Source organism: Paraburkholderia sp. J11-2, assembly GCF_905220185.1.
Taxonomy (GTDB): domain Bacteria; phylum Pseudomonadota; class Gammaproteobacteria; order Burkholderiales; family Burkholderiaceae; genus Paraburkholderia.
Map to the genome: position 1 here is coordinate 226155 of NZ_CAJMYY010000009.1, position 57671 is coordinate 283825.

Sequence of the window (57671 nt, forward strand, 5' to 3'; positions counted from 1 at the left end):
CACAAGGGTTTGACCGCTCAATGCGCTGGAATAAAGCAGACATCCTGAACGTTTATTGGTGAGGGATAGCATGCAAGGCCGCAGTGTCATCCACCACTGAGACCGTGCGATTTTCTCATTCAACGAATGGCTGCACCGCTGTGGTGTGGTCTGCGCAGGAGGGAACATCATGAAAGCATCCAGACTGATATCGGTGGTATTCGCGATAGTTGCGCTAGGTTTTGCGTCGTTGTCGTTTAGCGCGGATCAATCTAACAACAACATGAGTTCGTCGGGGGCGAGCAGCAGCAGCACGAACGGAAGTGGCGGCGGCTATTGATGCGCTTGCTTGCTTGACGGCCTGCGCCCAAATCGCGACGCTGCTCGGGATGGCCTGAACGCAATCGTGGCGAGCGGCTGCTCGCGATCGTTGCGTTACCTTTGCGTTGACCAATTGCGCGTGCGCCACGAGGTCGCGCGGGCTGGAATGCGCAACGTTTAGCGCACCTTGATGCCGTTGACAAAGCCCGTAGGCTTCACCAGTTTGATGAGGCGACGAGCATTGCCTGAACGGTCGACGAAATTGCCTCAGGATTTGGGTCACCGTCAGGCGCAATCCCAAGGGTCGCTGCGCTATCCGAACAGACCCTCCAACCTGCGGCATAATACTCAAAAAATTGGTTAAGGAAGGGGGCGACTATGCGATGGCGCCTGACGCGGCCCACAGTGCCTGGATGGTACTGGATGGAAATGAGCGGCGAACGCGAAATTGTGAAGATATACGAATATCAGGTTGGGCCTCACGTGACTGCGGAGCTGGAAGTCGCGCAGGTTGGACGTCAGCATACCGCGCCCGTGTTTGATCACAAATTCACCAGCGCTCGATGGTTTGGGCCGATCGCTCCACCGGACGAAGTGGCGGGCAGCGCAAAAAGCTATGACTAGGATGCCGACATAAACATGAAGCTCCAGACACCGTGTCCCGATGCGGTGTGCGCCAGAGCACCGGAAGCACGTTTGAGGTGGTTGGTGGTCCGGCGACCGCCAGATCTTGGCCGATGGGCGCTGCCGCCGTCATCTTGTAATGACCCAGCGAAGCCCGCACAGCTCAAGCGGCTAAAGCGAATGCCTTCGCCGGGGGATTCATCTTCGCGGCCCGGTGCGTCCTTCGATGGTTGCAGGACTTCCAGTCGGGGATCACGCAGCTGGCGTGCTGCCTGGGGACGCTGAACGTGTCCGGAGCACTTCAGCCATGGCCGTTCATTCCAGAGACCTCTGCGCTGCATCCCCTGCACCAGGCGCCCCCTTGAAATCATAGGGTATCGAACCGGTTCGCCACGCACCGCCCGCAGGCAGTACCGTCCAGCCAAGCAGACTCTTGACTGCGCGGACGTTCAAGAATTGCCAGCTTTTGCTGGTGCAGCCCGATGCACTGTCGGTCAAGGACTTCACCGCTCGTCCGAGCGTCCTCAGTTCTGCGAAAAATCAGAATCGCCGGAGATTCCTGTCGCGATCCGTGTCTGGAGTTCGCTGTACCCCACGCAATACACCGTTAGTGTCAAACGAGAAATGGAACATCATGGGCGTGATGTTGTTTTCCACGTAGCGATACGACCAGATTTCACGTTGTGTGCGACGAAAAAATCCGCTTTCCGCCGGGGGTCCAAAATTGGCCCGCACGTCATCACTCGTCCATTTTCCGATCTGCGCCAGTTCGAATTCGCTGAGTTGCAGCACCTGGCGGACACTCACGATCTTGCCCGATGCATCGATGTCTGCGACTACGTTTGTCGTGCCCATGGGCTGCGTCGGCCACATGAGCCGGCGGCCGCCATCCGGCAGGTCATAGACCTCACGCGGTTGTCCCATACGTGCGATGACCGCCGACTGATCCTCGCCAGCATGAAATTGCTGCCAGGGCTGGGCGCAACTTGCCAGCATCAATGCCGCCGCTGACACGACCGCGACACGCCCCAAGCCCTTGCAGACACGGGTCGTTCGCGTGATGGAGGCCTGAATGCGCGCGAGGTTGCCGACCATAGATTATTGCCGTCATTTGTAGCTGCGGATCGCAATCGACAGGCCTCTTGCGGAGTAACTGCTGCGTGTTGGCGCTCACACGACTGCCGATACCGAGAGCGCGAATACGACAGGAAGACGGTCTCTCGACGCTGCCGGCTACTTTACTGATGGCCACCGCGTATATTGCCGGCCACGCCGCCTGCGGCACCGCCAATAATCGCGCCGGTCCACGCATCGCCGCCGGCAATCGCCGCAATGCCCGCGCCGCCGGCCGCTCCGATCGCCGCGCCGCTCACCGTGCCCTGCTGCCGAGGGGTCATATCCGTGCAGCCGATGATGGCGAGCAGGGTTCCCATACTGACGAACCAGCCAAATCGTTTCATGATCTACATCCTCACTGATTCTTGTTCAGACCGGGCAAGACCATTTGAAACCAGAGGGTTTCAATCACCGGGTGCTGGATCATTGCAGGATTCGAGGCGTAATAGCTGTCCAGCCCCTGGCGCACGCTGTCGAGCGTCTGGCCTTGCATGCCCTTGCCAAAGCGCAGCGAGATATCGTTGTTGCTGCTGGCGCTATTGCCGGCATAGGCCCGCTCGACCTCGAGCAGATTTGCGATGCCAACGAGATACGCTTTCTTTGCCTCTTCCGACGACGCCATCCACTGCTGCCCGGTGACGATGGGAATGCTCTGCGCGTGCACGGCATTGCCCATCATTGACAGAGACAGAAGACTCAGAGAAAACAGCGCTCGCCAACGTGGTTTGCTTGCCATCATTTACTCCACGAGTGTTGTCCCGCAGTCCGCCACCAATCCGATCCGACAACCTTGATCGTGTTCTCGGGCGGAGTAACCGGTGTGTCCCGTTGTGAACATCCATACTCATTGCGCCCCTGCGGTGGGCGCTGCTGATCGCGTCTGCCTGCATCCGTCATTCCGACCTCGCCAATTGATGCAGACCGTTTGCTAACGATCATCTTCTTCATTGATTAGCGAACGTTGCGCATGCGATGGCTAGCGATGCACCGTATCGATTCTTCATCTTGAAACCCGATAAACATCGTGAAATATGGTTGACACGCGGGGTATTCGACCTGCCATCCGTTTGAGAATAGATCAGAAACTCAACGGCACATACATTTTTGATTCGAGAATTTGCGCGCCCGCTTTGCGACGCGTCGAATCTGAAAACATGACAGGAAGGTGAAGCCGGTAGATGACCAAACGCTGTCGCTGTTTGTTCTGAGCGCCATGGTTGCGCGGTCGATTATCGGCGCAGGCGGCTATTCAGCCCCACCCAACCTTGTTCCCTGAGCGTGCCATTGCCTCGACATTTCATGCTGCATTGCGGATGCGCTACGTGCGGCGACACGGCCATCGCGATAGCCGTCTCACGCTCTTACGTTTTGCCGTTGTACGCGGCACCAAGGTAACGGGGAAGCGACAAGACTGCAGTTTTCGGCAATGGCTTGCTGTAGAGGAACCCCTGAGCGACCTCACAACCATGAGATCGGAGGTGACTCGTTGAACAAACGTGCGATCGATCTTGAGCGGTGATGGCGCTGGTGGGCCGGCCCCGCTATTCGCAGCATCCTCTAGCCGGTGGTGTGTACATGTCGTTCGTGCGAAGTGGCAGGAGCGCATGCCATCTTGCTCATTCCTTGCTCTCGCGAAACATTCATCCGCCATTGCGAACCATCGCCCTTACCTCTTCGCTCTCACCTGCATGGGGTTTCGGCTTAATCGGACAACGAACTCCCTGCGGCGCCGCACGTACAACTTCGAGTCGTGCTTCGCGCTCTGAAGCACTATGTTAAGCACGATGGGGATGAGGTCCAGGCCCTCGGCAGCCACGCTGCGTCCCACAATGGAGCGCGATCATCGTCTCGGCTCCACGCCACTTGCAAGAGGCGCGAAGCGGCCACAGGCAACCGTTCAGCCGCACGCAACGTGGGACGTTCGGGCATCCGCTTTTGCGAAACGATTCACCAGTTGCCCCGCACAAATCTCTGGCTAACCTTTTATATGGATAGCTAATTTTCATTCAATCGGGCACTAGGGCACCGCTTTCTCTCTGTTTCGCGTTATTCAACGATCACGCGTTTGGTCGGCCGCAACCCAGATTGGAATTTGGTCCATGCGCGCGGTCACGATCCCTCCGGTTTGGCCCACGCTTCGGCCGCTTTGCCGACGCGTTTCATAAAGCGGTGGCGATACCGGAACGTCCACAGCGTCAGCGCGCCATAGACAACATAGCCTACCGCTGCTGACACCGTGGCGGGCTCCGGTTTGCCGGCCCACGTCCAGATGATCCAGCAGCGCAGCACGTTCTCCGCGACGAGGCCGACGCCCCAGACGACCGTCATCCAGCGGATTATCGCGACGAGGCCCGGGCGCTCGCGCCAGTGCTGTTCGAATTCGGCCACGCCCTCGCGGTTCTTCCGCGTGACCTTCGAGCGCGCGAGGTAGAACACGAGCGGGCGTGGCAGCAAGAGCGAGAGCAGGAATACGATGCCGATTGAGCCCGAGATCATTGGCGCCTCGACCGCGTACTCTATCGGCGCGCGCCCGAGCAGCGTCAGCGCGAGCGACAGCGTGACGGTGACGAGCACCAGCGCTGAGAGCGCATCGAAGTGCCGCAAGCGGATGTAGTCGTAGGCCATCCAGGCGAGGGGCGGCAGCGCCGATGCCGCGAGCGCCTGCAGGTAGCCCCAGTGCGGCAGCGCCAGCCGATGCGCGAGCCACGGCAGCAGCACGTTGATGCAGAGGGCGGACAGATAGCGGAACGGGTGCTTCATGCGATCGACGTCCCTTGAGGGATATCCGGCACCGCCCGCCGGCGGGATGGCTGCCTCGACGCGCGTATTGTCCGACATTCGGCGCGCGCGCCATAGCGCGATGCACAAGCGTCTCGACCAGACACGATACACGGTCCGTTACACGTGCAACGACGATGAGGTCCTTAGCGAGCAAGGAAGAAGAGAACTCTCTATTTGAATCGGTGAGGGTCCTCGGGACGTCCGATGGTCCCCTGAAAGCGGCCATCCACATAACCTGGTGGCGGCGGACCACTCTGGGTCGCGTGCCGCCGACCGGCCTTCTCCGGCTGCACCGGATCGTTACGCAGTCAGCATGAGGCTCTGATCGGCCCAGTTTCAGTCTTTCACCACATCCCAAGACCCGTCAATCAAATGACAGCTTTCCGGCCAGTCAATCAGCTGCTATCCCTGCTCGTCCCACGACCCGAGATACGCGATGACGGCGCGCGTAGCCTCCCGACAAATCTCCGGTGACACTCGACCTTCTGTTTGATAGCCATGCTTCATGCAAGCGAACGCTATTTCCAGGCTGATGGTTGCCACATCTGGTATCGAGGGCAGCGCAGTCAGTACACCAAGGCTCGCAACCTTGGCGCGAAATAGCGTTCCAAGAGCCCCATTCTTGGATTCGTGCGCCTCGCGATCGACATCGGAGAACGAGCCGCACAACAGCAGGATGCTCGCAGCCGGATGCGCATTGTAGTAGTCCGCCGTCACCCTGATTGCGGCATCGACCCACTCCCGCCAGTCGCGCGTCGGTTCATCTACCGAATGGGCGAGCGCCTTCGTCAGGCAGTCCATGTGCTTCATGGCGAGGTGGGAGAACAGCGCGTACTTCTCCGGGAAGAACGGGTAGATCGCCGCTCGCGGCACGCCGGTCACTTCGGCGAGAGCCGGTATTGATGTTTTCTCTGGCCCCACTTCCTCCAGCATGCGTTCGGCCGCCGTGACCACCTTGGCGATGCGGGCCATGGAACGTTCCTGGACGGGGCGACGCGCAGTACGCCCGTCGGTACTTGCTTTTGAATCTGACATAAGTTAGATTTGCATCCGACATTTGTTTGATTTTACATCAGCATTCCATCTGTACCACGCGTCGTCACGGGAGATCTCGAATGACCACCTATTCACAGCAGGGAAACTGGAGACAGATTCAAGGTTTTCTGCCCGCCGAGTTTCAGCTGAAGCCGGCTCAGGAACCGCAGGAAGAATGGTGGTCATGGGGCAAGCATCGCATCCATCTCGATTGCTACCGCAATGACAGCGCGCCGCTGAAGGTGATTCTTTTCCATGGCGTAGGAACAAACGGCCGGCAGATGTCAACGATCCTCGGCGCACCGCTTGCCCGCCAAGGTTTCGAGACCATCGCGATCGACATGCCGGAATACGGTCTGACCCAGGTAGGCCCGGGCAAGCCGGTCCGCTATGACGACTGGGTCCAGGCGGGAAGCGATCTCATAGACGTGGAACTGGCAAAAGACAACCGGCCCATCGTGCTCTACGGGTTGAGCGCGGGCGGCATGGAGACATATCACATCGCGGCGAAGAACCGGAAAGTCAAGGGTATCGTCGGCATGACCTTTCTCGATCAACGCTTACAGCAGGTTCGCGACGAGACAGCGTACAACCTGTTCATGAGCCGTATCGGCGTGCCGCTCGCGGCGTTGACGGCGCGCACGCCGCTTGCCGGTCTGCGCTTGCCGATGGCTGCGGCGAGCAAGATGTATGCGCTCGTCAACGATCCTGCTGCCCTGAAGGTCTGCATGGCAGACAAAACGTCGGCAGGAAAATGGGTAACGATGGGCTTTCTGGCTAGCTACGCAGCCTATCGGCCGGCCATCGAGCCGGAGGATTTCGACGTATGTCCGATCCTGCTGACGCAGCCCGCGCGGGATCGCTGGACCCCAGTGCATCTGAGCCAGTTGTTCCTGCAACGAATCCGGCGCGTGCCCGTGAAGGTGACGATGCTGGAGAACGCCGGGCACTATCCGCTGGAACAACCCGGATTGCAGCAGATGGTCACTGCCATCCATAACTTCTGCGTTGAGCAGGCGTGCTAGCGCTCATAGTCAAACAGGCAGACAACAAGACTCGCCGTCCGTAGTAACGCCCCCAATCCTGGACGACGCGATTGGACATGACGAGGATGCTGCGCCGCTGCTTGTAGCGTTGAAGGACCAAGGTCTGCAGCAATTCGGCTGCGGCATCAGGAATGCGTTTGGCGAGGAACAGATCGTCAAGCACGAGGGGTTCGGGCTCGACGAGGGCCTTGAGCAACCGGTCCTGATCGGCACGCGTCGGGGCCCGAAAAAACGCTTGCAGGTCCACGTCAGAAAGCGGACCGGTGTTCGTTACGTTTGGGAAACGTATCGATCGTGCATTTGAATTTCACGCATCGCGCGCAGCAGGCTCACCACCTCGGGGACGAGCGGCACATTGTGTTCGACGCCACCTTTCATCCGCTCTGCGGGGATCAGCCACCGCGCACGATCAAGATCAAGTTCACCCCACTCCATGCCACGCGCCTCGGCTGGGCGAACCGCCGTGTGCAGCAGGACGAACGTGCACGCGGGCTTGTGACTACACAACCGCCTGACCCACAGCGCAGTCGCCTGCGGCAGTCGCTGCTGACCACGACACCGCTGAAATATCTTCCCAAGCCCTATTTCACCGCCCAAGCACACCATCCTTCGAAAACAACACCGGCGCATCCGTCCCATTGATCACGACGGCCGTCAGCGCCGCGCGGTCGGTGCGCTGCATCGCGGTGAAGTTCGGTGCGCCACTACTGGTTTTAAGTACAAACCCATCGAGTCCAACGCCGACTACACCGTCGCGCGTATCGACCAGATCGGTAATCGAACCGGTTGTGTGAGAATCGACATGCGACCAGGTGTCCCCTCCGTCGCTGCTTGCATACACATTGCCTAGCAGCCCACCCACGAAGAGCCGGCCATCTGGCGCGGCAGTCCCCGCCCATAGCGAACCTTTCCCACCCGTGTCCAACCACTTCCAGCTTGCGCCGCCGTCTTTGGACCGCAATACCGCCCCCTGTTCCGCAGTCACATAAATTGCGTTTGCGCGATCCGCAAAGACACGATACAGATTGCGGTCCGCACGACTGCCGCCCGCAGGTTTCGGCACGGCAACGCGCGACCAGGTATTGCCGCCGTCATGTGTCGCGAGCAACAGCGACCAAAGCCCAACTGCAAAGCCGTCGCGCTCATTGAGAAAAGCGACCGAGAAGAGCGGCTGGTCCGTCGACGTATCGACTCGTTGCACCTTCCACGTCTCGCCGCCGTCCTGCGTGGCGATAATCGTCCCCCAATGTCCAGCCGCCCAACCATGCTCGGCGTCCGTGAAGGTCACAGAATTGAGGGTCGAACTGACCGGCACCGTGGCGGCCTGGCGAAATGTCTGACCGTCATCGTCGGAAAGCACCACGATGCCGTGCTCGCCCACAGCCACGATCCGGGATCCCGCACGCGTTGCATCGAGCATCAACTTGCGCGCCGGGGCGCGCCAGGCGTGCGCCCTTGCCTCGACGAGCGTAACCGGGTTGTCGCCCGCCTGCCCGAGCGCAGGCAAGCATGCAAACAATGTGGCACAAACAGCAACTATCTTCAGCATGACAATCTCGTCCAATGAGGTCAGTTCGGCTCAGTGACTCAACAGGCCCGGCACGCGCGCGGGCTTCGTCCGTGGGATACACCGTTCTAGCAGCGAAGCGAGCGCAGGCAGCGCCGTCATCGCCATCAGCAGATTGACGACGAACATGAAGGCGAGCAGCTTGCCCATATCCGCCTGAAATTTGAGCGCAGAAAAGCTCCAGGTCGCTACGCCGATTGCGAGTGTAATCGCCGTAAAGATGGTCGCCACGCCGACTTCGAGCATTGCATGCTCCACCGCCTTCACGATGCCTTCCCCGCTGGCAAGGTGCAGTTGCAGCCGGTTATAGATATAGAACGCGTAGTCGACGCCAATACCCACGGCAAGCACCATGACAGGCAGCGTCGCGACCGTGAGACCGATATGCAACGCCTTCATGAACCAATAGCCGACAAACGTCGCCACGGTGAGCGGCGCACAGCAGGCCACCATCGCGCGCCAGTCGCGGTAAGCAAGAAACACGAGGATCAGGATTGCCGCATACACATAAAGCATCATCGGCAGTTCGCTCTTCGCCACTTCCTCGTTGGTTGCCGCAAGCACGCCAGCGTTGCCCGCTGCAAGGCGTATCGCGACGCCGGGCATCGCATGCGTCGTGCGATACTGCTTCACGTCGGCGAGAATGCGATTGATCGTCGCCGCCTTGTGATCGGCGAGGAAAAGGTGAACCGCAGTCATGCTGCAGTCGCTGTTCATGAAGCCCTTCACGCGCCCAACCTCGGCCGCCAGCGCACCATAGTTGCTCGCGTCGATCGGCACCACGTTCATCTTCGGATAGCCTTCGTTGTAGCCTTCGTTATACGTGCGCAGCATCGCTGGGAACGACTGTACCGACACCACTCCTGGCTCCGTCTGCATGGCGGTCGCGAAATCGTCTTCATAGAAACCGAGCGCGGGGTTATCGCACGACGAGCCCTTCGATTCGAAAACCACTGTGAGCCAATCCAGCCCCACGTCGTAGTTCCCCGCAATCGAAAGCGCATCGCGGTTAAAGCGCGCGTCCGCTCGTAATTCCGGAGCGCCGGGCTCGAGTGTGCCGATAACGCGCTCGCGGCTTTGCCACACCGCCACAGCGAAAACGATGAGCGTCAGCACCACGACCAGAGACGCGTACCGCGGCTCGGCCACTCGTGCGAGCCTGCGCAACCACGCTGAACGGCGCTCGCGGCGTGCCAGGGCACGGTCCGCATAGGCTTTCGTGAAATCGAAACAGGAAGCCACGACCGGCAGCATCAGAAGATTCGTGACAATCTTGTAGCCCACCCCAAGGGAAGCCGTGATGGCCAGTTCCCGCACCATCGGAATCGGAATCAGCAGTAACGTGACGAACGAAACGAATGCAGTGACTAGCGCGAGCGTCCCCGGCACCAGCAACCCGCTGAAGCTGTGGCGGGCGGCGTCTAGCGAGGTGCGCCCAAGCGAAAGTTCGCGCACGATGTAGTTGACTTGCTGAACGCCATGAGACACCCCGATGGCGAAGACCAGAAATGGTACGAGCACGGCAAGCGGATCAAGCCCGAAGCCAAGCAGTCTGAGCGTGCCGAACTGCCACACGAGCGAAGTCAACGAACAGGCGATCGGCAGGATCGTGAAGCGGATCGAGTGGCTGTACCAGTACACCGCGAGCGCGGTCAGCACGAGCGCGATGCCACAAAAGCCGAGCACCGCAGTCGCACCATCGGCAATATCGCCGATCTGTTTGGCGAAGCCGATGATCTGGATTTCGTAGCCGGCATCTTCGAACGGTTTGCGGATCTGGTTCTCAAGCAGGCGGTTGAACGCCAGGTAGTCGAGCACCTTGCCGGAACGGTCCCGTTCGGTGAGTTCGGCCGTGATCATTGCGCTATCTTCGTCATGCGACACGAGCGTGCCGACATAGCCGCCCTGCGTCGTGGAACGGCGGATCTTCTCGATGATCGCCGGCGTCAACTGGTCCGGCGTAATCGTGCCGCTAATGATCGGATCGGCGCGAAAGCCATCTTCGGTGATCTCGTTGACGTAAGCATTCGGTGTCCAAAGCGACTGCACGCCCAACCGGTCCACATTCGGCAGATACGTCACAGCCTGCGTGACCTTGTACAGACGCGCGAGCCCCTCAGGCGTCCAGATGGAGCCCTTGCGAGCGCGCACTACGACAGTGATGCGGTTCGCGCCGAACAAGTCGTTGCGGTACTTCTGGAACGTCTGGATGTACTCGTGGCCAATCGGCATCTGCTTTTCAAATCCCGCGTCCATACGCAACTGGGCGGCGAACACGGCCATGACCGTGGTGAATGTCCCAATCGCAATCAGGACGACGGCGCGATGACCGAACAGAAGCGTCTCAAGACGACAGACCAAACGATTTAGCACGACAGTTTCCCTTCAGATTGGCACACGATATTCGGCGACAGGAGCCGGTTCCCGCCTGAGACGTTAGAAGTTCCGCGTCGCGAACATGCCGACAAAATTGCGGTCCGCGAAAGGCTGGCCCACAGTCTGGTGCCCACCAAAGAACGCCGTGAAGTTGATCCCGGCCTGCCAAACAGCGGGATTCTGGTTGAACAGGACGTAGACATTGACCGACTTCGCGCCCTGCAGATAGTTGGCCGAGAACGTCGGCGTATAGCCGTACAGCGCGTCGGAGAACGTCACACCGGGCGTCACCTGCCAACCCGGGATGAGGCTGCCGTCGTAAGTCCAGTTGAAATCGACGGTCGCGCCGACCGAACTGGACGTGCCCTGTGCCATGACAATGGGATAGCCGAGATTCGAGCCATAGTTGAGCCACGGCAGATAGCCGGCCGCAGGGACCTGCGTTACGGATTGGCCGCCCACCGTGCGCGTCACACCGCTCGAACTGACGCCCGGATAGTAGATCCACGTCAGCTCTGTCGTCAGCACGGCCATATCCGCGCCGATCAGCTTGAGGAACGGATACTCGCTGCGCGTGAGGCTGAGAATGCCGTTGATGTCGTACTGGATCTTCTTCTCGTCGGCCCATTGCTGGCAATCGACGCCGGTCACGCCGTTGGTATTCGAGTCGAGCGGTCCGCCGGCGCCGAAACAGCTTGAAAGCGCAACGGCATCGTGCGGACGATACGAGAGTTCAGTGCCGATTGCCCATTCCCCGAGTCCAAAGTTCGCACTGACACCGAAAAGCTGGCGGTTCTGGAGGTAGGAGAACTGCGCGGTCCCATTGGGCAGCGCCGATACTACCGGTGACTTGTCGGTATAGTTTTCGTAGTAGAACGCAAAGTTCGCGTCGATCGTTCGCGGCCGGTAGTTGAACTTCACGCCGAATTGCGGCCGGTATTTTGCAGGTAACTCGGTGGACACCGGAATGCCGATCGTATTGAACGGCGGCCCGGCAAATACCCCATCGACGAGCCCGCCATTGATCGCTGCAATCGTGCCGGCGTTGCCGCTATTGGGCCCCGCGATGGTTCCCGCACTGACGCCCGCGACGTTGACGTTGCCCGTGTTCAGCGTAAGCGGTTCCGCGCCGCGGCCAAAGCTGTTTGTGATCGACCAGTACGTGCCAACAGGCGGATAGCGGTTTCCATTCCATTGAAACTGATAGTAATCCTCAGTACTAAATCCATGAGAAAGATCGGCTGCGAAGCTCAGCATCGGTGCCGGCAGCAGCGCCTGCTTGAGCTGCGTACCGGGAATCAGCAGCTTCTGGATATCGAGCGAGTTGGTCGCATTGATGCCGCCTGCCGCGAACGCACTCTCGCCCCAGTTGATCACCTGGTTGCCGAGCCGCACGTGTGCCGGCCGGTCGCTGATCGCGAAGTCCTTCTCAACCCACAAATCGAGCAGTTGAGTGTCGTACACCGCCTGGGCTTCCGCCGCGCTCGTGAGCGGCGTTCTCGCGGTATCCTTCGCGAGAAAATCGTACATGCCCGTGCCGCGGACCATGAACTTCACGCCCTCGCTCGGCATCGTCAGGAGCAGTTCGCTGGTCGCGCTGACATACGTGCTATAGAGCTGGCCTTTCCGGTAGTTCAGGTTGCCATTGTCGCCAAAACCCCATTGATTCGTGTTTGCCGCTGCACCACAGCCCTCCGCGTTGGGATCGCCGATCAACGAGCAGCTGGGATTTTTCAGGCGTATGCCAGCCCCCGCCGTGAGGTTGGTTACCCACGATCCCTGCATATCGCCCATGCCTGTCGTAAACTCATAGCCGTATGCGCTCGGGTTCGCCGCCCCCAATGCGACGAGCGAAGCGCAAACCGACTTCCCTATCCCCTGTGCCTTCATGGCTATCCTCTTTGTGATTGTCCAGGCGCGGGGCGCGGACCTGCCTAAGCCCGCGCCTCATGCGCAACACCCGGATCAACGCTCGCTGATCGAGCGCAGCGTCTCTGCACTGTAGTAGTCGGACTTGAAGCGGCTGTCGCTCGACTGCGAGTACCAGTGAATATCCTTTCCCGCGCCGATCGGCGACTGGTCGAACACGTAGCGTCCGTCGTTCAGGTCGTACTGCGCAAACGTTTCGAGATCGCATGCGCCGCCCAACTCCCAGACCGGAATCGGGTAACCCTCGCGCACCTTCCAGAGCTTGCCCTGCGCGTCGTAGTCCTCGCCGACGAGAGCAAGCCAGCTGTCTTCGTCGAGATAGAAGACCTTCTTCGACGCGACGTGTCGTGCCGTCGGCTTGACTGTCGCCTCGACGACCCACACGCGATGCATCTCGTAGTGCCGGCTCGCCTCGGTCAGACCATCGGGCTTCGCAATGTCGGCGAGATTCGCGTTGAAGTTGTACATGGCGAAGTCGTTGTACGGCACGATCATTTCGCGCTTGCCGATCAGCTTCCAGTCGAACCGGTCGATGAAGCCGTTGAACATGTTCGCGTCGTCGACCGTGTACTGGTTCTCGTAGCCGATCTGCGGTGCGTCGTGTGTGTAAGCGGGCATGCGACGCACGCGGCGCTGGCCGGGGAAGTAGTAGAACGTTTCAGAGTCCTTATCGTAATACTGGCGTTGCATGCCGCCCTGTCCGGCCATCGCGGCTGGCGAGTTATAGCCGAAGTAGCCTGCGAGGCTAAGCTGGTCGACTTCGTTCGGCGTGTTCTTTCCAGGCTTGCCCGATGGGATATAGAGGCTCTGCGGCCCCATCGTCATGATCCAGTCGTCGCTGCCGGGGCGCGGCGACACGGCCGTCGTCGTCGAAGGCCACTCGATACCAACGCCGCGATAACGGTACTCGAAATTCAGAATGGCCTCGGCGCCGCTTTGCGGCTTCGGAAAGGCGACACCCGGGAAATACGCCGACTGAAGCATCGTGCCGCCTGCGTCGAGCTTCGCGGCGGTCAGGTTCTCGCGTGAGTTCTGCTCGGCGCCGTCGGGAAGCTGGCACTCGCGATGCGCCGGATAGACGTCCATCCGGTATCCCTTGCGTTGCTTGATCAGCTGGATCTGGCCGGCCGAGAGGTGATCGGCATACTTGTCGACATTCGAGGCGTCGATCGAATAAAGGGGTTTCTCTTCGCGATGCTTCCAGAAGTCGCCGCGGTATTTGCCGTATGCCCAGCCCGCTTCGGGCGTGCCGCGCCCCGCAAACGCCGGGACAATGCCGTCACTGCTTGCCGCAGGATTGGCGCCCTCCGGCGTCAGGTTGTCCGCGGAAGCCGCCAGGCAGACAACCGAAACGGTGGCTGCGACGATACATGCGGCTCCCATGCTCCGCTTCTTCATCATCCCTCTCCCTTTAGTTTGGGCAGATGCGCCGTGCAGACGCGTCCGCGGTATCGGTTGGTCCGGCGCGAGAACCGGTGCGCGTCGCTCCAAGGTTCGACGGCTGTGGGTCGTGCCTGCCGGATCGGCATGACTTCAGTTAGTCCGGCGGCACGCGAGACACTCAAGCGGAACCGACTTTAACGGACCGTACCTTGTGCGCCTGGCCCGAATCGGCAACTCGCACCCTTGGGGAAAATACGGGTGTGCCAGCTTGCAACCCGCCTTCCGGACGCTTTTTTTCCGTGGTACGGTCCACCGCTACGGGTCTTGCAAGGCGCAGGCGCACCCCGGCGCGCGCTCCAGAACCTGTCCCCGGAATTCAGAAACTCACTTCAAGAGGCCGGAGTAACCGGCACTCCCGGCTTCGAACTTTGCAATGGCTACTCACTATTCCGTGCGGCACTACGCCGACGCCGGCGAACATGCACAGCAGCTCGCCAACATCAAGCAGCAATACTTTCAGATCGAGAAAGGAAAGTTCGGCAGCACTCTCGAACAGTTCGACCTGGACGGCTTGCACCTCTTTTGCGAACAGGTCAACCGGCGCGTCGTGGAATGCGGCCGGGTTTCGGCAGGCATGGTCGGCATAGGCTGGGTTTCGCATTCGTCAATGGCGCCCACGTCGCGCGGCCGCGAAATCACCAATCGCACCATTAGCGCCGCGCGCAGCGACAACGATTGGGTCGTCCACCTTCCTTCGGATGCCACAATGTTCGGCATTACGCTGGCAGAGTCGGAATTCGACGGCCTGGCCGAACATCTTCGGCGTGCAACGCACCGGCGCGACGCGAGCACCCATGTCCCGACGCCATGCGGTGAAACGTCACCGGACGCCGTCCGCAGGCTCCATATGCGTGTGGGTGAACTACGGGCTCACGCCGACCGGCTCGCGTGCCCCGCCACGCGCTATGCATTCCGGAAAGTGCTGCTCGACGACGTGATCCTGGCGATGGAGGAACTCGCGCCCGCGCCGCGTGAGGACCTGACCCGGCTCACCTACAGCGAGATCGTGCGGCGCAGCCAGGACTACGTCATGCGCCACGCCGGCAGCCCCGTGACGGTTCTCGACCTTTGCACCGAGTTGCGTGTGAGCCGCCGCACCCTGCAAACGTGCTTTAGGCAGATCACCGGCGAGTCGCCTGCCGACTATCTGCGCGCGGTGAGGCTGTGCGGCGTGCGCAAGATGCTGCGCGAGGAGCACGCCGCGCAAATGAGCATAGCGAGCATCGCCGCGCGCCATGGCTTCGTCCATCTCGGCAAATTCGCCAACAACTACCGCCGCCTGTTCGGCGAACTGCCCTCGCAAACGCTGCGCTTCGGCGCTCGCGCCTGAACACAGCGGCGCAAACGCACCGTCCTCGCACCGCTACTCGCACCGAAAACCGCGCGGCACTCGCGCGGCTTTTTGCCATACCCTCGCCACACCAGGGCAAGCCCTCATCCACGATCTGCCGATTCGAGCCATCGAGTCCGCTCGCGCCGTATTACAGTCCGCTCCGAATCGAGATTCGATCGAGGAGTGAACATGACCATCAGGAAGCGCGCTGCGGCTACCGCGGCGTTTCTGGCATTCGCGTGCGCCGCAACGGCCGCTGAAAAGCCGGAAGAATTGACCATTCAAAAGATGCCGGCATGGCATCCCCACGAGATTTTTGTCGTCGATCCCTCCGGTGACGCCGCCACCGACGGCCGGATCTACCTGTACGACGCAGACGCGCGCAAAGAGCTTGGCCAGATCGACGCGGGCTTTCTGCCGGGCTTCGTCGTCTCGCCCGACCACGAGACGAGTGTCGTCGCGACGACGTATTTCTCGCGCGGCTCGCATGGCACGCGCACCGACGTCATGGAGTTCACCGATAACAGCACGCTCGAGCATGCCGGTGAAACGATCATCCCGCCGAAGCACGCCCAGTCTGTTCCGTCGGCCTGGAACACGACTTTCAGTTCCGATGGAAAGCACATCTACGTTTCGAATCTCACGCCATCCGCGTCAGTCAGCGTAGTCGACGCGCGCTCGCGCAAGCTGGGAGGCGAGATCGACATGGCCGCGTGCGTGCTGGCCTTGCCAAGCGGACCGAGCAAGTTCACGGCGCTGTGCGAAAGCGGCAAGGCACTGACCGTCACGCTCGACGCCAACGGCAAGGAAAGCCACCGCGTCATGTCAGAGCCGCTCATCGACGTCGAGCGGGATCCGGCGTTTGCGAACGCCTCGCCGTGGCAAGGCAGCTATGTTTTCACCACCTTCCACGGCATGGTTCGCACTGCCGATTTCCGTGGCGAGAAGGCGGCATTCAGTACGCCATGGCCACTCGTCACCGACGCGGAACGCGCTTCCGGCTGGCGGCCAGGTGGCCTCCAGCCGACTGCCGTCCACGACAGGACACATCGTCTCTACGTCGCCATGCATCAGGGCGCAGATGGCTCACACAAGGAGCCCGCAAGCGAGATCTGGGTGTTCGATCTGAACACCCACAAGCGCATCGCACGATGGAGCCTCGCAGATCAGAAGATTCCCCCACTCGTTGCGTCGATTCAGGTCAGCCAGGACGACCGTCCGCTGCTCTTTGGCCTCACGCTGACGGGCGATCTGGTGGTGCTGGACGCGCAGACCGGCAAACTCCGCTACATCACGCAGCACGTGGCGCGTACGCCGACGCTGCTCGTGAACCCCTGAGGCCGCCATGCAGATCGACCCCGTCCTCGCTAGCGCCGCGCAATCGGGCGCGGCCATCATCGTCCTGCTGGACGCGCTGGCCAAATGGAGACGCCCCGCCGCGTTCCGCAACGCACTCGCGGCATGGCAGATCGTGCCCGAGGCGCTCGTCCGGCCGGGCGCCATCGCGATAGCGGCAGCCGAAACGCTCGGCGCGCTCGCGCTACTCTGCAGGCAAGCGCGACTCGAGGGCGCGACGCTGCTCATCGTCCTGTTCGCGCTCTTCGCGGCGGGTCTCGTAGTCAACATCCTGCGCGGCCATACTGACATAGACTGCGGCTGCTCCGGCCTGGCTTCCGTCGCGCCGGGCGGACTCGACACCATCCCGCGCGGCATTGGCTGGTGGCACGTCGCACGGCTCGGGTTTCTCGCCGCACTCACGGCTACCGCGTACCTGGAGCGCACGGCGCGTCCCGCCGTCTCGTTCGACTATCTCACTCTTTTATTCGCTGTCCTCTCGATCGTCTGTGCACTGCTCACGCTGGACGCACTGATCGCCAATGGCCCGAAGCTTGAACACTTGAGGAATTCATGATGCAAACCGCTCTCGCCGTTTCCACCGCCATGCTGTGGGCAGCCGTTCTTGCTCTCGGCGCGATCTGCCTTGCACTCGTTCGTCAGGTCGGCATCCTGTACGAGCGCATCATGCCGGTCGGCGCGCTGATGATCGACAAGGGCCCCGCGGTCGGCACATTCGCGCCGGTTTTCGAACTGGCCGACATCCACGGTCGCGCGGTCAAGATCGGTGGCCTCGACGCAACTGGCAAAGCCACCCTGCTGTTCTTCCTGTCGCCTACGTGCCCGGTCTGCAAGAAGCTCCTGCCGCTGCTGCCCTCGATTCAGGCAAGCGAAGCGACGCTGGTCAACGTCGTGCTGACAAGCGACGGCGACCTGGCCGACCACAAGCGCTTCGTGCAGAAGCAACAGCTCGAACGCTTTCCGTATGTGCTTTCCCAGGAACTCGGCATGGCTTACCAGATCGGCAAGCTGCCATACGCCGTCCTGCTCGACGAAAGCGGCAAGGTGCGTGCGAAGGGACTCGTCAACACGCGCGAGCACCTCGAAAGCCTGTTCGAAGCGAAGGAACGTGGCGTCGCGTCCCTGCAGCAGTACGTGCACGGTGAACAGCACGCGTGACGGCCACCCTCTCATTCAATCTGACCGGAGATTTCCTGTATGGCGTGGTTTGATTCATGGTTCGAGCATTCGGCGCGCGGCGTGGCGCAGCGCAGCTCCAGGCGCAGCGCGATGGCGCAGCTAGGCAAGGTACTGGTCGGTTCGGCGCTCGTCCCCTTGTTGCCCGTCGATCGCACGGCTTACGCAGCAGACAAGCCGGCCGTCGCAAGCGGTGCGGGGGCGACAGCCCTCGCGCCAGGCGTAGACGACCCCACAAGCTGCGACTACTGGAAGTACTGCGCAATCGACGGCTGGCTCTGCAGCTGCTGCGGCGGCACGTCGAGCAGTTGTCCGCCCGGCACCACGGCGTCGCCGATCACATGGATCGGCACCTGCCGCAATCCACACGACGGCTCCGACTACATCGTTTCGTACAACGACTGCTGCGGCAAAACTTCCTGCGGCCAATGCTTCTGCAACCGCAATGAACGCGAAAAGCCGCTCTACAAGCTTTCTCTCAACAACGACATCAACTGGTGCATGGCGAACAGCAATTCGAACTACCACTGTTCGGTTTCCGTGCTTCTGGGAGCCGCGAAACAATGACAACGAGTGCCCTCAAGTCCCTCGGCACCGCCGCGCTGTTCGCGCTCGGTATGGCATCCGGCATGGTCCGTGCGGAAGCGATCCACTTCCCGGCAGGCAAGGCCACCTTCGACGCCCGCTGCGCCGTCTGTCATCAGGCAGGCGGCAAGGGCCAGGACGGCCTCGCACCGCCGCTCACCGCGTATCCCGGCCACTATGCAGCATCGGCACAAGGCCGGCATCAGCTTCCGGATACGGTCCTGCACGGCATGTATGGGGAAATCCATGTCGCCGATAAGACCTATAACTTCAAGATGCCCAACTTCGACAGCCTGAGCGACGATGAACTCGCCCAGGTGCTGAACTACGTCGTATTCGATCTGAACGCCAGCAGCCACGGCAGTGCGAAACCGTTCACAACGGCGGAAATCAAAGCCGCACGCGCGAAATCGATGGACGCCGGCGCCGTCTACGCGCAACGCACGGCCGTCACGAAAGCGCTGGGCCTGCGATGATGTTCGTGGTTCGGTCGATAGCTTGTTGCCTCGCGATGGTCTCGCTCTGGGCGGGTGCCGCGACCGCGGGCGAGGCAGGCGAGGTAGGCGCGGTCAGCGTCGCGAGCCGTTCGTGGCCCCTCGCCCAGCAGCACTGGATCCAGAACTGCATGGGTTGCCACACGGCCAGCGGAGGCGGCATTACCGGCAAAGTCCCGCCACTTGCGCATTCGCTTGGCTATTTCGAGCGAGTACCCGGCGGGCGCGAGTACGTCATGCGCGTGCCGGGCGCGTCCAATTCCGCACTCTCGGATCAACAGTTGGCCGACGTGCTGAACTGGCTGCTCACGACAATGAACAGCGAGGCGCTTCCACCGGACTTCAAGCCCTATACGGCGGCAGAAGTCGCGCAACATCGCCGCCCGGCGTATGCGGACGTCGCGCCTCGCCGGGCGGCGCTAGTGCGTGAAATGCAGCGGCGTGGCATTCACAACGTCGCGCCCGTTTACTGATCCGGCCGCCGCGCAACCGTGCGGCCTGCCCTTACCTCCGCGCACCGCGCCATTCAGGCCGCGGGTCCGCGCCCTATTGCGAGGCGCAATGCCTCGATATCGAGAACATCGATCACGCGATAGCGGGTTTCGATCCACCGCGCCGCCCGGAACTGCCTCAAGGCCGCCGCAACCGCCTCTCGCGTCACCCCCAGTGCTTCGGCGATATCCGTCTGCCGCACATTGACAGACCGTAGGCCTGCGCTGCGCTCCACCTCGACGACGACAAACTGCGCGACCCGTTGTGGCACCGAGAGACGGAGAGCGCTGTCGAGCCGGTCCGCCGCATGAATCAGTCTTTCGGCGAGTTCGGCGAGCAGGCGGTCGCGCAGGTCGGGCTTGCGGTTCAGCAGGTCCCTGAACTGGCGGTCGGAGATCCACAGCAGCCGCACGGCTCCCACCGCCACGGCATCATGCGTGCGCGGACGGCCCGTGAGCAACGGAATCTCGCCGAACGTCTCCCCCGGCCCGAAAACGGCCGCATTCACCTTGCGCCCGTCTTGATCGAGACGGCTGAAACTGACCTGACCTTCGATGATGACCTGCAGCGAACGATTGTGATCGCCCTGCCGATGGATCGTCTGCCCCGACCGGTAGCGCACTTCCTTGCCCTCGGCGAACAACTCGGCTCGCGTTGCCGCGTCGAGCGTCGCGAACAGCAGATGGGCGCCGCTAAAGGCCTGGACAGTCATCGCTAACCCCAACATTGTGAACTACTTCATATTCTACCCGCCACCCGGCTGATAAATATCTTGCGTGGCAAGCGTGGCACCGCTTCCCGTCAGGGGAAAAACCGGTGCCGATCATTTCACGAGCCAGGCAAATACAGAATGAACGATGGAGACACCACAAGGACGGAGCGCGATGGCGCTGCGCCGGGGGCGTTCCGCCTCGAAATAGCGGACGGCGCAGGATCCGGCTGGCTACGCCCAGGCGAAAGCGTGCTCAAGGCGGCAGTGCGTCAGGGCATCCGCATACCGCACCTCTGCATGACAGGAGAATGCGGTTCGTGCCGCTGCCGCCTCGTGCGCGGGAAGGTCCGGCTCAAACGCGATATTTCCAGCCATGTCGATGCCGAGGCATTGCAAAGGGGCCACCTGCTGGCATGCCAGAGCGAAGCGCAAAGCGACATTGTGCTCGCGGTGCCGGGCCTTTCGCGTGGCATGGACGCAGGCATGCTGATCAACATCGACTGCCAGATCAAATCCGTTGAGGACCTGAATCACGACATCCGGCTGGTTACAGTTGAACTTGGCGAGCCTCTCGCTTACCGCGCGGGGCAATACGCACAGCTTTGCGTACCCGGGCATCCTTCGTTGGCGTCGATGCCGCGTTGCTATTCGTTCAGTTCAGCTCCGCAAGATCAGCCGCAAACCAAGGTGCAATTCCACGTGCGGCGCGTACCGGGCGGTCAGTTCACCGAATGGCTGTTTGCCGACGACCGCATCGGCTATCCACTCACCATGACAGGCCCGCTTGGCGATTTTGGCTTTCGAAACGATGGCCGCGCGGTCGTGTGCGTGGCGGGCGGCAGCGGACTCGCGCCTATCAAGGCCCTGCTCGAACACATGAGCCAATTGCCGGGTACGCCAGACACGACGCTCTTCTTCGCCGCCCGTAGCCAGCGCGACCTGTACTGCATGGACGAGCTGGAACGCCTGCAACGGGAGTGGCCCGCCCCCGGGCGCCTGCTCGTGCTCCCCGTCCTCTCCAGCGAAGCCTCCGATTCAGGCTGGGAGGGCTTACGGGGATTCTGCACCGACCATCTCGAACGCTTTTGCAGTCTGGCGGAGACCAGCTTCTACCTGTGCGGGCCGCCACCGATGATCGACGCAACACTGGAAAAGCTGCATGGACAAACGCCGCCGCATTGCATCCACTACGACCGCTTCTTCGACCGCAGCCATCTCGCCGAAGCCACCGCCTGATCCCCATCGCCAGAGCCAATCATCATGATGAAGAAAACCCTTATCGTCAGCCTGCTGCTGTCCCTCGCTGTGCACGCCCACGCTGCCAGCGCCCCGATTCACCTCACCATTGGCGGCGCGGTCAAGAACTCGTCGCGCATGAACATCACGCCCGAGCGCTCGCGCATCGACGTCCTCGTCGAAGGCGCGGGCGTCATCACGGCGCAGGGCAGGACCGTCCGTTTCTACGCACTCTGCAACGTGGTTGACACGCTGGACGGCACGAAACAGGTCGAGGGCACCGGCGACTGCGAGCTGAAGTCGACCGGCGGCGGCGTCGCCTATCTCCACTACAAGGGGGACGCCGAACACGCCGATCGCGGTCAGATTGCCATCGAAAGCGGCACGGGCGACTTCGCCGGCATCTCGGGCAATGTGGCAGTCGAGGCCAGCGTCAATCCGACCAAGGTGGGCAAGGCGGTCTTCCTTATGGAAGACCAGCGCGACAGCGCCCGCCAACCGTGAGCGAGGAGAACGAGCATGAATGTCGCGATCGTGTTTGGCTTGATGTTTTTCCTGCTCGCGCTGGATCTGTCGACGGGGCAATTCCGCAACCCGCAAGCGTCGAGCAAGCGTGAACTCAGCATCAACGTGTTGAGCCAGATCCTGACGTTTTCGGTTCGGGCGTTGCTGCTCGCCGCGCTCGCCTGGCCGATTGCCCACATTCTTCCGCAATGGAAGGGCGCACTGGCTCATGCCCCGGTGTGGTCGATGTTCCTCGTCATCCTCGTCATCGACGACTACCTGAATTACTGGCTGCATCGCATGGCGCATCAGTGGCCGCTCCTGTGGCGCCTGCACAAGCCTCATCACACGCCGACCTACCTGAATGTCCTGATGGCAGGACGGGAAAATACGTTCTACTACTTTCTCGTACCGGCCTTGTGGATGGCGCCCGTATTGATCTATCTCGGCGCCGGCACCGCTTCCGCGATTGTCTTCGGTTTCAAGGGCGTCGTGACGCTCCTTCAGCATACGGGCTATCGCTGGGACCTTTGGGTCCGGCGAAATCGCGGCGGCCGTCTGCTGCTCGATATCGTGGAAAAAGTCGTGGTGCTGCAGGACTTTCACCACGCGCATCATGGCATTGGCCGTTACGGCAATGCGTCCGCGAACTACGGCAATATCCTCTGCGTCTGGGATGTGCTGCACGGCACGACCCGTCAGCGGCAACCGCAGCGACAGGACGCCTACGGCGTGCCCGCAGGCATGCCCGTGGAACCCGGCATGGTGCAACTGTTCTGGCCGCTTCTGCGTGACGGGCGTCCGGGTGTGAAGCAAGCGGCGACCTTGACCCAGAGTTCGGAAGCGCAACTGGCTGCCGCAGATGCCGTGATTGTCACGGCCAGTGGCATCGCCATTGCCGTCACAAACTAGAAAAGGAGGCTTGCCGGTCGAATCGTCAAGGTTTCGCCGGCAGTCCAACTTCATGACCGGCGTGACGGCGGCGACGAGCACAGCCGGCGACAAGTGATGTTTGCTGGTTCGGCTTGAGCCGTGCTCGTTGCACGAGCAACGATAAAGCCGCTTCAGACTCCCATCTGAAGCGGCTTTATCGTTTGCCGATATCCGGCTCACCCTGCGTTTCCCATACCCGCCAATCTTACGCAACGCGCATTACCGGCCCTCTGCGTTCTGGGGGGAATACACACCACGACCCGTCATCGTGCCGGAAGAACAAAATAGAAAGAACACCTGACGAATTCGCAGCTTCGACGCGTACATAACGCCACGCGCGTCGGCGGCAATATCCGAAACCAGTGACCCGTGGCCGCCTTTCCGGGCTCGTACCAATCCACTTCTCAACGAGCCGGCGCAGCGATCGTTCCGCGGTTTTCATCGATATCTCCAATGCCATCTGTGCGCAGCATGCTGACCGGGGATCGAGAGGCCCTTCCTGAAACAAGGCAGTTGCGCAGTACCTTCACAAAGTGCGCCCAAACCGGGCTACTCCGGGTATCAAAGATAACGCCTGTCGAAGCTAACCCTCCCCCCCAAAAAGCGTGGGTATCTCGCGCGTCACTACTGCGTGCCATGCCTGCGGGGAGCGCCCTTATGCGATCAGCACTCGTTGCCACAAAGCGCCCGGCCTCGAGTGCGGCGAGGCACGCTCGGACTTTTGTGCCGCCCGAGTGCAACACCCAGGCCGTGGCAGATCCTGGCGTAACCGGAATGGATGCCGACAGCGCTGCTCAACTCGCTGCCGCGCCCAAAAGATCCGCTTCCAACATGGCGAGGCCTATCACCCCCAATGCTGGGGGGGAGACCGCGTCCGTCACTTGCCTACGCTTGATCATCCGAGGCAACGAGATCGCCACGGACCGCAACCCCTTAACCTCTTCGTCAAAGCGATGGATGCAATGCTCCTATCGAACGCATTGTTGAACCCGGGCTCGGTCGCCGTGGTCGGCGCGTCCGACGACCCTGCCCGCATAGGCGGCCGCCCAGTCGAATCCATGCGACGGCTCGGATTCACTGGCCGCATCCTTCCGGTCAACCCGCACCGGCATGAAGTGCAGGGACTGCCTGCCTATGCCTCGATCGCCGCGTTGCCGGAAACGCCGGACGCCGCGATCGTCGCCGTACCCGCCCCGCAGGCGCTGGATGCTGTGAAAGCACTGGCCGAACGCGGCGTGCGCGTGGCTATCGTGTTCAGCGCGGGCTTTGCGGAAACAGGCGCGCAGGGCCACGCACTGCAAGACGACCTGGCCGCTGCGGCACGCCGCGGCGGCATGCGGCTCCTCGGGCCGAACGCACTCGGCTATGTGAATTTTCACAGCGGTTTTACCGGCAGCTTTCTCTCGACCGATATCGTGGCTGCCGTACGGCCCGGTAACGTCGGCATCGTCAGCCAGTCCGGCGCGTACGGAGGACACCTTCTTGCCGCGGCCGCCGACGCTGGTATTGGCGTGTCCAGCGTGTTCATGACGGGCAATGAGGCCGATCTTGCGTTGGCCGACATCATTCAGATGATGGCGGCGGACCCTCAGACGACGGTCATCGCGGTCTACGCGGAAGGCATCCATAACGGCCCGTGCCTGCTCGCCGCGCTGCAGGCCGCGCGTAACGCACGCAAGCCGGTCGTCATGATGAAGGTGGGCCGCAGCGTGCTGGGCAGTGCCGCCGCGCGATCACACACGGCGTCGATCGCCGGAAACGACGCGGTATGCGACGCCGTGCTCGCTGAACTCGGAGTCGTGCGCGCCAGCACCACTGAAGCGCTTCTTGACATCGTGCGCCTTGCCACGCGTGGCGTCTTTCCAGAATGCAATACGCTTGGCGTGGTCACGGTTAGCGGAGGCGCCGGCGTCATCGCTTCGGATGCAGCGGAAGCATTGAAACTGCCCATGCCGGAAATGCCAGCGCAAGCACAAGCCCGCCTGCTCGAGTTATTGCCGATTTGCACGCCTCGAAATCCGGTCGACACGACCGGTCAGTTCGTCAACGACCCGTCCATGATCGAGCCGTTTGTCGACCTCATGCTGAGCGAAGGCGGCTATCAGACGTTGCTCGGGTTCTTCACCTACGCGGGCACCGCGCCCGATGCGTGGCAAGGCCTGCTCGAGCGGTTAAGCCGGGTGCGCTCGCGCCACCCGGACCGCCTCTACGCGCTAATCCTGCGCGGGCCGCGCGAAACGCTGAACATCTTCGAAGAACACGGCTTCACCGTCTTCGAAGACCTCAATCGCGCGATCGTGGCCATTGCCGCCATGGGACAGATTGGCCGCGCCTTCGCAATGGACGCCCGCTCATGCGCCCCTGCCCCTGCGCTGGCACCGATCGCGCTGCCGTCCGGCCAACTCAGCGAAGCGCAGGCCAAACGACTGCTCGCCAGCGCGGGTATTGCCAGCGCCCCGGAACGGGCCTGCGCCGATGTCGATACTGCCGTGCGGGCGGCCCGCGAATTCGGCTACCCCGTGGTATTGAAAATCCTGTCGCCGGATATCCTTCACAAGTCCGAGGCAGGCGGCGTATTGCTCGACGTACGCGACGAAAACGCCGTACGCAGCGGCTTCAGCACTCTCCTGCGGCAAGCCCGCAACGCGATGCCGCAGGCCCGGTTGGACGGCGTGCTGGTTGCGCAGCAGATCACGGGCGGTGTGGAATGCATCATGGGCATTCAGCGCGATCCGGTTTTCGGCCCCATCGCGATGTTCGGCCTGGGCGGCATATTCGTCGAGATCCTCCATGACGTCGTGCTCCATCGTTGTCCGTTCGGCGTGGACGTCGCCGAGCGCACGATCCGCTCGATTCGCGGCGCGCCATTGCTGCTTGGCGCTCGCGGCCGGCCAGTTGCCGACATTGCCGCGCTCGCGCGCATGCTCTCGCAACTCTCGGCCTTCGCGGTCGCCGCCGGGCCCCGCCTGCAATCGCTTGATCTCAATCCTGTTTTCGCCATGCCGGAGGGCGGCGGCGCTTTGGCGGCCGACGCGGCAATCGTCGTCGACGAAGCGACACAGTCGTGAGTCCCCCCCGCGTTTGACCATTCATCGGCAGTCCCTGGTCCCTCCCTTAGAAAAGGAACTTCCCGCGCCATGAACGAAAGCCCCCTGCACTTCACCGACCTGTCGCTGCTCGTACACCCGAAATCCATCGCGTTGATTGGCGCATCGGAGCGGCCCGACAGCATCGGTGGCCGCACTTTGGAGAATCTGACCGTCTGGTCCGATTTTCGCGGCGAGCTGCACCTCGTCAATCCGGGCTACGACAACATTCACGGACGGCCCTGCGTTCCCTCCATACGCGATCTCGATCAGGCTCCCGATCTGGCGATCCTGGCGGTGCGGGCCGACGCCGTGCTGGAGACGCTGCGCGATTGTGGCGAGCACGGGGTGAAGTTCGCGATAGTCTTCACATCGGGCTTCGGCGAAACCGGCGAGACCGGGAAAGCGATCGAAGCGCGCATGCGTGAAATCGCGACGAGCACCGGCATGCGGATCTACGGCCCGAACTGCCCCGGCGTGAACAACATGAATGCGCGTCTCGGCCTGTGTTTTTCGCCCGCGTGGCGCATCGACCAGCGGCCCGGTCCGATTGGCGTCGCGACCCAGGGCGGCGGCCTCGGCCGCGCCTTCATCCAGGGCATGGATCGCGGCTTGGGCATCGGTCTCTGGTGCTCCGGCGGCAACGAGGCCGACCTCGAAGTCAGTGACTTTATCTACTACATGGCCGAAGCGCCCGACATCAAGGTCATCGTGACGACTCTCGAGGGCGTGCGTAACGGACCGCGCTTCATGGCAGCCGCGCTGCACGCCGCGCGCCTCGGCAAGCCGATCGTCGCGCTGAAGGTCGGTAAATCGGCGTACGGCGCAAAAGCGGCACAGTCGCATACCGCCGCCATTGCGGGCGTCGCGGCAATCAATAGCGCCGTGTTCCGTGAGTTGGGCATCGTCGAGGTTGACGACATCGACGAATTGATCGACATCGCTTCGTTGCTGTCCCGCGCCCGACCCACTGGCCGCGAGCAGGTCGCCGTGTATAGCTTCTCCGGCGGCACCGCCGCACTCGCATCCGATATGGTCGGGCTGGCCGGCCTGCCGCTCGCGGCGTTCGCCGCGCAAACGCTGCAAAAGCTTCGTGACGCCCTCCCTGGCTACGCCGCGATCGACAACCCGGTCGATGTCACCGCGGAAGTGCTCGTCAATGCCGAAGTGAGCTACGCCACCTTGAAAGCGACGGCGAGCGATCCGAACACGGACATCGTGCTCGTGCCGATTCCCGTCGAATATGGAAAGACCACGGCGCTACTCGGCGAAAGCCTCGTCAAAGTGCAGCGCGAGGTGAGCACGCCGATCGTCCCCGTGTGGATGAGCGACCGTACCGGCGCAGGACATCGCACGATCATTGAAGGCGGGTTGATGCCGATGCGTGCCGTCGGCAGCGCCGTGCTGGCCGTCAAGCGGTTCATCGAATACGGGCGCTGGCGAACCCGCTTCAACAATGCGTGGACCCCACTGGGCGCAACCGCATCACACGCGGCGAGCCTTCATCTTTCTGAAACCGAAACGAAGGCGCTATTGGCAAAAGTGGGCATTCCCGTGCCAGATGGCCGCGTCGCCCGCGCCGCCGATGAGGCGGCACGAATCTGGCGCGACGTCGCAAACGGCAAAGCGGTCATGAAGATCGTCAGCGCTTCCATTACCCATAAGACCGATATGGGCGGCGTGCGGCTCGGCATAGCATCGGAGAGCGAAGCGATGGCTGCGTTCGAGGAAATTCAGGCAAACGGCCTGCGACTATGCGCAGCTCCCGATGTCGAAGGCGTGCTGGTAGAGCCGATGCTGTGCGCGCCGTTCGTGGAAGTGGTGGTGGGGATTCACCAGGATCCGGTATTTGGCCACGTGTGCACGTTCGGACTCGGTGGCGTCAGCATCGAACTTTTCAAGGACGTTAGCAGACGACTGCTTCCGCGCACGGCGCAGTCAGCCCGGCAGATGATCGAGGAGACCCGCTGCCACGCCCTGCTCGACGGCTTTCGCGGCCAGCGCACCTATGACATCGACGCGCTGATCGATGCGCTGCTGAAGCTGAGCGATTTCGTCACGCGCCATGCCGATTCGATTGGCGAACTGGAAATCAATCCGCTCGCTGTGCGACCGCAAGGATGCGGAGTCGTGGCACTCGACGCGGTGCTCTGCTATCGAGAAAGGAAGCCGGGCGACAGCCCGCTGACGCCCGGCTCCATCGATTGACGCGCGCAACGCCTGCAACCGCCTATCGGGTCTCGCGGGCCTTGCCGTTCCAGTAAGGCTCGCGCAGATCCTTCTTCAGGATCTTCCCGGCCCCGGAAAGCGGCAGCGCGTCACGAAACTCCACGGTTTTCGGGCATTTGTAGCTCGCGACGAACTCGCGGCAATGCTCGCGCAGCGCCGCTTCGTCAAGCTTCGCACCGGGCTTGCGCACCACCACGGCGTGGACAGCCTCGCCCCAGTGCTCATGGGGCACGCCAATCACCGCGCACATCGCCACGGCGGGATGACGCGCGATCACATTCTCGATCTCGGCGGAATAGACGTTCTCGCCGCCGGTCACGATCATGTCCTTGATGCGATCGACGATGAACACATAGCCCTGCTCGTTCATGTATCCGCCATCGCCGGTGTGGAACCAGCCGTTGCGCATCGCGCGCGCCGTTTCTTCCGGCTTGTTCCAGTAGCCCGGCGTGATATTAGGACCGCGAACGACAATTTCGCCGACTGTACCGCGCGGCACCTCTCGGCCGTCGCCGTCGACGATCCGAATGGTGACGCCAATCCCGCCGCGCCCAACCGAACGCGAAAGTCCGCTGCGACGCGCAGCCTCGCTGTGATTCTCCGGCGGATTGCTCGACACGACGGGGCACGTCTCGGTCAGGCCGTAGCTGTGCGAAAGCTCGATCCCCGGAAACTGCACAAGCAGCTGTTCGACCATCGCGCCGGCACTGGGCGAAGCGCCGTAGTAGAGCCGGCGCAGGCTGCTCAGGTTGTAATGCGCGAGATCGGGACGCGCGAGCAGCGCCTGAATCATCGTCGGCACCAGCACCGACTCCGTCACGCCCTCCCGTTCGATGGTCGCGAGCAATTCGCCTGCATCGAACGACGGCACCAGCACGTGCGTGCCGCCCGCGAGGAATTGCGTCACGACGCGCCCAAGCCCCGCTACGTGAAAGAGCGGTGCAACGTGCATGACAACACAATTGGGCGGCTGCGGCATCTCCGCCAGACGAGGCACGCAACCGGACCAGAGATTCAGATGCGTCTGCATCACGCCCTTCGGAAAGCCCGTCGTACCGCCGGTGTACATGATGCAGGCGAGATCATTGCCACCGCGCCAGGCGTCCTCGATGGGCGGCGTATTGGCGATCAGTGTCTCGAACGAGAGCATGCCTTCGGGCGCCACACCGTCGCCTGCATAAATCACGAGGGGCGCGTGCTTCGCCTTCGCGCGAATGGCCTCGACATGGGGCAGGAACGCATCGTCGACGAACAGGATGCGCGTATCGCAATCGTCCAGCGAGTAGACGATTTCCGGCACGCTCCAGCGCACGTTGATGGGATTGAGCACACCGCCCCCCCACCAGACACCCATGATGTACTCGACGTACCGGTCCGAATTCGGACCCAGCATGGCAACCCGGTCGCCGTGCGCCATGCCAAGGCCAACCAGAGCGCCCGCCAGGCGCGCGACACGCTCGCCAAATTCACCGTAGCTGCGGCGTCGACCGCGAAACGCAGTGGCAGTGCGGTCCGGATATTGCTGAACCGCGCGATGAAGGCATTGGGTGAGGTACATCGTGATTGTCTCCGTTATCAGTTTCCATATCGGAACGCGCGGCCCAGAAATGGAAGAAGCATCGTGTGCGCCAGTATGGCGGCGGGCGCGGGATCCCCGCCCCCTCGACTCAGGGGGCAGACGGGTCGAGCCCTGCGCATAAGTTCCGTTTCCGCCTTCGCCGAATGCCCCTCACGCACCTGGCGGACCTCCGCGCTGCGCTCGACCTCCCCCTTCTTGACGTCCTGATATTCCCGCTCTCCCCACCCGGCGCTTAAGTGCCGTCCTCGCCGCCCCCCGCGTTGGGGAGTGGCCCGGCGCACGCGGCTAGCGATGATTCGATCACCCCAGCGCCCTGCACAACCAAGGTTCGCTCGACAGCAGGACTCATCACGCATTCAAGACCGCGAGGTAAGCATGACCCGAACGCCAATACCGTATGGCATCACCGGCTATGGTGGCTATGTGCCCCGCCTGCGCATGCAGCGCGCCGCCATCGCCGCCGCTCATCGCTGGATGAGCGGCGCGGCTGGCTCCGCGCCGAAAGGCGAACGCGCCTTCTGCAGCTGGGACGAGGACAGCATCACAATGGCCGTCGAAGCGGCCCGCGACGCGCTCGGCCAACGCACGCGCACGAACATCGAAGCACTGACACTCGCCACGACGCGGCCCGCATTTGCCGACTTGCAAGGTGCGAGCATCGTCGCTGGCGCACTCGAGCTGCCCGCTAGCGTGCGTACGCTTGAAGTCGGCCAATCTCAGCGCGCCGGCGTTTCCGGCCTGCTGAACCATCTGCGCGCGGCGCGAGAGAACGTGCTGTTCGTCGCGAGCGATCATCCCTCGGCGAAGCCTGCCAGTGCACAGGAACTCACGTATGGGGCGGGTGCCGCCGCATTCACGCTAGGCAGCGAAGGGGTGATCGCCGAACTCATCGGCAGCGCGAGCGAAGCCAATCTGTTCGTCGATCATTTCCGCGCCGCCAACGGCAAGCACGACTACTACTGGGAAGAGCGCTGGATCCGCGACGAAGGCTACGCGAAGATCGTCCCGGCCACCGTCAAGGCCGCGCTCGAAAGCGCGGGCGTGCCGGCCGACGCGGTCGCGCACTTTGTATTCGCCGCACCGCTCAAGGGCGTGGGCGCAGCCGTGGCCAAGCGCGCCGGCATTGCCGCGCAGGCCGTCGCGGATCATCTCGACGAGCGCTGCGGCTACGCAGGCGCCGCGCATCCGTGTCTCATGCTCGCCGCCACGCTCGAACGCGCGCAACCGGGCGAGATCATCGCGGTGGCGGGCTTTGGCCAGGGATGCGACGTCCTCATCCTGAAGACGACCGACGCCATCGCATCGTTCAGTTCACGCCGTGGCGTGGCATGGGCCATCGCCGACGCCCAGGTGCATGGCGACTATCTGCGCATGCTCTCGTACGACAACGCCATCGACCTCGAATGGGGCATGCGCGCCGAGAAGCAGGTGAAGACTGCGTTCACCGAGCAATACCGCAGCGCGCACCAGCTCGGCGGGTTCGTGGCCGGCAAGTGCCGCTGCTGCGGCACCGTGCAGTTCCCGCAGCTCGCCTATTGCGTGAACGACAGGTGTCTCGCTCCCGCATTGCAATTTGCGCCCACCGCGCTCTACGACGAGGACGCGCAGGTGCTGACCATGACCGCCGACTGGCTCTCGTACCACCCAGCCCCCCCGCTCTATGTGGGCTTCGTGCAGTTCGATAACGGTGCGCGCGTGCTCATGGAAGTCACCGACGTCGGCACGGAAGGTCTCGATGTCGGTACGCCGCTGCGCATGGTGTTCCGCATCAAGGACATCGACAAGACGCGCAATTATCCGCGCTATTTCTGGAAAGCCACGCCGCTCGCGGCATAACGGAGGCGACAACCATGGCAAACGGTATCAAGGACAAGGTCGCCATCATCGGCATGGGCTGCTCGCGGTTCGGCGAGCGCTGGGACGCGGGCACACACGACCTGCTGGCCGAGGCGTTCAACGAAGCGCTCGCCGATGCGGGCATCGCACGCAACGAGATCGGCGCCGCGTGGTACGGCTCGTGCCTCGACGCGGTGAACGTCGGCAACTCGGCCATTCCGGCCTCGCTCGCGCTGCGCCTGGACGGCATTCCGTTCAGCCGCATGGAGAACATGTGCGCGACCGGCACCGAAGCGTTGCGAGGCGCGGCTTATGCGGTCGCTTCGGGCGCGGTGGATATCGCGCTCGCGATCGGCGCGGAAAAGCTCAAGGACACCGGTTACGGCGGCCTGCCGCCGACGTACAAGGGGACCATGAACGATTTGTGGCTGCCTCTCGGCTCCGCGCCCGCGGGCTTCGCGCAGCTCGCCGACGGCTATCGCACCCGCCACGGTATCGCGAAAGACGAACTCAAGCGCGCGCTTGCCCGCGTGTCGTGGAAGAGCCACCAGAACGGCGTGCTAAGCCCCAAGGCTCACCTGCGCAAAGCGGTGACGATGGAGCAGATCCTCGGCGCGCCGATCATCGCCGAACCGCTCGGCCTGTTCGACTGCTGCGGCGTGAGCGACGGCGCGGCGGCGGCCATTGTCACGACGCCGGAGATCGCGCGCGCGCTCGGCCGCAAGGACATGGTGACGATCAAGGCGATCCAGTTGAGCGTCAGCTCGGGCATCGAATCGACGACCAATGTGTGGGATGGCAGCCACGTTCGCAACACGCGCAATGCGGCGCAACGCGCCTATTCGGAGGCCGGCATCACGAACCCGCGCGAGCAGCTCGACTTGATCGAAGTTCACGACTGCTTCTCCATTACCGAACTCGTGACGATGGAAGACCTCTTCATCTCCGAAGCGGGTCGCGCCGTGCACGACGTGCTCGACGGCTTCTACGACCGCGACGGCGGCGTGCCGTGCCAGATCGACGGCGGCCTCAAGTGCTTCGGCCACCCCATCGCCGCCTCGGGTCTGCGTATGGCCTACGAAATCTACAATCAGTTGCAGGATCGCGCTGGCGAGCGCCAGCTCAAGAACCCGGCCATCGGACTCACGCACAACCTGGGCGGTGTCCCCTACCAGGGAATCGCCGCTATCAGCGTGCTGGGTCTTCACCACTAAAGGCGGATCTTCAGGATTCCGATTCAAGGAGGAGTACACAATGGGTTTGCTCGAAGGAAAGGTTGTCATCGTGACCGGCGCGGGCGCCGGAGTCGGCAAGGGTATTGCCTGCGAGGCCGCACGACAGGGCGCGCGCGTGGTCGTGAACGATCTCGGTGTGAATATCGACGGCTCCGGCGGCAGCGCCGGCCCCGCGCAACAGACCGTCGACGAGATCCGCGCAGCGGGTGGCGAGGCTACGGCCAATACCGATAGCGTGGCGGAATGGGACTCGGCCCAGAAGATCGTCCAGCAGGCGCTCGATACCTTCGGCCGCGTCGACGCCGTGGTCAACAACGCGGGCAATCTGCGCGACACCGTCTTCCACCGCATGACCGAAGAAGAGTTCGATGCCGTGGTCCGCGTCCACCTGAAGGGCTCCTGGAACATGTCGCGCGCCGCCGCACCGCACTTCAAGGCGCAGGAAAGCGGCGCCTTCGTGCACATGACCTCGACCTCGGGGCTGATCGGCAACTTCGGCCAGGCGAACTATGCCGCCGCCAAGATGGGCATCGTGGGGCTGTCCAAGTCCATTGCCATCGACATGCAACGCTTCAACGTGCGCTCGAATTGCATTGCGCCGTTCGCGTTCACGCGCATGGTGGGCAGCGTGCCGACCGAATCGGAAGAAGCGAAAGAGCGCATGAAGGTCTATATGACGATGGAGTCCGGCAAGATCGCCCCGTTCACGCTCGCCCTCCTCACCGACAACGCGAAGCACGTCAACGGCCAGATCTTCGGTGTGCGCAACAACGAGATCTACCTCTTCTCGCAGCCGCGTCCCATCCGCACCGCGCACACGGCGCAAGGCTGGACCGTGGAGTCGTGCGTGGAGCGCGCGATTCCGATGTTCGAGAAGTCGTTCTTCCCGCTCGAACTCTCGCGCGACGTCTTCGCCTGGGACCCGGTCTGACCGCAACCCTGCCGCGCCCAGCCAGCACGAAAAGGAACAGTACACATGGATTTCCAGCCTGATCGAAACCTCGAGGCCTTTCGGCAGAACGTGCGCGCCTTCCTGCGCGAGCGTCTGCCAGCGGACCTCGTCCGCCCGCTGCGCACCGGCACGCGCTCGGCGCGCGAGGACGTGACGCGCTGGCAGCGCATCCTCAACGAACAGGGTTGGGGCACGCCCTCGTGGCCAGCCGAACATGGCGGCCCGGGCTGGAGCGTGCAGGAGCGGCTCGCGTTCGACGAAGAGTGCATGAACGCGGGCGCCCCCACCCAGGACGGCGGCGCGCAGAAGCTGCTCGGCCCTGTGCTCAACGCATTTGGCACGCCGGAGCAGAAGGCGGCGCATCTGCCGTTGCTGCTGAACGGCGAGCGTCAATGGTGTCAGGGCTTTTCCGAGCCGGGCTCGGGTTCGGACCTCGCCTCGCTGCGCACGCGCGCCGATCGCGACGGCGACCACTACGTCGTCAACGGGCAGAAGATCTGGACGAGCTACGCGCATCGGGCCGACTGGATCTTCCTGCTGGTGCGCACCGATCAGGAAGCGAAGAAACAAGCCGGCATCAGCTTCCTGCTGGTTGACATGAAGACGCCCGGCATCACGGTGCGCCCGATCCGCAGCATCGACGACTGCCATCACCTGAACGAAACGTTCTTCGACAACGTGCGCGTGCCCGTGACGAATCGCGTGGGCGCCGAGGGCGAGGGATGGTCGATCACGAAGTTCCTGCTCAACAACGAGCACGCTTCGACGGCCGACCTGCCCGTCCTGCGGCGCTACCTGAAGCAGTTGCGCTCACTGGCGGTCGTCGCCCGGGATGGCGCGCGCCCGCTGATCGAACGCACGAGTTTCGCCCTGCGTCTCGCGCGTTTCGAAGCCGAAACGAACGCCATCGCCATGATGGTGCAGCGCGTGGCGGCACTCGAACAAGATCACAGCCCCGCAGCCCACGCAATGGGCTCGATCCTCAAGGTGCGCGCGACCGAACTGCAGCAGCAAATGAGCACGTTCGTGGTTGAGTCGCTCGGCGATCACGGCGCAGTCGCCTACCCGGGTCCACAGGAACGCGACGCCGCAGCGCTGCCGATGCAGGAGCTTGGCCGCGGCCTCGCAAACGAGATGTTCTTCCGCCGTGCTTCCACGATCTACGGCGGCACGAGCGAGGTCCAGCGCACCATCGTCGCGCGTTCGCTGTTTCAGTTCTGAGCGCCGACAGTCATATCGAAATCGAAGGAACCGACATGAAGACGTATCAAACGATCGCCGACCTTCAGCCGCTAGTCGGCGAAGTGATCGGCACGAGCGAGTGGACAACGATCGACCAGGCGCGCATCAATCTGTTCGCCGATGCCACCGGCGATCACCAGTGGATTCACGTGGACCCCGAGCGCGCGAAAGCCGGCCCGTTCGGCGGCGCGATCGCGCATGGCTTTCTCACGCTGAGCCTGCTGCCTGTGTTTTCCTCGACGGCGTATCGCATCGAGCAAAGCCGCATGGGCGTGAACTACGGCCTCGACAAAGTGCGCTTCCCCGCCCCGGTGCCAGTGGGCAGCCTCGTGCGTGCGCACTTCCGCTTGTTGTCCTGGGAGCCCCTCGACAACGGCGGCGCGCAGATAAAAGTCGAAATGACGGTGGAGCGCGAAGGCTCGGCCAAACCAGTCTGTATCGCCGAATCGATTTTACGGCGCTTTCCCTGAGATCCAGGGCAACGCGCAACGGCCTGGCGGCCGCAATCTAATCCAACCAGGGAATGGAGGAACGAAGATGGATCTGGGACTGAAAGATCGCGTGGCGATCGTGACGGGCTCCGCCCGCGGCATTGGCGCGGAAACGGCGCGACTGCTGGCCACCGAGGGCATGGCCGTGGTGGTCACCGACCTCGACGCCGACGCGGCACAAGAGAACGCGCGTCATATCGAGGCGAACGGCGGCAAGGCGATCGCGGTGCAATGCGACGTGCGCAGCGAGGAGCAGGTGCGCAAGATGGTCGGCGCCGGTGTCGAGGCGTTTGGCCGGATCGATGTGCTCGTCAACAACGCGGGCCTCGTCAAGGACCGCACGCTGCTCAAGATGGAAGAAGCGGACTTCGACCTCGTTCTCAACGTCACCCTCAAGGGCGCATTCCACTGCTGCCGCGCCGTGCTGCCGCATATGCACGAGCGCGGCTGGGGCCGCATCGTCAACATCAGCTCGCGCGCAATGTTCGGCAACCCGGGTCAGGCGAACTACTCGAGCGCCAAGGCGGGGCTCGTCGGCTTCACGCGCGCGCTCTCGCTGGAACAGGCGCGCAAGGGCGTGACGGTCAACGCCATCGCGCCGGGCTTCATCGAAACGGAATATATCCAGAGCCTGCCCAACTACGACACGATTCGCGAAAGCGCGCTCGCCAAGAATGCCGTGACATTCGCCGGGCAGACCAGCGACATCGCGGGTGCCGTCGCGTTCATGGCGTCCGAGCAGGCTCGTTATATCACCGGCACCACGTTGTTCGTGACCGGAGGCCGTTATGGCTGATCTCGACTGCGATGTCGACGGCCTCGACAGCAGCCAGCAACTGCTGCGCGACAATATCCGCCGCTACCTGAAGCAGCACGTCACGCCGCGCATCGAGCAGGCGGAGCGCGACAAGCGCTTCCCGCACGAGGTGCTCACCGGCCTCGGCGACTTCGGCTATCTCGGCGGCTACTTGAGCGAAGCGGACGGCGGACTCGGCATCGACTATCTGACGTGGGCCGTGATGATGGAAGAAGCCGGCTATTGCTGGCTCTCGCTGCGCATCCTGCTCAACGGCCTCAATATCGTCTCGGGCATCATCAACGCATACGGCACGGAAGACCAGAAAGAGCGCTTCATGCGGCCGTTGCTGCGCAACGAGCGCAAGACCTTCGTGTCGATCTCCGAACCCGACGTCGGCTCGAACGTCGCCGAAATCAAGACCCGCGCCGACAAGCGCGGCGATCGCTATGTGCTCAACGGCAGCAAGCTGTGGATCACCAACGGTCTGTTCGCCGACTTCGGCATCGTCGTCGCGCGCACCTTTAGCGAGCACTGCGACGGCAAGCTGTCGCTCTTCCTCGTCGAGCGCAGCGAGACGACATACGAGGTGAGCCCAGTCGAAACGATGTTCGCACGCAGTACCGGCACCGCTGCGTTCACGTTCGACAACGCCGAGATTCCCGCCGCGAACCTGATTGGTGAAGAAGGCGAAGGGCTGCGTCAGATTCTCATCGGCCTCAATTTCGGACGCCTTAACGTTGCGATGGGCGCAGTTGGCGCAGCGCAAAGCGCGCTCGATCTTTCCATCGAATACGCGAAGCAGCGCAAGCAGTTCCGCCGGGCAATCGGTTCATTCCAGCTGGTGCAAAAGCATATCGTCGACATGAGCGCGAAAACGCTGGCCGCGCGCGCCCTGGGCTATCGCGCCGCGCGCGCGATGCAGAACGGCACCGCGCGCACGGAATGCTCGATTGCGAAGCTGTATGCAACCGAAGCCGCGTTCGATGTCGCGAACCACGCGCTGCAGGTGCACGGCGGCATGGGCTACGCGACCGAGTACCCCATCGAGCGCATCTTCCGCGATACGCGCGGCGGCATGATCCCCGAAGGGACGACCGAAATCCAGACACTCATCATCGGGCGCGAGATCCTCGGCATCTCGGCGCTCACCTAAGGAGAGACAGCATGACTGAAACCAGCGTCCTCGACGATATCGCCAAGGCGTCGATCTACTGGGAAGACCTCACGCCGGGCACGACCTACACCACGTCCTCGCGCACGGTCACGGAAGCCGACGTGGCGGCATTCGCCGCCCTCACCGGCGACTTCAACAAGGTGCACGTGGACGCCGAATATGCCAAAGGCACGATCTTCGGCCAGCGCATCGCACACGGCATGCTCGTCGCTTCGTTCATGGCAGGCCTGACCTCGCGCTCGATCCCCAACCAGTTGATGGAAGGCGCGCTCTTCAGCGTGCTCGAGAACCGCCTGAAGTTCCCGAAGCCGACCTTCATTGGCGACACGCTGCGCGTCGAGATCGAAGTGCTCGAGCAGCGCGAAACGAGCCGGCCGGAACGCGGCATCATCGCCTTCATGCGCCGCGGCATCAACCAGCGCAACGAAGTCGTCGCCGAAATGGCCGCGACGTGCCTGTTCAAGCGACGCCACCCTGCAGCGCAGTGATTGCGGAGACAGACTCATGGTAAAGACTGAAATTGGCTACACCACGACCGACACCATCATGGTCCGGGGCCTCAATCTGTCGACCGAGATCATCGGCAAGTTCGATTTCATCGACATGATCTTTTTCACGACGCTCGGCCGCAAACCCGAGCCGCGCGAGAAGGTCATGGTCAACGCGCTGCTGGTGACTACAGCCGACCACGGCATCACGCCCAGCTCGCTCGCCGGCCGCCTGACTTATATCGGCGCGCCGGAAGCGCTCCAGGGCGCGGTTGCGGCAGGCCTGCTCGGCGCGGGCAGCGTGTTTCTCGGCACGATGCAGAATGCGGCTGAAATGCTGCTCGAAGGCGCGAAGGATCTGCCGGCGGAGGCGAGCGACGAGCAGGTGCGGGAAGCTGCCCGCGCGGTCATTCGTCAGCACAAGGAGCAACGCCGCGCAATTTATGGCGTGGGGCATCCGATCCATATCGACGGCGATCCGCGCGTTCCGACGCTGCGAGAACTGGCCCGCGAGAATGGCTACTACGACGTCCACTGGCGTCTCATGGACGCGATCGGCGACGTGCTCACCCAGGAGCTGAAGAAGCCGCTGCCGCTGAACGCGGTGGGCGCCATCGCGGCCATCGTCGCCGCGATGGGCCTCGATCCGCTGATCGCTCGCGGCCTTTCGCTGGTCGGGCGCTCGGCGGGCCTGCTCGCCCACATCATGGAAGAGAAGAGCGCGCCCATGGCACGCGAAGCCTGGCAGCTCGTGCTGAAAGACGACCCGCGCAACGTCCTGCCCTGATCTCCACTCTCTGGCGCCCCGTCATCTCGCGGGGCGTCATCTTCTCATTCGTGGAAAAAGGATGCTCCCCATGGACACCTCATCTGCTTCCCCTGTTTCAGCCGATCCAGTCGTTTCGCGGCAGCTCATGCATACACGCACGATGAGCTGCAACGGCTATCTCCGCAGCGACGGCCTTCTCGACATCGAAGGCGAGTTGCGCGACATCACCCCCATCGATACCGATCTCCTCTTCAAGCGCGTGCCCAAAGACGAGCCGATACATCACATGCGCATCGTCATGACGCTGGACGCGAAGATGGTGATCCAGAACGTGACGGCGCATATCGTGGTGGGGCCGACCGTGTACTGCATGGACATCGAGTCGGCTTATGCAGGACTGAAAGGCATGCAGATCGGCGCGGGCTTTCGCAAGCAGATCAAGGCGGTCGTTGGCGGGGTGAGTGGCTGCACGCACCTGACCGAGCTGCTGGGCCTGCTCGCGAATACGGCGATGCAGACGCGCTTCGCCGTAGGACGGGTCGAGCGCGATGGGCGCTTGCCCGCCGACGAGTCCGGACCGATGGCCGCGCCCGCGGTCATCAACAGTTGCTATACGAATCGCGCAGATGGCGAGGCGATGAAAGTGCTGTGGCCGTTGCACAGGCGGCCGAAGGCATAGCGCAAACGGTGAAGCGGTCGGCCCGGACTCAGCCGGGCATCCGGCCGCGCTTCAGCTGGAACGATACGGAAACTCGGTCCGCCGGATAGCGCGTATCGGAGATCTCCAGGATGCGGCCGTCCTGGCGGCGGTAGTGCCGAACGAGCCGCAGTCCCGCCGACGCGGGTTCCACCTTCAGCCGCTTCGCGAGCGCGGCGTCGATCAGCACGCCCCTCACGATCTGCCTGATCTCATCGAACGGCTGCCCGCTCTCGCGCTCGATCATCGCGCTCACGAGTTCGCCCGGACGGCTGCGGATTTCGTCGATCAAATGGGCGAATGAAGCATCGACATAGATGTCCGCCCAGGCAACCGGCGCACCCCGCTTTCCTGCCTCGACGCGCAGCCCCGAAAGCCGTATCCATTGACTTCCCGGCGGCGCCTCGAGGGTGCGGGCGAGCGTGCGATCGAGCTTGACCGTCGTGACCGTCTCGATCGAGCGCACTTCGGTCGCCGCGACTCGAATCAGGTCTTCGGGCGTTTCGAACGATTGCGTAAAGGCCGTGCGCGGGCTCGCGCTCTCGACGATCGTGCCGACTGACTTCTTGCGCGAAATGTAGCCGAGATCCTGAAGCATCTTGAGCGACGCCCGCACGGTGTGCCGGCTCACGCCGTGCAGGTCGGCCAGTTCCGGTTCCGTGGGGAGAAGGCCGCCCACCGCATAGCGGCCGGCGGTGATGGCCTTGATGAGCGTCTGCGCGAGTTCGGCGTAACGCGTAACTGGCAGGGATGGGTTGACCGGATTGTTCTTGAGGTTCGCGCTCATGGCCTGCTGCGTTGTCGCTGGGTTATCGCTGCCACAGCGCGCGCGGCGCTGTTCAAGGAGGTACCGATTGTACGCGCAATGCGCGCGCCGCACGCTGGCCGACTGCGCCCAATAAAGGACGCAGCCGGCGCTCGCCTAGCCCGCGAAAAAGCGCTGCTCGGCTTCGGAAGGCAACGGCATGCCGGTCACCTTCGCCTTTTCGAGCACGCTCCAGAAGTACCGATAGGTCGCGCGGTCGTGCAGTTCGCCCTCGTACTGGATCGGCCCCCAGGCGGCATTCTGTGCCGCGACGAGAATCGCGGCGGCGTCTGCCACTTCCTCGAAGTCCGGCCGCATGGCGTTGACGATCGGCTGGATCTGCGCCGGATAAATGCTCCACATGCGCAGGAAGCCGAACTCGTTGCGCGCACGGCCCGCGTCGGCCGCGATCACGGCGGCGTCCTTCAGGTTCAGACAGACGTTGTGCGCGGGCACGATGCCGTTGGCGAGCGCCGCTGCCACCACATCGGCCTTGGCGCGCGCGAGCAGCGCATGCTCGAATTGCCCCGGGCTGCGCATCGCAGCGGCCGGAATGGCACCATGGTGGCCGCTCACGAAATCCATCAGACCGAAATCGAGCACCTCGATATGCGGCAACGCGGCAATCGCAAAGACCTCGCGCAGCGCACCGTGCGTTTCGATCAGTACGTGAACCGGAATGGCGCGATTGGCGCCGCTCTTACGCGCAACCGCCTGAACATGCTCGATCACCTCGGCAACCTGGGCCGCCGCCGTCGCTTTCGGAATCGTGATGTACGCGACGCGCTGCCCTGCCTCACCGACGATGATCTCCACGTCCTGGCGCCACGCGGGGTGTGACGGATCGTGAATGCGGGCGCCGGCGCGACCAAAGCGGTTCAGCTCAGAATTGATCATGCGCGCCACCATCTGCGCGTGCTCGCGCTCCTGGCCCGCGGCGGCGCCGTCCTCGCAGTCACAGGTGATATCGAAAACCGGTCCGTATTCGGACTGCAAGCCGAGCGCTTTGACGATCAGCTTTTCGCTGCCCGCGAAGTGCTCGCAGGCCGGCAACGCGGGAAACGGCTTTTCGCCCGAAAAAAGGGCGTCTTTAGGATGCGTGTGGGCAGTCATCATTGGCTCCATGTTGCGGATTTTTTGGGCATTGCGATCGTGTAGTCGAGATCGAGCACGACGTCGGACGAATGAGCGGGACGGCCCGCGTCGGCATCGGGAAAGACGGTTGCAGCGGTATCCACGTTCTTCGCGCCGATCGTGCGCAGGCGCAGGGCGCCAACGTGTTCGTCGCCGAAGTCGAACTTGCCGGTCACCAGGGTCGAACAAACGAGCGTATCGCCCGCGAACGTCGGATTGACGTGACTGCCCGCGTTAATGGCCAGCATCGTCAGCGCGTTTTCGAGCCCGTCGTACGTGAGTGCCTTGCAGAGCGACATCACATGACCGCCATAGACGAGACGGCGTCCTTCGTTGGCCGATGCAGCACGGGCGTCGAAGTGCGCCTTCGCTGTGTTCTGGTAGAGCCGCGTGGCGATACTGTGATCGCTGTCGTTGACCGCCATCGCGCCCGGATGATCGATACGCTCGCCCACCACGTAGTCGTCCCACAAATCGGAAACTCCCGTGAGCGCAGTGACCTTCGCGACTTCAGGGCCAAAAGGATGGCGCGGCAGGCGCGCGGGCTCCACCGAAGCCGGGAGCGGCGGCACGACAGTTTGCGCGCAATCGGCCTGCGCATCGCGCTTGTGGATCATCACCCAGCGAATCCACGTGAGCACCGCTTCACCGAACTGATTCTTCGCAGTAGAGCGTACGTACACGATCCCGCTCCTGCGGCTCGTGTTCTCTTTCAAACCGATCACCTCGGTTTCCACGGCGAGCGTGTCGCCGGGATAAACCGGCGCGAGAAAGCGCACGTCTGCGTAGCCAAGATTCGCAACCGCGTTGAGCGAGATATCGGGCACCGTCTTGCCGAATGCCGTGTTGAATACCAGCAGGTCTTCCAGGGGCCGCACGTCGAACCCCAAGTGACGCGCGTTCGTCGTAGCCGTGCAGAGTACGGCGCGGCTCCCCGTCAACCCAATGTAGAGACTCCTGTCTCCTTCAGTAAGCGTGCGCGGCGTGGCATGGCACAGCTTCACGCCCACACGGAAATCCTCGAAAAAATGGCCGCTTCGGTTCTTGATCATTCATCCTCCGGTTCATCAGGCCTTTCATGGGCCTGCACTATGTACGGACATATTCACGAAAACGCCGCGAGCCGTCAACCAATTTCGAATATACCGGATTTATCGCTATTTTTCCGCGTTTTTAAGTTCATTTCTGAACTTAACACCCCCCAAATCTCTCGTTCCTCAAGACCAACGCGCTGCTAATATGTCCGTACATAGTTGCGCCTCTGCGCACCTAAGGAACATGGACCGATCTTCAAGGAACCCACCATGCAAAGACTCACCGACGAACGCCGCATGATTCAGGAATCGGCGCGCCAGTTCACGATGGAGCGCGTGCTTCCTCTCGCCAACAAGCTCGACCCCGAAAAGGGCAAGATTCCGCGCGAACTCATCGATGAAATGGCCGAACTCGGTTATTTCGGCATCCTGATTCCCGAGGAATACGGCGGTCTCGGCCTCGGCGCGTACGAATACTGCCTCGTCGCCGAACAGCTCTCGCGCGGCTGGATGAGCGTGGCCAGCCTGATCGCTCGCGGCAATGGCCTGATCGGTGCGCTCAAGAGCCTCAGCCCCGAGAAGAAGGCGGAGTGTCTGCCCCGCATGGCGCGCGGCGAATTCCTCGGCGCTTTCTCGCTTTCCGAACCGAACGCGGGCTCGGACATCGCCAACATTTCGTGCCGCGCCGTGCGTGACGGCGACGACTGGCTGATTACCGGCAGCAAGTACTGGTGTACGTTCGCCGACGAAGCCGACTTCATCCTCGTGATCGCCCGTACCGACCCGGAGGTCGATCCCAAAGCGCGTCACCGCGGGCTCTCTGCCTTTATGGTCGAAAAGCCGAGAGGCGAACTGCCCGCCAACGTCAAGGGCAGTCCGATTCCAAAGATTGGATATCACGGCTGGACCACGTGGGAACTTGCGTTCGACGGCTGCCGGGTTCCCGCGTCGAGCATGGTCGGCGAGGAAGGCAAGGCGTTCTATCTCGCCACGGCCGGTCTCGAAACCGCGCGTGCACACACGGCCGCGCGCTCCATCGGACTCGCTCAAGGAAGTCTGGAGGACTCGATAACGTATGCGCACGACCGCGCGCAGTTCGGCTCCCCCATCGGCCATTTCCAGGCCATCCGCTTCAAGATCGCCGACATGGCCACGCAAATCGAGGCGTCGCGTGCCCTGCTGTATTCGGTGTGCGAACAAATCGACGCTGGCAAGCGCTGCGATACGGAAGCCGCGATGGTGAAGCTGTTCGCCAGCGAGATGTCCGAGCGCGTGACGAGCGAAGGGCTGCAGATTCACGGCGGCGCGGGCTACACGACGCATTTCGCCGCGGAGCGCTACTGGCGTGATGCCCGCCTCACGAAGATCTTCGAGGGGACGTCCGAGATCCAGATGCGCATCATCTCGGACGCCCTGCTCGGCAAGGCCGCCGCGTAGCCAGCTTTAGAGAGACTCAGGAGAAGCCCATGGAGACCTCAACGACCACGCATGCGCGCCCCGGCGGGGCGCTCAGTGGGATACGCGTCATCGATCTCACGCAGATGCTCGCGGGACCGTTCTGCACGCAAATCCTCGCGGATCATGGCGCCGATGTCATCAAGATCGAAGGCCTGAGCGGCGACGGCACACGCGCCAACGGTCCTTACTGCGAAGACGACGCGCTGCGCGATTTCGGCGGCTATTTTCAGAGCGTGAACCGCAACAAGCGCTCGATTGCCGTGGATCTGAAAACGGCTCAAGGGCTCGACGTCGTGCGCAGGTTGATCGCGCAGGCCGATATCGTCGTCGAGAACTTCCGCTCCGGCGTGATGGAGCGGCTCGGGCTGGCGTGGGAAGATCTGCGCGAACTGAACCCCCGGCTCGTCTATGGCGCGGTTCGCGGTTTTGGCGACCCGCGCAGCGGCGAGAGCCCCTATGCCGAGTGGCCCGCCTATGATGTCGTCTCCCAGGCAATGGGCGGCATGATGGGAATCACCGGGCCCGACCGCACGACGCCCATGAAGATCGGCCCCGGCGTGGGCGACACCGTGCCCGCGCTCATGCTCTGCATCGGCTTGCTGGCCGCCGTACTGCGCGCCCGTGAGAGCGGCGAGGGACAGTTTGTCGACGTGGCGATGACCGATTGCGTGCTGGCGATGTGCGAGCGCATCGTCTATCAGACCTCGTATACGGGTGTCGTTCCGACGCCGGAAGGTAACCGTCACCCGCTGCTCTGCCCGTTCGGGCTGTTTCAGGCGCGCGACGGCTGGGTGTCGATCGCGGTCGCGCACGACGGCTTCTGGGAAAAGCTCGCCCATGCAATCGGCCAGCCCGAACTGATCGCCGATGCCCGGTTCGCCACAAACGCCGCGCGCGTGAAGCACACGCAGCAGGTGGTGGAGATCATCGAAGCATTCACTTCGGTGCGCACCAAAGCCGAGCTTGCCGAATGCTTCGGCGGTCGTGTTCCGTTCGGGCCGGTCTACACCTCGGCGGAAATCTTCGACGATCCGCACTACCGCGTGCGCAATATGCTCGTGGATGTCGAACAGCCCGGTTCGGACACCCGGGTCAAGATCGCTGGCGTGCCGATCAAGTTGGGCAGCACGCCCGGCGGCGTCCATCGCCGCGCCCCGATGCTCGGCGAACATACCAGCGAAGTACTGCTTGCGGCCGGCTACGATGCCGGCACCGTTGCCCAGTTGCGCGAGTCGGGCGCGATTCGATGACAACCCCGGCAGGCGCCGCGCCGGCGCCTGCCCTAACGTGTTGCCCCATTCCTGCTCGCAGCAACGCCAACCTGCTTCTTCCCTTCCCTTTCCGCCAACGCCGCATACTTGCCCCGCACCCGCTCCGCTGCATATTCACGGCGCGCAAAAGCAAAACGCGCATGGATATTGTGTATCCATGCGCGTCGAGCCACACGCAATGTCAGAGTGCCGCAGTCAGCTCCGGCACGACCTCGAAGAGGTCCGCCTCGAGGCCGTAGTCGGCCACGCTGAAAATAGGTGCTTCGGGGTCCTTGTTGATCGCCACGATCACCTTGGAGTCCTTCATGCCCGCCAGATGCTGGATGGCCCCTGAGATGCCGCAAGCCACGTACAGTTGCGGCGCGACGATCTTGCCGGTTTGGCCCACCTGCCAGTCATTCGGTGCGAAGCCCGCATCGACGGCGGCGCGCGACGCGCCGAGCGCCGCGCCCAGCTTGTCGGCAAGCGGTGTCAGGACCTCGGCGAAGCGCTCGCTGCTGCCGAGCGCGCGGCCGCCGCTCACTACGATCTGCGCGTCGGCGAGTTCCGGCCGGTCGCTCTTTGCCACGACGCGCTCGACGAACGCGGAGAGTCCGCTATCCGGCACCGCTTCGATCGCGACGATCTCTGCCGCGCCGCCTTGCGCCGCCACGCCGTCGAACGCCGTGCCGCGCACGGTGACCACCTTGACGGCGTCGCTGCTCTGCACGGTCACGATCGCGTTGCCCGCATAGATGGGACGCTCGAACGTGTCGACGCTGATCACGCGCGTAATGTCCGAAACCTGCGCGACATCGAGCAGCGCGGCAACGCGTGGCGCGACGTTCTTGCCGCTGCTCGTGGCCGCAAAGAAAATCGCCCCATACGCAGGCGCGAGCGCGACGACCTGAGCCGCCAGATTTTCCGCGAGGCCTTCGGCGAGTTGCGGCGCATCCGCATGCAGTACGCGCGTCACGCCTTCGATCTGCGCAGCCGCAGCCGCTACCGGCGACGATGCATTGCCCGCCACCATCACGTGAACCTCACCGCCGCACTGACGCGCGGCTGCGACCGTGCTGAGCGTCGCGCTTTTGATCGCGACATGGTCGTGTTCGGCCACGACCAGCACATTGATCCGTTCAGTCATGCCTTTCTCCTCAGATGACCTTTGCTTCGTTCTTGAGCTTCGCGACCAGCGTTGCGACGTCCGGGACCTTCACGCCTGCGCTGCGTCCGGCAGGCTCCGCCGTCTTCAGCGTTTTGAGTCGCGGCGTCACGTCGACCGCGAGTTCCTGCGGCGTCACCGTATCGAGCGGCTTCTTCTTGGCCTTCATGATGTTGGGCAGGGTGGCGTAGCGCGGCTCGTTCAGTCGCAGATCGGTCGTGATCACCGCAGGCAGCGCGAGCTTCAGCGTTTCGAGACCGCCGTCGATCTCACGCGTCACGATGGCATGACCGTCCGCGATTTCAACCTTGCTCGCGAAGGTCGACTGCGCGAGGCCCGCCAGCGCCGCCACCATCTGCCCGGTCTGGTTGCAGTCGTTGTCGATGGCCTGCTTGCCGAGTATCACGAGTTGCGGCTGCTCCTTGTCGATGATCGCCTTCAACAGGCGGGCGACCGCGAGCGGCTGCAGATCTTCGTCGGTCTGAACGAGGATGCCCCGGTCCGCGCCGATCGCCATGGCTGTGCGCAGCGTTTCCTGGCACGCAGCCACGCCGCACGACACGGCGACCACCTCGCTCGCTGCGCCCTTCTCCCTCAGCCGCACCGCCTCCTCGACAGCGATCTCGTCGAACGGATTGATGCTCATCTTCACGTTGGCGAGATCGACACCAGAGCCGTCCGGCTTGACCCGCACCTTCACGTTGAAGTCCACCACGCGTTTTACCGCGACCAATACTTTCATGTCTCTACTCCTATAACCATTATGACCACCGAGTGACGGCACCCGCGCGCCGGTTCAAACCGACTCGGTCTCCGCGCGCAGCGCATCCTGAAGCGCGGCAGCGTTCGCCGCCTCGTGCTGGTCGCTGGTGCCGAACAGAATGTCGGCCACGATGGCGCGCTTGAAGTAATGCCCGACGGCATACTCCTCCGTCATGCCGATGCCGCCATGCAACTGGATGGCCTGACCGCAGACCCACTTCGCCGCGCGTCCAATAAATGCCTTGCCTTGCGCGAGCGTGATCTGCTGCGTCTTGCCCGATTCGCATTCGAGCGCGGCGAGCATCGCGTACAGCATCGAGCGCGACAGTTCCAGTTCCGCCGCCATGTCCGCCATGCGATGCTGGAGCGCCTGGAAGCTCGCAATCGGCACGCCAAACTGCTTGCGCACCTTGAGATATTCCGCCGTGATTTCGATCGCCCGCTCCATCGCGCCGACCAGCTCGGCGCACAACGCCGTGATGCCATGCGACAAGCCAAAACGCAACGCCTCGAGACCGGCGCGTCGTTCTCCCAGCAACGCACTCGCGGGCACGGCAAGCTGCGCGAAGGTCAACTCCGCGGCTTGCGTGCCGTCGTGCAACGGAAGCGTCTGCTGCGCCAGCCCCGCCGAACCGGCAGGCACGAGAAAGAGCGAGATGTCCTCGTCTTCGCGCCCAGCCTCCACCACTCGCGCCGACACGATGAACCAGTCGGCACGCCCTGCGCCGAGCACGAGCGTCTTGGCGCCTTCGATGCGATAGCCGTCCTTGTCCTGCCTCGCCACCGTCTGCACGATGGAGGGATCGCCGCGCGAGGACACTTCGCTGTACGCAAGCGCGACGCGCTCGGAGCCGTCGGCGAGCGCCGGCAAAAGCGCGTCCTTGAGCCCCGGCGTGCCGGCGGCGACGAGCGTCTGGGCCGCAAGCACGGCGCAGCCGAGATAAGGCTCGACCACGAGCGCCCGCCCGAATTGCTGGGCGATCAGCGCCGTATCGAGCACAGTGCCACCAAGGCCGCCATACTCCTCGGGCAATGCGGCGGCGAGCCAGCCGTTGTCGGCGAATGTGCGCCAGTTTTCCGCGCTGCCGCCCTCTGCCGCCTTGACGATGGCGCTGCGTGTTTCGAATGCGTAGGCCTTGTCGACAAAACGGCGCACGCTGTCTTCGAGCATTTGCTGCTCGTCATTCAGATTGAAATTCATCTCGGGCCTATCCCTCAGAACTGAAACATCATCTTCGCGACAATGCCGCGCTGGACTTCGCTTGTGCCGCCATAGATCGTGGTGGCACGACGGAAAAACATTTCGGCCGCGATACTGCGTGCTGCTGACTGAAGCGCGTGAATCGGCTGCGCGCCCGCGCCTTCGCCTCTCGGCCCGGCCCAGGCGACCGCGCCGTAGTCGCCGAGGCACTCGACGAGAAACGCGCTCATCTTCTGCTGCAGTTCCGTGCCGCGCACCTTGAGGATCGACCCGATCGCATGCGCGGCGGGGCTATGGTCTTCCTCGAGTGCGGCCACGCGCTGCACCAGCACCGTGATCGCCTGCAGTTCGGCTTCGAGCGCGGCGAGCCGCAAGGCAACGTCGCCGCGCTCGAACAGCGGCGCACCGTCAAAACGCGTTTCGCGCACGAGCTTGCGCAGCTTGCGCTGGAAGCGCATCAGCGACGGCAGATCGGCCGTCGAGGCATGCTCGTTGTTGAGCAGGAATTTCGTGAGCTTCCATCCATCGCCCTCGGCACCGATCAGGTTGCTCACCGGCACACGGACATTGTCGAAGAACGTTTCGTTCAGGTGGTGGCAGCCGTCGATGCTGATGATCGGCCGCACCGTGATGCCGGGCGTCTTCATGTCGACGAGCAGGAAGCTGATGCCGGCCTGCTTCTTGACGGTCGTATCGGTACGCACGAGCAGAAAAATCCAGTCGGCTTCGTGGCCGTAGCTCGTCCAGATCTTTTGTCCGTTCACGACGTATTCGTCGCCTTCGCGCACGGCCTGTGTGCGTAGCGATGCGAGATCGGAACCGGAGCCCGGTTCGGAAAATCCCTGGCACCAGATCCGCTCGCCGTGAAGAATAGCCTGCACGTGCTCCGCTTTCTGCTCGGGAGTGGCGAAATGATTGAGCACCGGACCGACGAGCCTTTGCGCAAAGGTGTCCTGCGAAGGCGAGCCCGCAGTCGAGCACTCCTCGTCGAATATGAGGCGCTGCGCGACGCTCCAGCCCGTTCCACCGTGCTCTTTCGCCCAATAAGGCGCACCCCAGCCGTGCTGGTTCAGAATGCGCTGCCATTGCGCCAGTTGCGCGCGCGGCGAGCGCACGCCATCGGTGCGGCGCGGCAGGTCCGGCGGCAAATGCTTGCGCAGAAAATCGCGCACCTCGTCGCGAAACGCACTGAGGCCCGGGTCCGATCGAAAGTCCATGCGTAGCTCTCCAGAATGAGAGCAGACGCGGCGCACACGCGTCTGCCAGATTGGACGCATGGTAGGGGAGCATAGGGAAAGACAACGCCCCCCACCGCTGGGGGTTCATAAGGATGCCCAGGTAGGCAACAGCGTTATGGATCGCCACCCCAGGCCGTGAACGACGAAAGGTTTCCATGCATGCAGAACAGGCCTTATGCGTGCGGCAATTTGGCCCCCCGCGTTGGGGGGCAGCGGTTCGCACATTTCGCGTCACCTTACCGGTGTCCAGGCCGATTGGCGCATCTCGCCCGGTCGACGGACGCCAACATATAAGGGCCGCCCGAAAAGTGGCCGGAAAGACAATCAGGAGACGCTATGAAGTTGAAGTCGGTTGCTGCCGCCGCGCTGGCAGTCATGGCAACAGGAGCGCACGCGCAAAGCTCGGTGACGCTGTTCGGCGCACTCGACGCTGGGTTGATGTACCAGAACACATCGGCCGCAACGTTAAGTCCAACCGCCCAAAATACGGGGTCGGTGTTCCGCTACAAGGACGGCGGCATTTATTCGAGTTTCTGGGGCCTGCTCGGGACCGAAGACCTCGGCGGCGGCTATCGCATCAACTTCAAGCTGCAAAGCGCGTTCAATACGGGCACGGGCGCACTCGGGCTTCCCGACACGGCGGGAACCGTAGCGCTGTTCAACCAGATCGCCCGCGTTGGCGTGTCGGGGCCGTTCGGTTCGTTCGACGTCGGCCGGCAAATTGCGCCCATCGCAATTGCCATGGTCGATACCGACGCCCGTGGCGCGCAGTATTTCGGCAGCATCCTGACCGCATGGGCCGGGATGAACTTTCAGGCGGGCTGGTCCGGCGCGAGCACGAACGTGCCCATCGGCGCACTCTTCGACAGCAACGCGCTCATCTACCGCACGCCCCGTTTGCTGGGCGCGCAGCTGGCGCTCGAATATGCGCCCGGCGGAGTGCCTGGCAGCCTGACGGCAGGCTCGCGCGAATCCGCCGTGCTCACGTACCAGAACGGCAGCCTCGATCTCGCAGCGGCCTGGTACGATGCGCACGACACCAACCCGTCGCCGGTTGCACCCGCGGCGCCGACTGGCGTCAACAACAACCAGCAGCTGTATTTCGGGGCGAAATATACGATCAGCAACTTCTTCGTATCGGGGTCTTACAGCAACGGCAAGAGTCCCGCTCACTCGAATCTCGTGGACTACGACCTCTGGTCGCTCGGTGCGGGATATCAATTCACGCCCGCGTTCCTCGTCACGAGCGGCGTGTACTATCTGCGCGACAAGAACAACTCTACGAACAAGTCGATCACGTGGGCGGTCACGGCCGACTACAACGTATCGAAGCGCACCGTCTTTTACGCGGACGTAGGCGGCGTGAACAACATGGGCACGATGCGGGTGCCGGTGACCTACGGTCAACTGGTCGCACCGGGCAAAGGCACGGTGGCGGTTCTGCTCGGCGTGCGGCATACGTTCTGATCATCGGGCCGCATCAAGGTGCGGCCCACAGTTTGGCAAAACAGAACGGGCCTTGCCTGGGAGACCAGGCAAGGCCCGTTTCATTGCGGAGCCCGCGGAATCGTCGAGCCGCAGCGCTCAGGCAACAGTTACTCAGCGCTGCCCGGCAGAGGCGATTGCTTGCGTCGAATCGCCAGCAAAGTCCGCGCAACAGGTGCCGCAATGTGCAAGCGTTCCATCGTTCGCGCCGGATGAACGAGCGCCGCGCCGATCAGGCTGCCCACGACCGACAGCGCGCCGCACAGCGCGAATCCGGCCTCGTAGCCTTGCGCCCCTGGCATGCCCTGCACGAGCCGCCCCATCACCACGGGCGCGATCACGCCTGCAAGCGACGCCACCGAATTGCCGATCGCCAGAATCGCGCCTCGTTGCGGCGCGGGTGTGACTTCCGCCAGCAGTGCCGGGCATAGTCCGTAGGCAATCGGCGTGCAACCGAACGTCAGGATCAGGATCGCAAGGCGCAGCGCGAGCGGCATGTGACCGTCGAGCAGGCTCATGTAACCGAGACCCGCCGCAAGCTGGCAACCGGACGTGTACCAGCCGCGCGCGATCCGCGAGCGCACGCCTCGTGCGATCAGCCGTTGCGCGATGAACGAGAGGCCAAGCGACACCGGCACGGCCGCTGCCATGACGAGCGCGTAGTAGCGTCCCGAAGCGACCGCGTCGTATGACAGACCCTTTTGAAAATAGACGGGCAACCACGTGAAGCCGAGCGCGACGCCCCAATACGATACGAACTGGAGCAACATGCTGCCAAGCACCGTGCGATCGGTGAGCAAGCGGCGATAGGCAACGCGCGCCTGCGGCGCATGCGAGGCACGGTGATCGTCGAGGCGCCCTTCCTTGCCGAAAGCCAGCCATAGCGCCGACCAGATCACGCCTACGCCACAGAGCATGACGAAATTCGCCCGCCAGCCCCAATGCCGCGTCACTAGCGGCACAGCCACACCGGCGGCCAGCAAGCCGATGCTGCCGCCCGCCACGTAGAGCGAAACGGGCAAGATCCGCTTGCTGGGCGGAAACCATTTGTAGACCGCATGCACGGCAACCGGATAGGCGGGCCCCTCCGTGAAGCCGAGCGCAACGCGTGACGCCACGAACACCAGCATCGACGACGAGACGAGCAGCGGCAACTGGAACAGCGACCAGGAAAGCGCGAGAACGAGCGCGATGACACGGGTGGAAACGCGGTTGGCGAGAAAGCCGCCCGCAATGCCGCCCACCGCGAACAACCAGAAGAAACTGCTGCTCACGATGCCGAACTGCAAGGGAGTTATCGCAAGCTCGTTCATGATGGGCACGGCCAGCAAGCCGATGACCACCTTGTCGAAAAAGTTGACCATCAGAAAGGCCAGCATCAGCAGCGCGATGCGCCATGCCTTGAACGGCTCGTATTCCGTGCTCATATCGTCTCCTGTGTGGGACGTCGCGCACGGCGCTTCGCTGCAAGCGCCTCGTGGCGCCGGGCACCGGAAGTCGCCGTGTGAGCGCCCTTTTTATTTCGCGGCGTTGCGGATCATGTCCGCCGCCTTTTCGCCCACCATGATGGCCGGCGCATTCGTGTTGCCGGCCGGCACCGTGGGCATGATTGAAGCATCCACCACACGCAGACCCTCCATGCCGCGTACCCGAAGTTGCGGGTCGACCACGGCCATGTCGTCCACGCCCATCCGGCAAGTGCCAACCGGGTGGAACACGGTCTCAGCTCTCGTTTGAACGAAGGCGCGGATCGCGTCGTCGTTTGTGTTGTCGGCGCCGAAAGCTTCCGTTGCGATCTCGCGTCCGCCCTCGCGGGCAAGCGCCGGCTGCGCGAAGATCCTGCGGATCAGTTTCACGCCGGCAACCAGCCCGTCCATGTCGCGCTCGTCGGACAAGAGGCGCGCGTCGATGACGGGCGCGTCGCGCATGTCGCCTGACCTCAGCCTGACGTGGCCCCGGCTACGGGGCCGCAGTACGCAGGCGTGGCATGAATAGCCGTGCGGCGGCTTCTTCTTGCCTTCGCCCCGGTCGCCCACCATCGCCGCCGTGAAGTGCAGTTGCAGATCGGGCTCGGCAAGATCGGGACGGCTCTTCACAAATGCGCCCGCCTCCGCAATGTTGGAAGCCACCATGCCCGTGCGATCGCGACGATAGCGCAACACTTCGCCAAATATCCGCGCGAAGCCGCGCATCGAGTAGCCGAACAGATCGGTCGAATCGACCTGCTTGTTGATGACGATGTCCGGATGATCGTGCAGGTTTTCGCCCACGCCCGGCAAATCGTGAACGATGTCGATGCCATGACTGCTCAGACAGGAGGCCGGCCCGATACCTGACGCCATCAGCAACTGCGGCGAGTTGTAGGCCCCGCCGCTCACGATCACTTCCCGCCGGGCCCGCAGCGTTTGCTCCACGCCGTCGCGCACGATCGTCACGCCAACTGCCCGACGGCCTTCGACGCAAATGCGCAGCACCTGAGTGTCGGTCAGCACGGCAAGCCCCTTGCGGCCTCCGTTCAAACCGGCATCGCTGGCGTCTCCCCGATGGAGATAGGCGCGTGCGGCATTCCAGCGTTCGCCGTTGTGCTGCGTGACCTGAAAGAGCCCGGCGCCTTCCTGCGTCTCGCCGTTGAAGTCCGGGTTCAGACGCATGCCGGCCTGCTGCGCAGCCTCCAGAAAACGCTCGGAAAACGGGTTCGGGGTGCGCAGATCGCTCACGTGTAGCGGCCCTGTGCCGCCGTGCCACGGATCGTCGTCACGGCCTGCGTACCGCTCGTTGCACTCGCTGCGGCGGAAATACGGCAGGACGTCCTCGTAGCTCCATCCATTGCAACCCAGTTCGGCCCAGTGATCGTAGTCGCGGCGGTGGCCGCGAATGTACACCATGGCGTTGATCGACGACGAACCGCCGAGGCCCCGGCCGCGCGGCTGCCACGAGCGCCGACCTCCCATGGCGCCCTGCGGCTCCGAGTAATACCCGTAATTGCGCAACCCCGGATGGCCCGCCGTCTTCGCGATGCCGATGGGGGTCCAGACGGTGTAGTGGTGATCGTGCGGCCCCGCTTCTAGCAACGCCACCGTCACGCCCTCGTCCCCGGCAAGCCGGCTCGCCACGGCGCATCCCGCCGAACCCGCCCCGACGACGATATAGTCGAACTCGGCCACTGCATACGGGGGAGCTATCTTTTTCCCGTTGTTTATCATTTAGCATTCCATATCGTTATGCTAACACCGTATCCATTTACGGCGCGCGTCACTATGCGGCTCCGACCACCGACTTGAACTCGAGGAATTCCGCAATGCCGTATTCGCCGAACTCGCGCCCGTTGCCCGAACTCTTGTAACCGCCGAACGGCGCACTCAGGTCCATGCGCGCGCCGTTGATCAGCACGGCGCCCGCGCGCAACTCGCTTGCCACGCGCTTCGCACGCGCGGCATCGGCGGACCACACGTAGGCGGCGAGTCCGTAGTCGGTGTCGTTCGCCAAGGCGATGCCGTGCGCCTCGTCCTCGTAGGAAAGCATCACGAGAACGGGACCGAAGATCTCTTCGCGGGCGATCGTCATGTGCGCGTGCACGTCCGCGAATATCGTGGGTTTGACGTAGAAGCCGCGTGCGAGGCCATCGGGTCGCCCCGTGCCGCCCGCGACGAGTCGCGCGCCTTCGTCCACTCCGGTTGCGATCATCTGCTGGACACGTTCGAACTGGGCGCGGTTCGCCATCGGCCCCAGCTTGTTCGCCGCTTCGCGCGGATCGCCCACGCTCAGCGCAGACGCGGTGGCCGCCGCAATGTCGATCGCTGCCGCGTAGTGTTGCCGAGGCACCAGCATGCGCGTGGGCGCAATGCAGGTCTGCCCCGAGTTCATCATGCAGCTCACCACGCCAGCGGAGACAGCAGTCGCGAGGTCGGCGTCGTCGAGAATGAGGTTCGGCGATTTGCCGCCCAGTTCCTGCGCCACACGCTTGACGCTCGGCGCCGCGTTGATGGCGACGGCTACGCCGGCGCGAGTCGAGCCGGTAATCGAAACCATGTCGACGTGGCGATGGCTGGACAACGCAGCGCCCACGCGCTCACCGTCGCCATAGACCATGTTGAACACGCCGCGCGGCACACCGGCCTCGTGCAGAATTTCAGCGAAGAGGTACGCATCGAGCGGCGCGGCTTCTGACGGCTTCAGGACGACCGTACAACCCGCGGCCAGCGCGGGCGCCACCTTGGCCGCGATCTGATTGAGCGGCCAGTTCCAGGGCGTGATCAATGCCGCGACACCCACCGGCTCGCGCACGATCGAGGTCGAGCCTCTGCGGATCTCGAACGGAAAATCCTTGAGCGCGGCGATGGTTGTCGCGATCTGCCCGAGTCCGGCGGGCACGTGCAATTCGCGGCTCAGCCATGACGGCGCGCCCATTTCTTCGGTCACCGCCGCGGCGAGATCCGCCATGCGCGCCTTGTAGCATTGCGCGACGCGTTCCAGCAATGCAAGCCGGGTGTCGCGGCTGGTGCGCGACCATGCGGGAAACGCCGCGCGCGCCGCAGCGACCGCACGCTCGACATCTTCTGGGCCGCCCATTGCGAGCGTACCGACCACGCCTTCCGTGGCGGGATCGACGATATCCACGTACGTCGCGGGCGACGACGGCTCGACCCACGAACCGTCGATGTAAAACTGCTTCAATTGCTTCAATGCCGTCTCCTGTCCATGGGGCCCGGCGCGCTGCCGGTCCGGGTTGGCGCTTTAGCTGCGCTCTGTCGGTGATGCGAGATTCGCCTTGCTGTCGAGCTGGTTCTGATGGTCCTGAACGATGCGCCAGAGCAGCTTGCCGGCAGCCGAGCGCGGCAGCGTCTCGACGAACTCGATCTGGCGCGGCACCTTGTAGGCCGCCATGCAGGTGCGCGCCCACTCCATCAGCGCCTCGGGCGTGAGCGTATCGCGCGCCGCCTCGCGCAGCACCACCAGTGCCTTGACCGTCTCGCCCCGGTGCGCATCGTGTGCCGAGATCACGCACGCTTCCTGCACCGCCGGGTGGCCGTGCAGGCGCGACTCGATCTCCGCCGGCCACACCTTCAGCCCCGACGCGTTGATCATTCGCTTGAGGCGGTCGGTGATGTAGAAGTAACCGTCCTCGTCGTAGTGGCCGATGTCGCCGGTGCGCACGAAGCGCTTGCCCTCGATCTCAACGAACGCCGCCTCGCTCGCGTCGGGCCGCCCCCAATAGCCTTCGAACTGCGTCGGGGTATGCATCACGAGTTCGCCGGGCTGGTTCGGCCCAAGCTCGGCGCCGCCGTCCGGGTCGATCACACGCGCGTCGACGTTGATCTGGGGAATGCCCGCGCACTGCTGGCGCGGCGCCTCTGGCGGGTTCATGTGCGTGCTGCCGCAAGTCTCGGTCATGCCATAGCACTCGATATAGGGCACGCCCAGGCGCTGCTCGATCTGGCGCGCCACGGCCTCCGGCATCGCGGTGGCGCCGCCATACAGGCGCCGCAGCGAGGAAGTGTCGTGCTGCGCCAGTTCCGGACGCCCGAGCAATTCGACGAGCATGGGCGTAACCGCGGCCCAGCAGCCGATGCGGTGGTGCTCGATGAGGCGCGGCACAGCGGAGGCGTCCCAGCGCGCGAGTAGCACCATGGTGCGGCCCTGCACCAACGCCTGGTTGAGCGCGCACATGCCCGCCACGTGGCTCACCGGCAGGGTGATCAGATCGCTGCGATCGGGGTCGTCGGAGAACCACAGCACGCGCTGGCTGACCACGTACGAAAACGCGCGGTGGCTGAGCATCGCGCCTTTGGGCTCGCCCGTGGTGCCCGAGGTGTAGCCGATCACGGCCAGATCCGCGCCGTCGGCCAGCGGCGTGGGCGCGATGCCGGCGGCGAGCGCGCCGGAAAATTCGTGCACTCCGGTTTGCGTGAGGCGCTGGCGCGGCTCGCGCACGAAGGCGGGAATCTCCATGAACGGCACGTCGCGCGGCTCGCCTGCGAACTCGGAACACGCACCGACGATACACCCGGCGAGCGCACCGCTCTCCAGGAGCGGCGTGAGGCGCGGCAGCATATCCTGGGTGGTGATGGCGACGCGCGCACCGGAGTCGGCTGCGTAGTAGGCCACTTCGGCGGCGGTGCTCATGGGATTAGCGGGCACGACGACCGCGCCGCAGCGCAGCACCGCGTAATACGCGATGGCAAAGTGCGGGCAGTTCTGCATGAGCAGCAGCACGCGCTCGCCGCTGCGCACTGAAAGACGCTGCTGCATGTAGCCGGCGAGCTTGAGCACGGCTTCGTGCAGCGTGCGGTAGCTCATCTGCGCGCCGTAGTAATCGATCGCGGTTTTCTCGGGGCAGCGCACGGCGCTGGCAGCCAGGAAGCTGAACAGGTTGGACTCGGGCGCCCGCAGCGTATGGGGCACGCCCTCGGGCCAGTGTGCGTAGTGTCGTGTCAATCGCGCCATGGCGGTGGGTCACAAGGTTGGGCGGGACGGCGTCCCGGTTGTTTGCATCATCGCTGGCCGCCTGCGGCGCTTCACTCCCC

Annotated in this window: 51 protein-coding genes; 27 read left to right on the forward strand and 24 right to left on the reverse strand. The window is 63.3% G+C overall.

Annotated elements, in window-relative coordinates:
• Positions 1–723: 723 nt before the first annotated feature.
• The gene (locus U5A57_RS15265) at positions 724–924 is read left to right on the forward strand and encodes a hypothetical protein (protein WP_321912150.1); all 201 of its coding nucleotides are present in this window, start codon (positions 724–726) and stop codon (positions 922–924) included.
• Positions 925–1464: 540 nt separating this feature from the next.
• On the opposite strand, the gene U5A57_RS15270 is transcribed toward U5A57_RS15265, so the two are convergent.
• From U5A57_RS15270 to U5A57_RS15290, 5 genes are all read right to left on the reverse strand, one after another.
• The gene (locus tag U5A57_RS15270; protein WP_321912259.1) at positions 1465–1920 is read right to left on the reverse strand and encodes a hypothetical protein; all 456 of its coding nucleotides are present in this window, start codon (positions 1918–1920) and stop codon (positions 1465–1467) included.
• 242 nt (positions 1921–2162) lie between these two features.
• Positions 2163–2384, reverse strand: coding sequence for a hypothetical protein (locus U5A57_RS15275; protein ID WP_321912152.1), 222 nt, complete (start codon positions 2382–2384; stop codon positions 2163–2165).
• An 11-nt stretch (positions 2385–2395) separates the two neighbouring features.
• Positions 2396–2776 carry a hypothetical protein gene (locus U5A57_RS15280; protein ID WP_415774632.1) on the reverse strand — a complete coding sequence of 127 codons (381 nt, stop codon included), beginning with the start codon at positions 2774–2776 and terminating at the stop codon, positions 2396–2398.
• Positions 2777–4149: 1373 nt separating this feature from the next.
• Entirely contained in the window at positions 4150–4800 is a 651-nt protein-coding gene (locus tag U5A57_RS15285; RefSeq protein WP_321912154.1) for a VC0807 family protein, read from the reverse strand.
• Positions 4801–5223: 423 nt separating this feature from the next.
• The gene (locus U5A57_RS15290; protein ID WP_321912155.1) at positions 5224–5793 is read right to left on the reverse strand and encodes a TetR/AcrR family transcriptional regulator; all 570 of its coding nucleotides are present in this window, start codon (positions 5791–5793) and stop codon (positions 5224–5226) included.
• A 143-nt stretch (positions 5794–5936) separates the two neighbouring features.
• Here U5A57_RS15290 and U5A57_RS15295 point away from each other — a divergent pair, with 143 nt between their 5' ends.
• Positions 5937–6881 carry an alpha/beta hydrolase gene (locus U5A57_RS15295; RefSeq protein ID WP_321912156.1) on the forward strand — a complete coding sequence of 315 codons (945 nt, stop codon included), beginning with the start codon at positions 5937–5939 and terminating at the stop codon, positions 6879–6881.
• On the opposite strand, the gene U5A57_RS15300 is transcribed toward U5A57_RS15295, so the two are convergent.
• The 6 genes from U5A57_RS15300 to U5A57_RS15325 form a co-directional block, all read right to left on the reverse strand.
• Positions 6841–7149 (reverse strand): ATP-binding protein, encoded by a 309-nt coding sequence (locus U5A57_RS15300; protein WP_415774626.1) that lies wholly within the window; start codon positions 7147–7149, stop codon positions 6841–6843. The two genes, U5A57_RS15295 and U5A57_RS15300, sit on opposite strands and share 41 nt — an antisense overlap.
• A gap of 23 nt (positions 7150–7172) precedes the next feature.
• A complete protein-coding gene (locus tag U5A57_RS15305; protein WP_321912157.1) occupies positions 7173–7541 on the reverse strand; it encodes a tyrosine-type recombinase/integrase in 369 nt (122 codons plus the stop codon).
• Complete coding sequence (locus tag U5A57_RS15310) at positions 7489–8451, reverse strand: WD40/YVTN/BNR-like repeat-containing protein (RefSeq protein ID WP_321912159.1); 963 nt, start codon at positions 8449–8451, stop codon at positions 7489–7491. The genes U5A57_RS15305 and U5A57_RS15310 overlap by 53 nt, the downstream gene beginning before the upstream one ends.
• A gap of 30 nt (positions 8452–8481) precedes the next feature.
• Positions 8482–10842: an efflux RND transporter permease subunit gene (locus U5A57_RS15315; RefSeq protein WP_321912161.1), complete on the reverse strand. Its 2361-nt coding sequence runs from the start codon at positions 10840–10842 to the stop codon at positions 8482–8484.
• A gap of 63 nt (positions 10843–10905) precedes the next feature.
• Positions 10906–12735: a DUF1302 domain-containing protein gene (locus U5A57_RS15320; RefSeq protein ID WP_321912162.1), complete on the reverse strand. Its 1830-nt coding sequence runs from the start codon at positions 12733–12735 to the stop codon at positions 10906–10908.
• Positions 12736–12810: 75 nt separating this feature from the next.
• Positions 12811–14175: a DUF1329 domain-containing protein gene (locus U5A57_RS15325; protein ID WP_415774627.1), complete on the reverse strand. Its 1365-nt coding sequence runs from the start codon at positions 14173–14175 to the stop codon at positions 12811–12813.
• A 415-nt stretch (positions 14176–14590) separates the two neighbouring features.
• On the opposite strand from U5A57_RS15325, the gene U5A57_RS15330 reads away from it, so the two are divergent.
• From U5A57_RS15330 to U5A57_RS15360, 7 genes are all read left to right on the forward strand, one after another.
• The gene (locus U5A57_RS15330; protein ID WP_321912164.1) at positions 14591–15547 is read left to right on the forward strand and encodes a helix-turn-helix domain-containing protein; all 957 of its coding nucleotides are present in this window, start codon (positions 14591–14593) and stop codon (positions 15545–15547) included.
• Between the two features lie 192 nt (positions 15548–15739).
• Entirely contained in the window at positions 15740–16888 is a 1149-nt protein-coding gene (locus U5A57_RS15335) for an amine dehydrogenase large subunit (protein ID WP_321912166.1), read from the forward strand.
• A gap of 7 nt (positions 16889–16895) precedes the next feature.
• A complete protein-coding gene (locus U5A57_RS15340) occupies positions 16896–17462 on the forward strand; it encodes a MauE/DoxX family redox-associated membrane protein (protein ID WP_321912168.1) in 567 nt (188 codons plus the stop codon).
• Positions 17459–18064 (forward strand): methylamine dehydrogenase accessory protein MauD, encoded by a 606-nt coding sequence (gene mauD, locus U5A57_RS15345; RefSeq protein WP_321912170.1) that lies wholly within the window; start codon positions 17459–17461, stop codon positions 18062–18064. Before U5A57_RS15340 ends, mauD begins: the two co-directional genes overlap by 4 nt.
• 39 nt (positions 18065–18103) lie before the next feature.
• Positions 18104–18649: a methylamine dehydrogenase light chain gene (locus U5A57_RS15350; RefSeq protein WP_321912172.1), complete on the forward strand. Its 546-nt coding sequence runs from the start codon at positions 18104–18106 to the stop codon at positions 18647–18649.
• Complete coding sequence (locus U5A57_RS15355) at positions 18646–19143, forward strand: c-type cytochrome (RefSeq protein WP_415774628.1); 498 nt, start codon at positions 18646–18648, stop codon at positions 19141–19143. The genes U5A57_RS15350 and U5A57_RS15355 overlap by 4 nt, the downstream gene beginning before the upstream one ends.
• A gap of 35 nt (positions 19144–19178) precedes the next feature.
• Entirely contained in the window at positions 19179–19634 is a 456-nt protein-coding gene (locus U5A57_RS15360; protein WP_415774629.1) for a c-type cytochrome, read from the forward strand.
• A 53-nt stretch (positions 19635–19687) separates the two neighbouring features.
• Here the strand turns inward: U5A57_RS15360 and U5A57_RS15365 are convergent, their stop codons facing one another.
• Positions 19688–20365: a Crp/Fnr family transcriptional regulator gene (locus tag U5A57_RS15365; RefSeq protein ID WP_321912176.1), complete on the reverse strand. Its 678-nt coding sequence runs from the start codon at positions 20363–20365 to the stop codon at positions 19688–19690.
• A 249-nt stretch (positions 20366–20614) separates the two neighbouring features.
• On the opposite strand from U5A57_RS15365, the gene U5A57_RS15370 reads away from it, so the two are divergent.
• The 5 genes from U5A57_RS15370 (at position 20615) to U5A57_RS15390 (ending at position 28332) form a co-directional block, all read left to right on the forward strand.
• Positions 20615–21601, forward strand: coding sequence for a 2Fe-2S iron-sulfur cluster binding domain-containing protein (locus tag U5A57_RS15370; protein WP_321912178.1), 987 nt, complete (start codon positions 20615–20617; stop codon positions 21599–21601).
• Positions 21602–21625: 24 nt separating this feature from the next.
• Positions 21626–22105, forward strand: a complete 480-nt coding sequence (locus tag U5A57_RS15375) for a hypothetical protein (protein WP_321912179.1) — start codon at positions 21626–21628, stop codon at positions 22103–22105.
• Between the two features lie 15 nt (positions 22106–22120).
• Entirely contained in the window at positions 22121–23017 is an 897-nt protein-coding gene (locus U5A57_RS15380) for a sterol desaturase family protein (RefSeq protein WP_321912181.1), read from the forward strand.
• Between the two features lie 626 nt (positions 23018–23643).
• Entirely contained in the window at positions 23644–26106 is a 2463-nt protein-coding gene (locus U5A57_RS15385; RefSeq protein WP_321912182.1) for an acetate--CoA ligase family protein, read from the forward strand.
• Between the two features lie 69 nt (positions 26107–26175).
• A complete protein-coding gene (locus U5A57_RS15390) occupies positions 26176–28332 on the forward strand; it encodes an acetate--CoA ligase family protein (protein WP_321912183.1) in 2157 nt (718 codons plus the stop codon).
• Between the two features lie 22 nt (positions 28333–28354).
• Here the strand turns inward: U5A57_RS15390 and U5A57_RS15395 are convergent, their stop codons facing one another.
• Positions 28355–29911, reverse strand: a complete 1557-nt coding sequence (locus tag U5A57_RS15395; protein WP_321912185.1) for a long-chain-fatty-acid--CoA ligase — start codon at positions 29909–29911, stop codon at positions 28355–28357.
• 396 nt (positions 29912–30307) lie between these two features.
• On the opposite strand from U5A57_RS15395, the gene U5A57_RS15400 reads away from it, so the two are divergent.
• From U5A57_RS15400 to U5A57_RS15445, 10 genes are all read left to right on the forward strand, one after another.
• A complete protein-coding gene (locus tag U5A57_RS15400) occupies positions 30308–31768 on the forward strand; it encodes a 3-oxoacyl-[acyl-carrier-protein] synthase III C-terminal domain-containing protein (RefSeq protein WP_321912187.1) in 1461 nt (486 codons plus the stop codon).
• Between the two features lie 14 nt (positions 31769–31782).
• Positions 31783–32982 (forward strand): acetyl-CoA acetyltransferase, encoded by a 1200-nt coding sequence (locus tag U5A57_RS15405; RefSeq protein WP_321912189.1) that lies wholly within the window; start codon positions 31783–31785, stop codon positions 32980–32982.
• A gap of 40 nt (positions 32983–33022) precedes the next feature.
• Positions 33023–33934, forward strand: a complete 912-nt coding sequence (locus tag U5A57_RS15410) for an SDR family NAD(P)-dependent oxidoreductase (RefSeq protein WP_321912191.1) — start codon at positions 33023–33025, stop codon at positions 33932–33934.
• A 45-nt stretch (positions 33935–33979) separates the two neighbouring features.
• Positions 33980–35176, forward strand: coding sequence for an acyl-CoA dehydrogenase (locus tag U5A57_RS15415; protein WP_321912193.1), 1197 nt, complete (start codon positions 33980–33982; stop codon positions 35174–35176).
• Positions 35177–35211: 35 nt separating this feature from the next.
• Complete coding sequence (locus U5A57_RS15420) at positions 35212–35667, forward strand: MaoC family dehydratase (RefSeq protein ID WP_321912195.1); 456 nt, start codon at positions 35212–35214, stop codon at positions 35665–35667.
• 67 nt (positions 35668–35734) lie between these two features.
• Positions 35735–36484, forward strand: coding sequence for an SDR family NAD(P)-dependent oxidoreductase (locus tag U5A57_RS15425; protein ID WP_321912196.1), 750 nt, complete (start codon positions 35735–35737; stop codon positions 36482–36484).
• On the forward strand, positions 36477–37640 hold the full coding sequence (locus tag U5A57_RS15430) for an acyl-CoA dehydrogenase (RefSeq protein ID WP_321912197.1): 1164 nt from the start codon (positions 36477–36479) through the stop codon (positions 37638–37640). The genes U5A57_RS15425 and U5A57_RS15430 overlap by 8 nt, the downstream gene beginning before the upstream one ends.
• 11 nt (positions 37641–37651) lie before the next feature.
• The gene (locus U5A57_RS15435; RefSeq protein ID WP_321912198.1) at positions 37652–38149 is read left to right on the forward strand and encodes a MaoC family dehydratase; all 498 of its coding nucleotides are present in this window, start codon (positions 37652–37654) and stop codon (positions 38147–38149) included.
• A gap of 16 nt (positions 38150–38165) precedes the next feature.
• Positions 38166–38936 carry a citryl-CoA lyase gene (locus tag U5A57_RS15440; protein ID WP_321912199.1) on the forward strand — a complete coding sequence of 257 codons (771 nt, stop codon included), beginning with the start codon at positions 38166–38168 and terminating at the stop codon, positions 38934–38936.
• Positions 38937–39006: 70 nt separating this feature from the next.
• The gene (locus tag U5A57_RS15445; protein ID WP_321912200.1) at positions 39007–39597 is read left to right on the forward strand and encodes a DUF2889 domain-containing protein; all 591 of its coding nucleotides are present in this window, start codon (positions 39007–39009) and stop codon (positions 39595–39597) included.
• Positions 39598–39625: 28 nt separating this feature from the next.
• On the opposite strand, the gene U5A57_RS15450 is transcribed toward U5A57_RS15445, so the two are convergent.
• The 3 genes from U5A57_RS15450 to U5A57_RS15460 form a co-directional block, all read right to left on the reverse strand.
• Entirely contained in the window at positions 39626–40402 is a 777-nt protein-coding gene (locus tag U5A57_RS15450; RefSeq protein ID WP_321912201.1) for a GntR family transcriptional regulator, read from the reverse strand.
• A 135-nt stretch (positions 40403–40537) separates the two neighbouring features.
• Complete coding sequence (locus U5A57_RS15455; RefSeq protein WP_321912203.1) at positions 40538–41533, reverse strand: HpcH/HpaI aldolase/citrate lyase family protein; 996 nt, start codon at positions 41531–41533, stop codon at positions 40538–40540.
• Positions 41533–42606 carry a MaoC family dehydratase gene (locus U5A57_RS15460; RefSeq protein WP_321912204.1) on the reverse strand — a complete coding sequence of 358 codons (1074 nt, stop codon included), beginning with the start codon at positions 42604–42606 and terminating at the stop codon, positions 41533–41535. The genes U5A57_RS15455 and U5A57_RS15460 overlap by 1 nt, the downstream gene beginning before the upstream one ends.
• Positions 42607–42858: 252 nt before the next feature.
• Here U5A57_RS15460 and U5A57_RS15465 point away from each other — a divergent pair, with 252 nt between their 5' ends.
• Both U5A57_RS15465 and U5A57_RS15470 read left to right on the forward strand, forming a co-directional pair.
• Entirely contained in the window at positions 42859–44025 is a 1167-nt protein-coding gene (locus tag U5A57_RS15465) for an acyl-CoA dehydrogenase family protein (RefSeq protein ID WP_321912205.1), read from the forward strand.
• A gap of 29 nt (positions 44026–44054) precedes the next feature.
• Positions 44055–45296 carry a CoA transferase gene (locus U5A57_RS15470; RefSeq protein ID WP_321912207.1) on the forward strand — a complete coding sequence of 414 codons (1242 nt, stop codon included), beginning with the start codon at positions 44055–44057 and terminating at the stop codon, positions 45294–45296.
• 202 nt (positions 45297–45498) lie between these two features.
• Here U5A57_RS15470 and U5A57_RS15475 read toward each other — a convergent pair whose 3' ends face one another.
• The 4 genes from U5A57_RS15475 to U5A57_RS15490 are packed head-to-tail and all read right to left on the reverse strand — an operon-like array spanning position 45499 to position 49641.
• Positions 45499–46443 (reverse strand): electron transfer flavoprotein subunit alpha/FixB family protein, encoded by a 945-nt coding sequence (locus U5A57_RS15475; RefSeq protein ID WP_321912209.1) that lies wholly within the window; start codon positions 46441–46443, stop codon positions 45499–45501.
• A gap of 10 nt (positions 46444–46453) precedes the next feature.
• The gene (locus U5A57_RS15480) at positions 46454–47203 is read right to left on the reverse strand and encodes an electron transfer flavoprotein subunit beta/FixA family protein (protein ID WP_321912210.1); all 750 of its coding nucleotides are present in this window, start codon (positions 47201–47203) and stop codon (positions 46454–46456) included.
• 54 nt (positions 47204–47257) lie between these two features.
• Positions 47258–48424, reverse strand: a complete 1167-nt coding sequence (locus U5A57_RS15485) for an acyl-CoA dehydrogenase family protein (RefSeq protein ID WP_321912216.1) — start codon at positions 48422–48424, stop codon at positions 47258–47260.
• Positions 48425–48438: 14 nt separating this feature from the next.
• The gene (locus U5A57_RS15490) at positions 48439–49641 is read right to left on the reverse strand and encodes an acyl-CoA dehydrogenase (protein WP_321912217.1); all 1203 of its coding nucleotides are present in this window, start codon (positions 49639–49641) and stop codon (positions 48439–48441) included.
• Between the two features lie 357 nt (positions 49642–49998).
• On the opposite strand from U5A57_RS15490, the gene U5A57_RS15495 reads away from it, so the two are divergent.
• Positions 49999–51129, forward strand: a complete 1131-nt coding sequence (locus tag U5A57_RS15495; protein ID WP_321912218.1) for a porin — start codon at positions 49999–50001, stop codon at positions 51127–51129.
• Between the two features lie 128 nt (positions 51130–51257).
• Here the strand turns inward: U5A57_RS15495 and U5A57_RS15500 are convergent, their stop codons facing one another.
• From U5A57_RS15500 to U5A57_RS15515, 4 genes are all read right to left on the reverse strand, one after another.
• Complete coding sequence (locus tag U5A57_RS15500) at positions 51258–52574, reverse strand: MFS transporter (RefSeq protein WP_321912220.1); 1317 nt, start codon at positions 52572–52574, stop codon at positions 51258–51260.
• 90 nt (positions 52575–52664) lie between these two features.
• Positions 52665–54350: a GMC family oxidoreductase gene (locus U5A57_RS15505; protein ID WP_321912222.1), complete on the reverse strand. Its 1686-nt coding sequence runs from the start codon at positions 54348–54350 to the stop codon at positions 52665–52667.
• A 52-nt stretch (positions 54351–54402) separates the two neighbouring features.
• Positions 54403–55830, reverse strand: a complete 1428-nt coding sequence (locus tag U5A57_RS15510) for an aldehyde dehydrogenase family protein (protein WP_321912224.1) — start codon at positions 55828–55830, stop codon at positions 54403–54405.
• Positions 55831–55881: 51 nt separating this feature from the next.
• On the reverse strand, positions 55882–57591 hold the full coding sequence (locus tag U5A57_RS15515) for a long-chain-fatty-acid--CoA ligase (RefSeq protein WP_321912226.1): 1710 nt from the start codon (positions 57589–57591) through the stop codon (positions 55882–55884).
• Positions 57592–57671 lie beyond the last annotated feature (80 nt).

Coding starts and splice junctions, on each gene's coding strand:
- U5A57_RS15265 (WP_321912150.1), top strand. CDS start 724: ATGGAAATGAGCGGCGAACGCGAAATTGTGAAGATATACGAATATCAG.
- U5A57_RS15270 (WP_321912259.1), bottom strand. CDS start 1,920: ATGCTGGCAAGTTGCGCCCAGCCCTGGCAGCAATTTCATGCTGGCGAG.
- U5A57_RS15275 (WP_321912152.1), bottom strand. CDS start 2,384: ATGAAACGATTTGGCTGGTTCGTCAGTATGGGAACCCTGCTCGCCATC.
- U5A57_RS15280 (WP_415774632.1), bottom strand. CDS start 2,776: ATGGCAAGCAAACCACGTTGGCGAGCGCTGTTTTCTCTGAGTCTTCTG.
- U5A57_RS15285 (WP_321912154.1), bottom strand. CDS start 4,800: ATGAAGCACCCGTTCCGCTATCTGTCCGCCCTCTGCATCAACGTGCTG.
- U5A57_RS15290 (WP_321912155.1), bottom strand. CDS start 5,793: ATGGCCCGCATCGCCAAGGTGGTCACGGCGGCCGAACGCATGCTGGAG.
- U5A57_RS15295 (WP_321912156.1), top strand. CDS start 5,937: ATGACCACCTATTCACAGCAGGGAAACTGGAGACAGATTCAAGGTTTT.
- U5A57_RS15305 (WP_321912157.1), bottom strand. CDS start 7,541: ATGGGACGGATGCGCCGGTGTTGTTTTCGAAGGATGGTGTGCTTGGGC.
- U5A57_RS15310 (WP_321912159.1), bottom strand. CDS start 8,451: ATGCTGAAGATAGTTGCTGTTTGTGCCACATTGTTTGCATGCTTGCCT.
- U5A57_RS15320 (WP_321912162.1), bottom strand. CDS start 12,735: ATGAAGGCACAGGGGATAGGGAAGTCGGTTTGCGCTTCGCTCGTCGCA.
- U5A57_RS15325 (WP_415774627.1), bottom strand. CDS start 14,175: ATGATGAAGAAGCGGAGCATGGGAGCCGCATGTATCGTCGCAGCCACC.
- U5A57_RS15330 (WP_321912164.1), top strand. CDS start 14,591: ATGGCTACTCACTATTCCGTGCGGCACTACGCCGACGCCGGCGAACAT.
- U5A57_RS15335 (WP_321912166.1), top strand. CDS start 15,740: ATGACCATCAGGAAGCGCGCTGCGGCTACCGCGGCGTTTCTGGCATTC.
- U5A57_RS15340 (WP_321912168.1), top strand. CDS start 16,896: ATGCAGATCGACCCCGTCCTCGCTAGCGCCGCGCAATCGGGCGCGGCC.
- mauD (WP_321912170.1), top strand. CDS start 17,459: ATGATGCAAACCGCTCTCGCCGTTTCCACCGCCATGCTGTGGGCAGCC.
- U5A57_RS15350 (WP_321912172.1), top strand. CDS start 18,104: ATGGCGTGGTTTGATTCATGGTTCGAGCATTCGGCGCGCGGCGTGGCG.
- U5A57_RS15355 (WP_415774628.1), top strand. CDS start 18,646: ATGACAACGAGTGCCCTCAAGTCCCTCGGCACCGCCGCGCTGTTCGCG.
- U5A57_RS15360 (WP_415774629.1), top strand. CDS start 19,179: ATGGTCTCGCTCTGGGCGGGTGCCGCGACCGCGGGCGAGGCAGGCGAG.
- U5A57_RS15365 (WP_321912176.1), bottom strand. CDS start 20,365: ATGACTGTCCAGGCCTTTAGCGGCGCCCATCTGCTGTTCGCGACGCTC.
- U5A57_RS15375 (WP_321912179.1), top strand. CDS start 21,626: ATGATGAAGAAAACCCTTATCGTCAGCCTGCTGCTGTCCCTCGCTGTG.
- U5A57_RS15380 (WP_321912181.1), top strand. CDS start 22,121: ATGAATGTCGCGATCGTGTTTGGCTTGATGTTTTTCCTGCTCGCGCTG.
- U5A57_RS15390 (WP_321912183.1), top strand. CDS start 26,176: ATGAACGAAAGCCCCCTGCACTTCACCGACCTGTCGCTGCTCGTACAC.
- U5A57_RS15395 (WP_321912185.1), bottom strand. CDS start 29,911: ATGTACCTCACCCAATGCCTTCATCGCGCGGTTCAGCAATATCCGGAC.
- U5A57_RS15400 (WP_321912187.1), top strand. CDS start 30,308: ATGACCCGAACGCCAATACCGTATGGCATCACCGGCTATGGTGGCTAT.
- U5A57_RS15405 (WP_321912189.1), top strand. CDS start 31,783: ATGGCAAACGGTATCAAGGACAAGGTCGCCATCATCGGCATGGGCTGC.
- U5A57_RS15410 (WP_321912191.1), top strand. CDS start 33,023: ATGGGTTTGCTCGAAGGAAAGGTTGTCATCGTGACCGGCGCGGGCGCC.
- U5A57_RS15415 (WP_321912193.1), top strand. CDS start 33,980: ATGGATTTCCAGCCTGATCGAAACCTCGAGGCCTTTCGGCAGAACGTG.
- U5A57_RS15420 (WP_321912195.1), top strand. CDS start 35,212: ATGAAGACGTATCAAACGATCGCCGACCTTCAGCCGCTAGTCGGCGAA.
- U5A57_RS15425 (WP_321912196.1), top strand. CDS start 35,735: ATGGATCTGGGACTGAAAGATCGCGTGGCGATCGTGACGGGCTCCGCC.
- U5A57_RS15430 (WP_321912197.1), top strand. CDS start 36,477: ATGGCTGATCTCGACTGCGATGTCGACGGCCTCGACAGCAGCCAGCAA.
- U5A57_RS15435 (WP_321912198.1), top strand. CDS start 37,652: ATGACTGAAACCAGCGTCCTCGACGATATCGCCAAGGCGTCGATCTAC.
- U5A57_RS15440 (WP_321912199.1), top strand. CDS start 38,166: ATGGTAAAGACTGAAATTGGCTACACCACGACCGACACCATCATGGTC.
- U5A57_RS15445 (WP_321912200.1), top strand. CDS start 39,007: ATGGACACCTCATCTGCTTCCCCTGTTTCAGCCGATCCAGTCGTTTCG.
- U5A57_RS15450 (WP_321912201.1), bottom strand. CDS start 40,402: ATGAGCGCGAACCTCAAGAACAATCCGGTCAACCCATCCCTGCCAGTT.
- U5A57_RS15455 (WP_321912203.1), bottom strand. CDS start 41,533: ATGACTGCCCACACGCATCCTAAAGACGCCCTTTTTTCGGGCGAAAAG.
- U5A57_RS15460 (WP_321912204.1), bottom strand. CDS start 42,606: ATGATCAAGAACCGAAGCGGCCATTTTTTCGAGGATTTCCGTGTGGGC.
- U5A57_RS15465 (WP_321912205.1), top strand. CDS start 42,859: ATGCAAAGACTCACCGACGAACGCCGCATGATTCAGGAATCGGCGCGC.
- U5A57_RS15470 (WP_321912207.1), top strand. CDS start 44,055: ATGGAGACCTCAACGACCACGCATGCGCGCCCCGGCGGGGCGCTCAGT.
- U5A57_RS15475 (WP_321912209.1), bottom strand. CDS start 46,443: ATGACTGAACGGATCAATGTGCTGGTCGTGGCCGAACACGACCATGTC.
- U5A57_RS15480 (WP_321912210.1), bottom strand. CDS start 47,203: ATGAAAGTATTGGTCGCGGTAAAACGCGTGGTGGACTTCAACGTGAAG.
- U5A57_RS15485 (WP_321912216.1), bottom strand. CDS start 48,424: ATGAATTTCAATCTGAATGACGAGCAGCAAATGCTCGAAGACAGCGTG.
- U5A57_RS15490 (WP_321912217.1), bottom strand. CDS start 49,641: ATGGACTTTCGATCGGACCCGGGCCTCAGTGCGTTTCGCGACGAGGTG.
- U5A57_RS15495 (WP_321912218.1), top strand. CDS start 49,999: ATGAAGTTGAAGTCGGTTGCTGCCGCCGCGCTGGCAGTCATGGCAACA.
- U5A57_RS15500 (WP_321912220.1), bottom strand. CDS start 52,574: ATGAGCACGGAATACGAGCCGTTCAAGGCATGGCGCATCGCGCTGCTG.
- U5A57_RS15505 (WP_321912222.1), bottom strand. CDS start 54,350: ATGATAAACAACGGGAAAAAGATAGCTCCCCCGTATGCAGTGGCCGAG.
- U5A57_RS15515 (WP_321912226.1), bottom strand. CDS start 57,591: ATGGCGCGATTGACACGACACTACGCACACTGGCCCGAGGGCGTGCCC.